The following is a 56674-nucleotide window of genomic DNA, read 5'->3' as shown; positions in this document are numbered from 1 at the left end:
GGTCAGGCGGTAGTAGTCGAGCACGAAACGGCAGTCGTAGACTGCCAGGTCATGCGGGTTGATCTCTTTCGCCAGCTCGCCCAGCGGCGCGGTGGTGACGATGCCCCCCATGGCCGGGAAGATCATGCCCTTGAGCTTGCGCCGCTCCAGCTTGTGGTAGACGTCGCCAGCCAGCAGCACCTGCTTGGCTTCGATGCGCCCGCCCGTGGTGACCACCGCCGGACGCGGGCCATGGACGATATCCAGCACTTCGGAATGCTCGAAGATCAGCGCGCCCAGGCTCGCCGCCGCCTGCGCTTCGCCGAGGCACAGGTTGAGCGGGTGCAGGTGCATGTTGCGGGTGTTCTTGATCGCCCCGCAGTACAGGTCGCTGCCCAGCTGGGCACGCACCTCGGCGCCGTCGAGCAGGCTCACCTCGCCGGCCATGCCGCGCCGCAGCGCCTCGTCGTAGGAGGCCCTGAGCTCGTCCATGTGGCTGGGCTTCATCGCCGCGTGCAGATGGCCGTGCTTGAGGTCGCAGGCGATGCCGTACCTGGCCACACGGCTCTTGATGATCTCGTGGCCGCGCCAGCGCAGGTGCCAGATGAAGTCGTCGACGTCGCTGCCGAGGCTGTTGCGCATCTGCTTGCGCATGGCTTCGTCGCCGGACAGGCTGCCGGTGACCTGGCCACCGTTGCGCCCGCTGGCCCCCCAGCCGACCTTGTTGGTTTCCACCACGGCGACCTTGAGGCCGCGCTCGGCCAGCTCCACGGCCGTGGCGATGCCGGTGAAGCCACCGCCGATGATGGCCACGTCCACGCTCACGCTGCCCTGCAGCGTCGGGTAGTCGGACTCGAAGTTGAGCGACGCCGAGTAGTAGGAAGGCGCCCGCTCGGCGGCGGGTTTGACGGCTTGGTTGATCGCGTTCATTGCATATCCTTGGGGTGCGTTGGCACCGGTGAATCTGAGATCGCGGCTGAAGCGGAATGCCGCCCGCCGCGCCTACATGGGATGCACACTTCGTAGGAGCGGCTTCAGCCGCGATGCTGTTCAGTCAGGCGTTGCTCAGGTACCAGCGCCAGTCCTGCTCGCCGACCTCGCCCATGAACTGGCGATACTCGGCGCGCTTGACCGCCAGGAACACCTTGAGGAAGTCGTCACCGAAGGCGTCGCGGGCCCAGCTCGACTGCTCCAGCGCCTGGATCGCCGCCGACCATTGGCTCGGCAGGCGCTCCTTGGCCTGGGCATAGCCGTTGCCCTCGATCGGTGCCCCGGGGTCGAGGCGGTCGCGGATGCCGCGCTGGATACCGGCGAGAATCGCCGCTGCCGCGAGGTAGGGGTTGGCGTCGGCGCCGCAGATGCGGTGCTCGACGTGTCGGGTCCTGGCCGGGCCGCCCGGCACGCGCAGGCTCACGGTACGGTTATCCACACCCCAGGTCGGCGCCAGCGGCGCGTAGCTGTTGGCCTGGAAACGTCGGTAGGAGTTGGCATTGGGGCAGAACAGCAGCAACGAGTCGTGCAGGCTGGCGAGCATGCCGCCGACCGCCTGACGCAACAGCGGCGTACCGGCCGGATCTTCGCTGGCGAACAGATTGTCACCCGCCGCATCGGCCAGGCTGACGTGCATGTGCATGCCGGTGCCGGCGATCTCGGCGAACGGCTTGGCCATGAAGCAGGCCTGCATGCCGTGGGCATGCGCCACCCCCTTGACCAGGCGCTTGTAGCGCACCGCCTGGTCCATCGCCGCCAGTACCGGACCGTGTTCCAGGGTGATCTCGACCTGGCCGGGGGCGTACTCGGAAATCGCCGTGCGTACCGGAATCCCCTGGGCCTTGCAGGCGGCGTAAAGGTCGCGGAGGAACGGCTCGATCTGCTCCAGTTCGCGCAGGCCGTAGACCTGGGTCTGTCGCGGACGGCCACCGTCGGCATCCAGCGCCGGCTGCGGGCGCCCTTGCGCGTCGCGCTTCTGGTCGAGCAGGTAGAACTCCAGCTCGCAGGCCATCACCGGGTGATAGCCGTCGGCTTCGAGCTGCTCGATCACCCGCACCAGCAACTGGCGCGGGTCGGCGGGGGTTGCCGGCAGGCCTTCGCTGGGGTGCATGGAAACCTGTACCGCAGCAGTGGGAATCTGCCGCCAGGGCAGGCGCACCAGGCTACCGGGCAACGGGTAGGCGCGGCAGTCGATATCGCCGACGTCCCAGACCAGACCGGAGTCCTCGACATCCTCGCCGAGGATGGACAGGCCCAGCATGGTGCTCGGCAACGGCCGGCCGCTCTCATACAGCGCCAGCAGTTCCTCGCGATGCAGCAGCTTGCCGCGCGGCACGCCGTTGGCGTCGAGGATGAACAGCTCGATCAGTTCGATGTCGGGGTTGTCGGTCAGGAAAGCCTGGGCTTCCTGCACAGCAGCGAAAGTCGTCATATCGCACTCGCTTGCGCCAGTCAGGCGCTCGGTGTCCGCACGGCCCGTTCGATTCTCGAACAGGTTGCACAGGCAGACAATTGGGCATCAGCGGCTGCGGGCATGGCGCAGCCATCGGAATTCAGCGGGTGGGGACGGCGTCCGGTGGGCGCGCGTGGCGGCAGTGCCACAGCGCCCAGAAGGCGAGGATGATCGTCAGCAGCGGGTTGAGCCGCTCCAACAGGCGCCGCCGCGCAGGCGCGCGGTACAGCGGAACATGGACTTGGCAGGCCGGGGAGATCATGGCTTGGCAGCGTCGCACAGGGTTTGACGTGCGTTAAATCGGGTTTTTCATACGCTTGGTTGTGCGCCGGCTAAACAATCAGACAAGCATTTTCCTGCAGGCAATGCCGTCGACGGGGCGCGCGGCGCGCCCTATGGCTCGGGTCTATAGCCCAGGCGCAAACCACCCCAATGCCGGCCCTGCACCATGATCGGCACTGACAGGTCGTGCATCAGTTCGCCGGTATCGCGCATGTAGGTCTGCAACAGCAGGGTCTGCTTGTGGCTGCCGCAACGGATACCGGTGCGGTCGTTGAACAGGCGCTTGCCACGACTGCGGGTCGCATCCACCGCCGGGTCGCCGCTGGGCGGATGGTTGAACGCGGCGTTGTGGGTGGGCACGTAGCCTTCCGGCGTGGTGGAGATGGCGAAGACCAGCCCCTCGTGGCGTTCGAGCAAGGGTTCCTGCAGGGCCGGCAGCACCTGGTCGGCGTACTGGTCGAAGCGCGTGCGGTACTTCTGCGGCTGGGTACCGGCAATCGGCTGGTAGCGGCGATCGAACAGGTCGTCGAGGCCGATACGCCCGGCCTGCAGGTCCTGCTCGAACTGCGCGGCGATGGCAGCCGCGCCTTCGCGCGCCAGGTCATAGGCCCGCTGGTGATAGTCGTCCAGGCCCACCTCGGCGAGCTGCTCGCTGACCGTCTCGGCCTGGCCGACCAACTGTTCGGCGGCATCGGCCAGTTGTCGCGTCTGTCCCTCGCTGCCCTGCACGTCATCCTGCAGCTGCAACGCGGCGGCCGACAGGCTGGCCAGGCGCTGGTGATTGTCGGCGGTGCCGGCGCTGATCCGCGCCACCTGCTGCTCGACCTCCTCGGCCTGGTCGGCGATGCCGTGCAACCGACTGCCGGCGGTCTCGATCTGCTGCGCCGCCTGCTCCAGTTCGACGCTCTGGCGCTGGATGTGCTCGACCACTGCCGTGCTCTGCTGGCGGATGTCGGCGACCATCTGGCTGACTTCCTCGGTGGCGCTGGCGGTGCGCGCCGCCAGGTTGCGCACCTCATCGGCGACCACGGCGAAACCACGGCCCATCTCACCGGCGCGGGCCGCCTCGATGGCGGCGTTGAGCGCCAGCAGGTTGGTCTGGCTGGCGATGGACTGGATCACCTGGGTGACCTGCTCGATCTGTTCGGTACGGCTGCCGAGGCCATCGATCAGCTCGCGGCTGGCCAGGGTCTGGGCACTGAGCTGCTGCATGCGGCCGATGGCCTGGTTGAGTTCGGCCTGGCCATCGGCACTGGCCTCACGCACATGCCGGGCCGCCGTCAGGGTCTGCTCGGCACGTGCCGCGCTGTCCTGCTCGGTAAGGGTAATGGCCTCGGCGGCCTGGCTGACCTGCTGCACCGCCGCCAGCTGCGATTGCAGGCGTTCGGCCAGGTGCTTGACCGCGTGGGCGACCCTGGCTGCGGACAGCGCGTTGTGACAGGTGTGGCGCGACAGCCCGCGGCTCAGCTCGACGAAGTCACCGGCCGGGGCCTTGCGCACCACGGCGGCGGGTTCGTCGCGGCGCTGCCAGGGCCCCAGCCAGGGCCACAGCGCCAGCAGCAGGAAGGACGGCACGCTGACATAAGCGGGCAGTTGCACCTGCTGATAGACCAGCATCAGGCCCGCAAGCCCGATGGCGTGCAGCAGACAGGCGACAGGTGTGCGGATGAAAGCAGCTTGCATGACCGACCTCAGAGTTCTTGTTCTGGTGCGCGGCGAGGCGCTGTAGGCGGACGAAGTCACGGCGGGTTCTCTCCTGGAATATCCCACGCAACCTGGGCAGCAGGCTACGAGGAAGGCAGGCCCGTCGACAAATCAGACGATGCAGACCGGGCACGATGACCGAATTCGAGCAGGTTGGCAGCGCCAGCACCATCGCACTTTGGTAGCACCATGCCATGAATTTAGCCTGCCCTACCCCACGACGCGATGGCGCTGGACGAAACGCCGGTCGAGCCAGTCCTTGCAACGTCCGTAGAGCTGCCCACCCGCACTCCAGTCGTGCCAGCCGAGCAGCGCGCCGCCATCGCCCGTGGCGAGCAGTGCCAGGCTCTGCCACTGCGCCCGGTACTGGCGCAGGGGCCGCCCCTGCAAGGCCGCCTGCAGGTTGGCAGCCAGCACGGGCGCCTGGCGCACCGCGAAACGCCCGCTGCGGCGCATGCCGTCGAGGCTGGCGCTGTCGCCGACGGCGAACACCTGCGCGTGCGACTCGCACTGCAGGGTCGGCCGGATGGCGATGAAGCCGGCGCTGTCCGTGGCCAGCTGGCTGGCCGTCAGCCAGGGCCAGGGCCGCGCGCCACTGGCCAGCAACAGGCGGCGCCCGCGCCACACGGGCTCGTCGCCACTGAGCAGCCAGTCGTCCTCGATGCGCCCGATCGGGCAGTGCTCACGCACCTGCACGCCACGCTGACGCAGATGGCCCAGGGCACGCAGGCGCAGCCCCGGCGACAGCCCGTCGAGCAGCGCGCCGCCGCAGAACAGCGCCAGCGCCGGCACCTTGTCGGCCAGCGCCAGGGACAGCTCCACGCCACCCGCGCCGCCGCCGAGAATCGCCATGCGCCTGGGCTCGGCCTGCCATTGCTGCCAGCCCACCAGCAGCCGCTCGATGGGCCGCGCGGCCAGCACCTGCATGGCATCGCCCTGCTGCGGTGGTATGGCCATGCCGGCACCGACGTTGAGTGACAGCCATTCACCCTGCAGGTCACGGCCATCGGTGAGGCGCAGGCAGCGGCTGTCGGCGTCGAGCGAGGCGATCTCGCCCTCGATCAGCTCGACCTTGGCCGCCCGGCACAGCGGCTGCAGCTCCACCCGGCAGTCGGCGGCGCTGAAACGGCCGCTGATCAGCCCCGGCAACATGCCGGCGTACCAGGCCTCGGGGCCGGGACTGAGCAGGCCGATCCGCCCTGGCGGGCGTTCCACCATGGCCCAACGGCGCAGCACACCAAGGTGGGCGTGACCGGCTCCGGCCAATATCAGGTCGTACTGGGTCATGCTTTTTTCAATCCGTCGCGGTACTGGCTCGGGGTCTGCCCGGTCCAGCGTTTGAAGGCTCGGCCGAAGCTGCTGCTGTCGCTGAAGCCGAGCAGATAGGCAATCTCGCTGATCGAACAGCGCGGGTCACGCATGTGCTGCAGCGCCAGGGCCTGGCGCGTGTCCCCGAGCAGCGCCTCGTAGCTGGTGCCCTCCTCGGCCAGGTGGCGCTGCAGGCTGCGCAGGCTCAGGTGCAGGGCCTGGGCGATGCGTTCGGCCGACGGCTCGCCATCTGGCAACTGTGCCTGCAGGAAGTTGCGTACCCGCTCGCTGCAACTGGCCGCCTGCAGTTGTTCCAGGCTGCGCCTGAGCACGGCTTCGTTGTGCTCGGCCAGCTCCGGGTTGCCATCGTCGAGGCGTTGCTCGAAGGCGTCCCGCGGAAAGCGCAGCAGGCTTTCCTCGGCCTCGAACTGCACGGGAGCGCGAAACACCGCCTGCCACGGCTCGGGGTCGAGCGGACGCGGGCGCTGCAACTGCACCAGCAGCGGGGCGAAGTCGCGGCTCAGGCGATTGCGGCAACTGCGCACGTAGATCGCGGCGAAGGCGTCCAGCGCCTCCGGTGCCGGCGTCGGGCTGCCGGGCGGAACACGGAAACGAAACTCGTAGGCATCGTCCACCTGGCGCAGCTCCAGCTGCAGGGCATCGCTGACCACCCGGTGATAGCGCACGATGCGCTCGAACATCTCGCGCAGGCTGCTGCTGGCGATCAGCGCATAACCCAGGGCATGGAAGGTGGTCGGGCTGACGAACTGCGAGGTCTTCAGACCCAGCGCCGGATCACCGCTGGCCGCCACCGCCAGTTGCCACAGGCGGGTGGTCACCGACAGCGGGCAACGCGCGTTGGGATCGTCCAGCAGCGCAGGGTCGAGCCCGGCCTCGCGGCACAGCGCGCTGCTGTCCAGGCCAAGGGCATCGAGCTGCTTGCGCAGGGCGCGGGTCCAGCTGGCCAGGGTGGAGGGTTCGGCGGTCATGCAGATTGGCGTATCCGGTAGGCAGGTTGGCGTGCTCGGTCGGGCGCTCTGACGACCGTCACGGCACAGTGAAGTCACAGCCCAATAACAAGAGGATGTCGGCATGTCCCCCTCCCCCGCAAGCCTTAATGATCAGCAACGCGCCGCGCATATCCGCGAGCAGGTGATGGCCCACGGCAACGCACTGCGCCAGCGCTACCCGATCCTGCAGCACCAGGATGCGCTCGGCGCCGCTATTCTCGCCTTCGCCCTGCTCGGCATGCTCGGCTCGGCGACCCTGTACGTAGGCGGCCAGCTGCCCTGGTGGGGGTGCCTGCTGCTCAACGCCTTCTTCGCCTCGCTGACCCACGAGCTGGAGCACGACCTGATCCACTCGATGTACTTCCGCAAGCGCCCCGTGCCGCACAACCTGATGATGGCGCTGGTCTGGCTGGCCCGGCCGAGCACCATCAACCCCTGGGTGCGCCGGCACCTGCACCTGAACCACCACAAGGTGTCCGGCAGCGAGGCGGATACCGAGGAACGCGCCATCACCAACGGCGAACCCTGGGGCATCGCCCGCCTGCTGATGGTCGGCGACAACATGATGAGCTCGCTGATCCGCTGGCTGCGGGCGAAGAATCCGGCGCACCGCCGGCTGATCCTCAGCCGCACGCTGAAGGTCTACGCGCCGCTGGGCCTGCTCAACTGGGCGACCTGGTACCTGTTCCTCGGCTTCCACCTGCTCGACTGGGCCAGCGCCGCCCTCGGTGCCCCCATTGCCTGGTCGGCCACGACCCTGGCGACCATGCAGGTGGTGAACGTCGCCGTGGTGGTGCTGGTCGGCCCCAACGTGCTGCGCACCTTCTGCCTGCACTTCGTCAGCTCCAACATGCACTACTACGGCGATGTCGAACCGGGCAACGTGATCCAGCAGACCCAGGTGCTCAACCCCTGGTGGCTGTGGCCGTTGCAGGCATTCTGCTTCAACTTCGGCAGCAGCCATGCGATCCACCACTTCGTGGTCAAGGAGCCCTTCTACATCCGCCAGCTCAGCGTGCCCTTCGCCCACAGGGTGATGCGCGAGATGGGCGTACGCTTCAACGACTTCGGCACGTTCGCCCGCGCCAATCGCTGGACCCGCCGCGACCAGGCGCAAGCGCAACGCACGCAGGCCGCCTGATTCTCATGCGCGGCGCCCTGTGCGCCGCGACGGGCGGGGGAGTTCTTCCTGGCGGATGAGACTCGCCCCGCAATCATCATCCCGACAGTCGGCTAGAATCCCTCTGCGCCTGACCGTTACCGCACGACAGAACAACGTCCACCGGACTCCGGCGCCCTCGCAGTAGCCATGAGGCGCCCGGATGCTCCGCCCACTTCGTTCATTGATGACCCTGCTCTGCCTGGTCTGCGTCCTGCCGGTCTGGGCGGGCGGCGCGTTGCCGCTGCTCAAGCTCGAGGCGGGCGACCTGGACGAGCCGGTCAGCATCGAACGCAGCCTGCTGCTCGAGGACCCCGGCGCCCAGCTGACCGCAAGCGAGGTGCTGCAACGCATCGCCAGCCAGGGCCGCGAGGTCGAGGGCACACCGCGTATCGGCTACAGCCGCAGCGCCTGGTGGCTCGCCACGCAGGTGCAGGCTCCGGCGGCGGAGCGCCTGCAACTGATCATCGGACAAACCTTCCTCGACGACCTGGAAATATGGCTGTACGACGGAGAACGGCCACTGGGGCCGCTCTACAGTGGCTCGAGTCGGGCATTCAGCGAACGTGGCGAACCCTATCCGCATTTCCTGCTCAACCTGCCGCGCCTGGACGCCGGTGTGCACACCCTGCTGCTGCGCGTGCAGAGCCATTCGGCGATCAACCTGCCGCTGCAGCTGGTCGGTGCCGCGCAGGGGCAACAGCTGATCGCCCACAGCTGGCTGCGCAGCGGCCTGCTGATCGGCGCGCTGCTGGCCCTGGCGCTGTTCTACCTGATCCGCTACAGCACGCTGCGCGAGTGGCCGCTGGCCTGTTTCGGCCTGACCGCGCTGAGCACCGCGCTGTACAACGCCAGTATCTACAACCTCGCCGGGCTGCTCTGGCCGCAGTGGCCGATGCTGCCCAAGCTGCTGGTCAACCTGCCCACCGCCGGCATGATGATCTTCAGCTCGCTGTTCATCGCCAGCGCCCTCGGCCTGCGCCTGAAGCGCCTGCGCTGGCTGCGCGACGCGCTGTTCGCCGCCAGCCTGCTGGTCAGCGTCGGTGGCCTGCTGGTGGATCATCCGCACGCCTATGAGGTGCTGAACCTGCTGATCCTGGCCACCGGCCTGTACCAGTTGCTGCTCCTGATCATCGGTGTCCGCCAGCGCCGCCCTTACGCGCCCGGTTACCTGCTGTGCTGGAGCGCGGCCCTGATCCTGATGCTGCTGGTGCCGCTGGGCCGCGCCGGGCTGGTCCCGCTGCCGGCGGGCTTCTACGCCATGTACGCCTACCTGCCGGCCCTGAGCATGCTGCTGTTCGGCGCCCTGCTGGACAAACAGCTGGAGCGCGTACGCCGCGTGCTGCTGAGCAGCCAGGCCCAGGCCATCGACAACCTGGAGCAGTACCAGGCGCTGTTCCGCCACAGCGGCGAAGGTATCTTCCGCTGCCGCCGCGACGGCAGGCTGCTGGAAGCCAATCCGAGCCTGGCCCGCCTGCTGGGACGCGAGGCGCTGCCGGCCAACCTCGACGCACTCGCCCTGCCGAGCCTGGTGGGCGAGACGCAGTGGCACGAGCTGCTCTCGCAGCTGGACGCGCGAAGCGGCACCGCCAGCTGCGAATGCCAGCTGTACGACCTCGAACAGCGCCCGCGCTGGGTGTACCTGTCGCTGCACCTGCGTCCGCACCAGGACTGCATCGAGGGCATCGTGGTCGACCTCAGCGAGCGCCGTGCGCTGGAAGAGCGCCTGCAGCAACTGGCCGCACATGACGCGCTGACCGGCCTGCTCAACCGCCGCGAACTGGAACGGCTGCTCGCGGAAACCCTCGGCGGCACCGCCAAGCGCCGCTTCAGTCACCTGCTGTTGCTGGGGCTGGACCGCTTCAAGCAGGTCAACGACCTCTGCGGCCATTCCGCCGGCGATCAGTTGCTCAGGCAGCTCGCCAGCCAACTGCTGCATCAGCTGCCACGGCATGCCGAGCTGGCCCGCGTTGGCGGCGACGAGTTCGCCGTCCTGCTGCGCGAGGTGGACGACGAAGCCGCGCTGGAGCAGGCCGAACAGTTGCGCCGCGGCGTCGAGCAGTTCGTCTTCACCTGGCAGGGACGGCCATTCCGCCTGCACGCCAGCATCGGCATGCTGGCACTCGGCTCCGGGGTGAGCGACTGGGAGACGGCGCTGAACTGGGCCACCAGCGCCAGCCAGCTGGCCAAGCACCAGGGGCGTAACCGCGTACAGCAGTTCAACCCGGCCGATGGCGCCCTGCTCGAACACCAGCGCCAGCTGCAGTGGATAACCCGCCTGCGCGAGGCCACCGAGCGCGGTCATTTCGAGCTGTTCTTCCAGCCGGTCCAGGCGCTGCAGCAGGCCTCCAGCGGCCTGCACTACGAAGTGCTGCTGCGCTACCGCGACCCGCACAACGGCGACTGGATCAGCCCCGCGCAGTTTCTCGACGCCGCGGCGCGCTATGACTTCCTCGGCGCCATCGATCGCTGGGTGATCCAGCACCTGTGCGCCTGGCTGGCGGCCAATCCACGCCATCTGGCGCAGCTGGCCCAGGTCAACGTCAACCTCAGTGCCAGTTCACTGCTCGACAGCGGCTTCCACCGCCTGCTGCAGGACGAGCTGCAGCGCCACGGCCTGCCGCCCAGCAAGCTGTGCATCGAAGTCACGGAAATGGTCGCTCTGGGTGAACTGGGCGTTTCCGCGCAGTGGATCGAACAGCTGCGCGGCAAGGGTCTGAAGGTCGCCCTGGACGATTTCGGCAGCGGCTTCGCCTCCTACGCTTACCTGCGCCACCTGCCGCTGGACATCCTCAAGATCGACGGCAGCTTCATCAGCGGGATCGAGCGCGACCCGATCAACCAGGCCATGGTCGGCTCGATGCGCCAGATCGCCGGCCAGCTCGGCCTACTCACCGTCGCCGAGTTCGTCGAGACCCAGGCCAGCCTGGACTGCCTGCGCCGCCTCGGCATCGACTATGCACAGGGCTACTTCGTCGGCCGCCCGCAGCCCCTGCACCTGCTGGCCGACGATGTCCGCCATCACGACACTCAGGACGCCTGATAGAGCTCCACCGGCACCTGCTCCAGCAACGCCACGTTCAGGCGCAGCATGCGCACGCAACGGGCCTCGGCCAGGCTGGCCGGCAGGGCGTTGGCCGGCAGTGCCAGCAGCAGGCCGCTGAGGTTGAGCACCAGCGCCTCGCGGGAGAACACGCCGCTGCCCAGGCCATAGAACGCCGCGATCAGCTCGCGCAGGCCGAACGGCAGGCGCCAGCGGATACGCAGGGCGGAGCCGAAACTCGCCGCACGCCGCTGCATGGCATCGTCGATCTGCGCATTGCTCAGCTCGCCACCGGCCTCCTGCCAGTCCTGCAGGCTGCGCAGCAGGGCCAGCTCGCCGAGGTTGTGCAGCAGGCCCGCCGTGTAGCACAGCTCGGCGTCCAGCTTCAGCTCGGTCGCCAGCCAGCGCGCCAGCTCGGCGCTGCGCCTGGCCCGTTGCCAGGCCTGCGCGGCCAGTTCGGCCAGGCGCGCATCGCGCAGCTGGGCATTGCGCTGCAGCGCCAGTCCCAGCACCAGGTTGAGCGTGCGCGCCACGCCCAGGCGTTGCAGCGCCTGCGCCAGGGTGTGGCAGGGCATGCCCTGGTGCTGCGCCGCCGTGCTGGCGGCAGCGATCAGCAGAGCGGTGATCTGCGGATCGGCGCCGAACACCGCTGCCAGCTCGCCCAGGTCCTGCTCACCCGCCTGCAGGCCCTGGCTGACGGCATTGCGCACATCGCTGAGCAACGGCGCCCCCTGGCCCTCCTCGCGCACCGTGTCGAGAAAGTCCCGCAGCTCGCTGAGCAGCAGCGGCTGCCGCGACTGCGGCTCGCCGCTGGCGACCGGCAACAACCCGCGCAGGCGCTGGCGCAGGCTTTCGGCATTGAAGGGCTTGGCCAGGTAGGCACTGGGCGCCAGCGGGCGCGCGGCGCGCACGCTGCTGGCATCGAGACGACCGCTGATCAGGACGAAGGGCAGTGCCGGCGTACGCGGATGGCGCCGCAGCTGACGCAGCAGCTCGACACCATCGAGCCCGGGCAATTCGCCGTCGGCGATCACCAGATCGGGCAGCCGCCGCTTGCAGCGGGCCAGAGCGGTCTGGCCGTCGCTGACCTGCAGCACGCGCGCATCGCCCCGGACATCGAGCACCAGTTGCTGCAGCAGGTTGGAAGTCCAGGGGTCGGCCTCGGCGATTAGAACTTCCACGGGATGTGCTGAGGCGGTCATGCGACTCTCTGGACGGGAACGAAGGGAGGTTGCCGGGCCGGAGAAAGCTGCACGATGCGTCAGTTTCAGGCCAGAGGCCGCAGTCTAAACCGCCACCTGGGCTGTCGTCAGCCGGCACGGGCCGGCACCCGCCGGGAATGCCTGAGACCTATTGCCGCACGCAGAAACGAAAAAGCCCGCCGGAAGGGCGGGCTTTTTCGACGGAAGGCCGATCAATTACTTGATCTTGGCTTCCTTGTAGATCACGTGCTTGCGTACGACCGGATCGAATTTCTTGATTTCGATCTTGTCGGGGGTGGTGCGCTTGTTCTTGTCGGTGGTGTAGAAGTGGCCGGTACCGGCGCTGGACACCAAACGGATCAGTTCACGCATGACTCTCTCCTTAAACCTTTTCGCCGCGAGCGCGCAGCTCAGCCAGCACTACGTCGATGCCACGCTTGTCGATGACACGCATGCCCTTGGCAGATACGCGCAGACGTACGAAGCGCTTCTCGGACTCGACCCAGAAGCGATGGTGCTGCAGGTTCGGCAGGAAACGACGACGGGTTTTGTTGTTTGCGTGGGAAATGTTGTTCCCGGTTACCGGACCCTTACCGGTAACTTGACAGACTCTCGACATGCCTCAGCCCTCTAAAACCACATGCCCAACCCGGCATGGGTTGGCCGCTTAAACTCAATGTCATTGGCGCTCAGCGCCGCGTTTCTCGAGGGTCTTACCGGGCGCACTGAATAGCGCAAGAACCGGGCCCCTAGAAAAGAGCGCTGCTTTATACCAGAAAGCCCTGGGGGCAACAAGGGAAAGCGCAGGATAAAAAGTCAGGGCGCACCCGCGAACGGCCCTGGGGCCGAGCCTTCGGGGCATTATCCACATTTGACCGCTCGTCGCCTCGCCGAGGTATTCAGCACCCGGCAAATCGACTAGGGTTGCAAGCTTGTCATCCACGCCAGGAATGGAGCCAACCATGCGCCTGCTGCTCGCCACTCTGCTGTGCACCCCGATCCTTGCCCAGGCCGCGACCCTCAGCGTGTGCACCGAAGCCAGCCCGGAAGGTTTCGACGTGGTGCAGTACAACTCGCTGACCACCACCAATGCATCGGCCGACATGCTGATGAACCGCCTGGTGGAGTTCGACGCCGTGCAGGGCAAGCTGCTGCCGAGCCTGGCGCGCAGCTGGTCGATCTCGGCGGACGGCCTGGTCTACGACTTCCAGTTGCGCGATGACGTGCATTTTCACCACAGCGCCGCCTTCACCCCCAGCCGCAACCTCGATGCCCGGGACGTGGTGTTCAGCTTCCAGCGCATGCTCGACGACCAGCATCCCTGGCACGCGGTCGCCGTCAGCGGCTATCCGCATGCGCAATCGATGCAGTGGCCAAGCCTGATCGCCAGGGTCGAGGCGCCGGACGCACACAGCGTGCGCATCACCCTGAGCCGCCGCGACGCCACCTTCCTGGCCACCCTGAGCATGGGCTTCGCCTCCATCTACCCGGCGGAATATGCCGAGCAACTGCTGGCGGCGGGCACACCGGAGAAGCTCAACAGCGCGCCCATCGGCACCGGCCCCTTCGTCTTCGAACGCTTCCAGAAGGACGCCGCCGTGCGCTACCGCGCCAACCCGGAATATTTTGCCGGCAAGCCCGCCATGGACCGGGTGATCTTCGCCATCACCCCGAACAGCAACGTGCGCCTGCAGAAGCTGCGCCGCGGCGAATGCCAGATCGCCCTGTCGCCGAAGCCACAGGACGTCCAGGCCATCGCCGGCGACGCCAAGCTCAAGAGTGCCCAGACCGCCGCCTTCATGACCGCCTTCGTCGGTATCAACAGCCAGCACCCGCCGCTGGACAAGCCGCAGGTCCGCCAGGCGATCAACCTGGCGTTCGACAAGGCCAGCTACGTCAAGGCCGTGTTCGAAGGCAGCGCCGAGCCGGCCAACGGCCCCTACCCACCGAACACCTGGAGTTACGCCCGCGAGCTGCCCGGCTACGCCCATGAGCCGGAGCGCGCCCGCGCCCTGCTGGCCGAAGCCGGCCTGGCGGACGGCTTCAAGACCACCATCTGGACCCGCCCCAGCGGCAGCCTGCTCAACCCCAACCCCAGCCTCGGCGCCCAGCTATTGCAGGCGGATCTGGCCAAGGTCGGCATCGACGCCGAAATCCGCGTGATCGAATGGGGCGAGCTGATCCGCCGCGCCAAGGCCGGCGAGCACGATCTGCTGTTCATGGGCTGGGCCGGCGACAACGGCGATCCGGACAACTTCCTCACCCCGCAATTCGCCTGTGCCTCGGTCGAGTCCGGCCTCAACTTCGCGCGCTACTGCGACAAGGACCTGGACCAGCTGATCGCCGACGGCAAGACCCACAGCGACCAGGCCGAACGCAGCCGCCTCTATCACCAGGCGCAGGCGATCATCCAGCAGCAGGCGCTGTGGTTGCCGCTGGCCCACCCCACGGCCTTCACCCTGCTCGACGCCAAGGTCGAGGGCTACCGGGTCAGCCCGTTCGGTCGGCAGGACTTCGCCAGGGTCAGCCTGGCCCGCTGACCGGCCGGGCTACATCCACCCCTGCTCGGCCATCGACAGCGGCTCGCCGTCGCCGACGATGAAGTGGTCGAGCACCCGCACCTCCACCAGCGCCAGCGCGTCCTTGAGGCGGCGGGTCAGCACACGGTCGGCCTGGCTGGGATCGGAAACGCCAGACGGGTGATTGTGGGTGAGAATCACCGCCGCCGCGTTGTTGGCCAGCGCACGCCTGACCACCTGCCGGGGGTGGACGCTGGCACTGTCGATGCCACCACGGAACAGCACCTCGAACGCCAGCACGCGATGTTTGGCATCGAGGAACAGGCAGCCGAACACCTCGTGCAACTCGTGGCGCAATTGCGCCTTGAGGTAGTCGCGCACCACCTGCGGACTCTCCAGCGCCGAATCACGGCGCAGACGCTCGGCCAGATGCCGTCTGGCCATCTCCAGCACCGCCTGCAGCTGCGCGTACTTGGCCGGCCCCAGGCCGAGGTGCTGACTGAAGTCAGGCAACTCCGCCTCCAGCAAGGCCCGCAGGCTGCCGAACTCGGCAAGCAGGCGCCGCGCCAGGTCCACCGCACTGCAGCCGGCAACCCCCGTGCGCAGGAAGATCGCCAGCAGTTCGGCATCGGTCAGCGCAGCAGCGCCCTGCTCCAGCAATTTCTCCCGCGGACGCTCCGCCGCGGGCCAGTCGCGAATGCTCATCGAACACCTCCATGTCGAGCCAGGCGCCCGCTGTTCCGCTGCGGGCGCTGTGCTATCGTAGCCCATCTTTTTACACGGGACCGGCCTGGGGAGGCGTTGGTCACGTGGCGCACATCCACCGGTATATAAAAGGCAAGCCTATGCAGCGGCTGTATCGCAAACGCATCATCGTCGGCGTGGGGGGCGGTATTGCCGCCTACAAGAGCGCCGAGCTGGTTCGCCGACTCAAGGATCAGGGCGCCGAAGTCCGCGTGGTGATGACCCAGGGCGGCCGCGAGTTCATCACGCCGCTGACCCTGCAGGCGCTTTCCGGGCACCCCGTCCATCTCGACCTGCTCGACCCGGCCGCCGAAGCGGCGATGGGCCATATCGAACTGGCACGCTGGGCCGACCTGATCCTCATCGCCCCGGCCACCGCCGACCTCATGGCCCGCCTGGCCCAGGGCATCGCCAACGACCTGCTGACCACCCTGGTGCTGGCCACCGACGCCCCGATCGCCCTGGCGCCGGCGATGAATCAGGCGATGTGGCGCGACGCTGCCACCCAGGCCAATCTCGACCTGCTGCAACAGCGCGGCATGCGCCTGTTCGGCCCCGCATCCGGCAGCCAGGCCTGCGGCGACGTCGGCCTGGGCCGCATGCTCGAACCGAACGACCTCGCCAACCTGGCCGCCGACTGCTTCGAGCGTCAGGCGCTGGACGGCCTGCACATCCTGATCACCGCCGGCCCGACCCAGGAAAACATCGACCCGGTGCGTTACATCACCAACCACAGCTCCGGCAAGATGGGCTTCGCCCTGGCCGAGGCCGCCGCCGAAGCCGGCGCCAGGGTCACCCTGGTCAGCGGCCCGGTGCACCTGCCGACGCCGGACCGGGTCAGCCGGATCGATGTGGTCAGTGCCCGCGACATGCTCGCCGCCTGCGAAGCTGCGATGCCCTGCGACGTGCTGATCGCCGCCGCGGCCGTGGCCGATTACCGCCCGGAAGTGGTCGCGCAGCACAAATTGAAGAAAGACCCCAGCAGTGGCGAGGGGATGCTCCTGCAAATGGTGCGCAACCCGGATATCCTCGCCACCATCGCAGGTCGCGACGACCGCCCGTTCAGCGTGGGCTTCGCCGCGGAAACCGAGAACCTGCTCGAATACGCCTCGCGCAAGCTGCGCGACAAGAATCTCGACCTGATCGTCGCCAACGATGTGGCCAACCCCAGCATCGGCTTCAATAGTGAAGAGAACGCCATCACCGTGATCGACCGCGAGCTGCAGCAAACCAGCTTTGCCCAGACCAGCAAGGGCAAGATCGCCCGCCAGTTGATCACACTCATCGCCGACCGTTTGAACAAGAACTGACCATGCACGCTCTGCAAGCCAAGATCCTCGATCCTCGCCTCGGCCAGGAATTCCCCCTGCCGCAATACGCCACCCCGGGCTCCGCCGGCCTCGACCTGCGCGCCATGCTCAAGGAGGACATCGTCCTCGAGCCGGGCCAGACCGTCCTGATCCCGACCGGCCTGTCGATCTACATCGGCGACCCGGGCCTGGCCGCGATGATCCTGCCGCGCTCGGGCCTGGGCCACAAGCACGGCATCGTGCTGGGCAACCTGGTCGGCCTGATCGACTCGGACTACCAGGGCGAGCTGATGGTGTCGTGCTGGAACCGCGGCCAGACGCCGTTCACCATCGCCATCGGCGAGCGTATCGCGCAGCTGGTGCTGGTGCCTGTGGTGCAGGCGCACTTCGAGCTGGTCGAGCAGTTCGACGAAACCCAACGCGGCTCGGGCGGCTTCGGCCACTCCGGCAGCCACTGACCCTTTCCCACAGGACGATCCGCCGAGGAGCACCCACGTGAAACTCTTCAAGCGCAACGCCAAGGAAGCAGACACCTCCGCCGCCATCGTGCCGGAGAAGACCAGGAGCAAGGCGCCGGCGCCGGCCCTGGGCCCATTGCTGCCCGGCTTGCTGGCCACGCTGATCGGCGTGGGCGCCGGCGGCGCGCTGCTCTGGTTCGTCCAGAGCAGCGGTGACCAGGCCCGCCAGGCCGAGCTGACCCAGGCCATCGGCAGCAGCCAGGCCGCTGCGGTGCAGCAGGCGCTCAAGCAGATGCAGGCCGACAGCCTGTCCGCTGCGCGCAACCCCGAGCTGCTGCAGGCCCTGCAGAGCGGCGATAGCCTGCAGGTCAGCGAAGCCGAACGGCGCCTGGGCTACTGGGACGGCGTCATCGATGCCCATCTCAACCGGCGTGGCGAAGCCGTGCAGAACACCAGCCGCGCAGCCCCCATGAACTTCGCCGGGCTGGACATGCTGCGCCGCGCCGAGAGCGGCCAGCAACCCGCCATCGAAGCCTATCGGGTCGGCCAGCGCTGGCTGGCCTACAGCGCGGCAACGCTGCGCATGAGCGAAACCCAGCCGGCCCAGGGCACCCTGCTGCTGGCGTTCGATCTGCAACGCCTGCTCGCGGCACTGCCGCCGCTGCCGGCCGAGTATGGCCAGTTGCAGCTGGTGCAGCAGTTCGCCAACACCCCGGCGCAGGTGCTGCTGCAGCGTGGCCAGCCGGGCGCCGGCAACGCCCAGACCTTCGCCACCGGCAATCCCTACTGGAAAGTCACCTTCACCCCCGGCCCCGGCCTGGTGCAGGGCAGCATTCCTCCGCTGATGCTGGCCCTGGCCGCCCTGCTCGCCCTCGGCGGCGCGGTCATCGGCCTGATCCTGGTGCGCGGCGGCCTGCAACGCCAGGTCAACGGCGACGCCAGACAACTCGGGCAAATGCTCAAAGAACTCTCCGCCGGCAAAAACGTCAAAGCCTTCAGCCTCAGCGTGCCAGCACTCGATGCCCTGGCTCAGAGCCTGGCCCGGCTGCCGCGTCGCAGCAGCCCTGAAGGCAGTACCACACCCGCTAAAGGAACAGCTGCGGCTCCCGCCGCTCCGCCCGCTGCCAAGCCCGCCGAGTTGGTCGACCCGCTGTTCCAGGACACCGATATCCTCGATATCGACATTCTCGACGAAGACCAGGATCTCCTGGGACTGGAGCAGAACCCCGCAATGACGACTAGCCAAAGCGCCCCGAAACTCCCCGCCGACATCTTCCGCGCCTACGACATCCGTGGCGTGGTGGGTGACACCCTGACCGCCGAGTACGCCTACTGGATCGGCCGTGCCATCGGCTCGCAGAGCCTGGCCCAGGGCGAACCCAAGGTCATCGTCGGCCGTGACGGCCGCCTCTCCGGCCCGGAACTGCTGCAACAGCTGGTACAGGGCCTGCTCGACTGCGGTTGCGAAGTGACCGATATCGGCATGGTGCCGACCCCGGTGGTGTATTTCGCCGCCAACGTGCTGGAAGGGCGTTCCGCCGTGATGCTCACCGGCAGCCACAACCCGCCGGACTACAACGGCTTCAAGATCATCATCGCCGGCGACACCCTGGCCAACGAGCAGATCCAGGCGCTGAAGACCCGCCTGGACGACAACGACCTGGCCAGCGGCGTGGGCAGCGTGCAGCAGGTCGACGTGCTGCAGCGCTACTTCAAGACCATCCGTGACGACATCGCCCTGGCCAAGCCGCTGCGCGTGGTGGTCGACTGCGGCAACGGCGCGGCCGGCGTGATCGCCCCGCAACTGATCGAAGCCCTCGGCTGCAGCGTGATCCCGCTGTACTGCGAAGTGGACGGCACCTTCCCCAACCACCACCCGGACCCGGGCAAGCCGGAGAACCTCAAGGACCTGATCGCCCGCGTGAAAGCGGAAAACGCCGATCTCGGCCTGGCCTTCGATGGCGATGGCGACCGCGTTGGCGTGGTCACCAATACCGGCAACATCGTCTATCCCGACCGCCTGCTGATGCTGTTCGCCAAGGACGTGGTATCGCGCAACCCGGGCGCCGACATCATCTTCGACGTCAAGTGCACCCGTCGCCTGACCCCGCTGATCAGCGGCTATGGCGGTCGTCCGGTGATGTGGAAAACCGGCCACTCGCTGATCAAGAAAAAGATGAAGGAAACCGGCGCCCTGCTCGCCGGCGAGATGAGCGGCCACATCTTCTTCAAGGAGCGCTGGTTCGGTTTCGACGACGGCATCTACAGCGCCGCGCGCCTGCTGGAAATCCTCAGCCTCGACAAGCGCGAAGCCGAGCTGGTGTTCAGCGCCTTCCCGAGCGACATCTCCACGCCGGAAATCAACATCCAGGTGACCGAGCAGAGCAAGTTTCCGCTGATCGAGCGCCTGCAGCGTGAAGGCCAGTGGGGCGAGGCCAATCTCACCAGCATCGATGGTGTGCGCGTCGACTATCCCAAGGGCTGGGGCCTCATCCGCGCCTCCAACACCACGCCGGTGCTGGTGCTGCGCTTCGAGGCCGACACCCAGGAAGAGCTGGAGCGGATTCAGGATGTGTTCCGCAACCAGCTGCACAAGGTCGCCCCCGACCTGCAACTGCCCTTTTGATCGATTAGTTCCAGGAGCCCCCGCATGACCCTCGAGCGTGACGCCGCCGCCCAGGTTGCCAAGGTACTGTCCGAAGCCCTGCCCTATATCCGCCGCTTCGTCGGCAAGACCCTGGTGATCAAGTACGGCGGCAACGCCATGGAAAGCGAGGAGCTCAAGCAGGGGTTCGCCCGGGACATCGTGCTGATGAAGGCCGTCGGCATCAACCCGGTGGTCGTGCACGGCGGCGGCCCGCAGATCGGCGACCTGCTCAAGCGCCTGTCCATCGAGAGCCACTTCATCGACGGCATGCGCGTCACCGACACCGCGACCATGGACGTGGTGGAAATGGTCCTGGGCGGCCAGGTCAACAAGAGCATCGTCAACCTGATCAACCAGCATGGCGGCAGCGCCATCGGCCTGACCGGCAAGGACGCCTGCCTGATCCGCGCGCGCAAGCTCAAGGTCAGCCGCCAGACCCCGGAGATGACCCAGCCGGAGATCATCGATATCGGCCATGTCGGCGAGGTCACCGGGGTCAACACCGACCTGCTGAACATGCTGGTCAAGGGTGACTTCATCCCGGTCATCGCGCCCATCGGCGTCGGCCCGGACGGCGAGTCCTACAACATCAATGCCGACCTGGTGGCCGGCAAGGTGGCCGAGGCGCTGAAAGCCGAGAAACTGATGCTGCTGACCAACATCGCCGGCCTGATGAACAAGCAGGGCGACGTGCTCACCGGCCTGACCACCGAGCAGGTCAACGAACTGATTGCCGACGGCACCATCTACGGCGGCATGCTGCCGAAGATCAAGTGCGCCCTGGAGGCGGTGCAGGGTGGCGTGACCAGCTCGCACATCATCGATGGCCGCGTACCGAATGCCGTGTTGCTGGAGATCTTCACCGATATCGGCAACGGCACCATGATCAGCAACCGCAAGCGCCCCTGAAAGCCAGCCGCGCTCGCGGCTTGCTGATGCCCCTCTCCTGCTTGCCGGAGAGGGTGTCCATAGGTCGGGGACGGGTCAGGCAGGCATCACGCCCTGGCAGCCCTGAAGCGGCATCGCCACAGGTTCCGATTACCCCCACAGGGGCACGGGAAAGCTCAGCGTCTACGGCTTGCTCTGCGGCTCGCCGAACAGCTCGGCCAGGCGTGCACGATCCGCGGCGAAACCGGCTTCGGCGCGGCCACGCGCCTCCTTGTAGCGGGCAATGTCGCGCTGCAGCCGCTGCTGCTCTTCCTTGAGGTTATTGATCTGCGCCAGCAGGTTTTCCGGCACCTGCCGGCCTGCACGCTCATGCTCGGCGGCCTGGCTCTGCAGGTTGGCCTGCTGCGTGCGTACCGACTGCAGATTGCCGCGCGCCACGTTGGTGACACTGTCGAGCTCCGCCAGCTTGCGCTCGCGGGCACGGTCGACGTCGTTGAGGTTGGTATAGAGGCGCAGCAGCTTCGCGTCATTGCTGGCGCGCACCTTCTCGGCCTGCATGCGGGCGAACTCTTCGGCCGTCGGCGCCGGCGGAATCACCCGCACCACACGTCCCTGGTCGTTCAGCACCTCGTAGCCCTTGCCGATGAATTCGGGCGGCACGCCCTGACGGCTGAGCACCGTGACACCCTTGTCGTCGACGTAGCGGTAAAGCTCGGCAGCCACTCCGGACAGCGGCAGTAGCAAGCTCAACAGCAGCGTACAGCGGGTCAGGAGCGGTGCAGACATAGAACGACCTTGTGCTAGGGCTAGATTCCGTACTCGGCGCGATAGGCTTCGACAGCCGGGAGATATTGCTTCAGTTCAGCATCCCCTGCCAGATATTCCAGTACCTGTTGTAGTGACACGATGCTCACTACCGGCATGGCGAAGTCGCGTTCGACCTCCTGGATCGCAGAAAGCTCGCCCTGGCCACGCTCCTGGCGGTTCAGCGCGATCAGCGTACCGGCCGCCTGGGCACCCTGGCCCTGGATGATCTGCATCACTTCGCGGATGGCGGTGCCGGCGGTGATCACGTCGTCGACGATCAGCACCCGCCCTTCCAGCGGCGCACCGACCAGCGTGCCACCCTCGCCATGATCCTTGGCTTCCTTGCGGTTGAAGCACCAGGGCAGATCACGGCCATGATGCTCGGCCAGCGCGACCGCCGTGGTCGCGGCCAGCGGAATACCCTTGTAGGCCGGGCCGAACAGCACGTCGAAATCGATGCCGCTGTCGACGATGGCCGCCGCATAGAAGCGCCCGAGCTGGGCCAGGGCCAGGCCGCTGTCGAACAGGCCGGCATTGAAGAAATAAGGACTGGTGCGCCCGGATTTGAGAGTGAACTGGCCGAAACGCAGAACACCGCGTTCGATGGCAAAGCGAATGAAATCACGCTGGTACGTTTGCATGAAAAGTCCCGGACGGCACGGATTTAGCTAAATGAGGTGAGCTCGGGTATCATACACGCACGTGTTTTTGGGGGCCATTTATGCGGATCATCAGTGTGAACGTGAATGGTATTCAGGCTGCGGCCGAGCGTGGATTGCTCAGCTGGCTGCAAGCCCAGAATGCCGACGTGATCTGCCTGCAAGACACCCGTGCCTCCGCCTTTGAACTGGACGACCAAGCCTTCCAACTGGATGGTTATTTCCTCTATGCATGCGACGGTGAAGTGCCCAGCCAAGGTGGCGTGGCGCTTTATTCGCGGTTGCAACCCAAGGCGGTGATCAGCGGCCTCGGCTTTGAAATGGCCGATCGCTACGGGCGCTACCTGCAGGCCGATTTCGACAAGGTAAGTATTGCCACTCTGCTCCTGCCTTCGGGTCGGGACGGGGACGAGAGCTTGAATCAGAAATTCAAGTTCATGGACGACTTCACCCATTATCTGGACAAGCAACGCCGCAAGCGCCGCGAGTACATCTACTGCGGTTCACTGCATGTCGCTCACCAGAAGCTGGACGTGAAGAACTGGCGCGACTGCCAGCAGACACCCGGCTTCCTCGCGCCCGAGCGCGCCTGGATGGACGAGGTGATCGGCACCATGGGCTACGTCGATGCCCTGCGTGAAGTCAGCCGCGAAGGCGATCAGTTCAGCTGGTGGCCGGACAACGAACAGGCGGAGATGCTCAACCTGGGCTATCGCTTCGACTACCAGCTGCTGACCCCGGGCATGCGTCGCAGCGTGCGCAGCGCGCGCCTGCCGCGCCAGCCGCGCTTCTCCCAGCATGCGCCGCTGATCGTCGACTACGACTGGATTCTCAGCGTCTGAGCGCAAGGCATGAAAAAGCCGGCATTTCGCCGGCTTTTTGCTGCGTGCTCGCCTACTTCACCAGGCGCCAGCTGAAGGGATAGCGGTAGGACTGCCCCTCGTTGGCCTTGATCCCGGCGATGATGGTCAGCACCAGGGCCGCCAGCCCCAGCAGCATGAGCAGCGGGAAGCCGATCACCACCACCATCAGGATGAAGCACACCACGGCGGCCAGGGCGACGCTGATCTGGAAGTTCAGCGCCTCCTTGCCCTGCTCATCGACGAACGGGTCCAGGTCCTTCTTCACCTGCCAGAGGATCAGCGGGCCGAGCAGATTGCCGAAGGGGAACACCAGCCCGAGAAATGCGGCGAAGTGACAGAACATCGCCCACTGACGGGCCTCCTGACTGGGGGTCGGAAGCGGATTCTGCAGTTCATCGTTCATCTGGGTGCTCCTTGCTCGGGAAGATCAGTCGGCCAGCGCGGCTTTCTGCAGCTCGAAGATTTCGTTCATGCCCTTCTGCGCCAGGGCCAGCATGGCATTGAACTCGTCCGGCTGGAAAGGCGCGCCTTCGGCGGTGCCCTGCACCTCGATGAAGCCGCCCGCGTCGGTCATCACCACGTTGAGGTCGGTCTCGGCGGCCGAGTCTTCCAGGTAGTCCAGGTCCAGCACCGGCTCGCCCTGGTAGATGCCGACCGACACCGCGGCGATCATCTGCTTGAGCGGCTCGCCCTTCAGCGAACCACGCTTCTTCAGCACCTTCAGCGCATCGATCAGCGCCACCATGGAACCGGTGATCGAGGCGGTACGGGTACCACCGTCGGCCTGGATCACGTCGCAATCGACGTACAGGGTGTTCTCGCCCAGCTTGCTCATGTCCAGCGCGGCGCGCAGCGAGCGGCCGATCAGGCGCTGGATTTCCAGGGTACGGCCGCCCTGCTTGCCACGGCTGGCCTCGCGCTGGTTACGGTCGCCGGTGGCGCGCGGCAGCATGCCGTACTCGGCGGTCAGCCAGCCCTGACCCTGACCTTTCAGGAAACGCGGCACGCCCGACTCGACGCTAACGGTGCAGATCACCTTGGTATCGCCGAACTCGACCAGGACCGAGCCTTCGGCGTGCTTGGTGTAGTTGCGGGTGATGCGAATCGAGCGCAACTGATCGGCGGCGCGGCCACTGGGACGTTTCATCGAGCGATACCTACTTCATTAAGTGAAAACAGCACGCATTATAGGGGGCCGCAGAGCAGGACGACATGCCGAATTGGCAGCGGCAGACGGCAGGCGCGCCCCGGCGGATCAGCCGGGCATGAAATGGGCACGCCCCTGGGCTACAATCCTGCGTTTTTCGAGCCGAATCCCGCGAGGTACTCCCATGGTTCACAGCATGACGGCCTTTGCCCGCAACGAGCAGGCGACCGCCCACGGCACCCTGAGCTGGGAACTGCGCTCGGTCAATCATCGCTACCTGGAGCCGCACCTGCGCCTGCCGGAAGCCTTCCGCGACCTCGAAGGCGCCGTGCGCGAGGCGCTGCGCCAGGGGCTGTCGCGCGGCAAGGTGGAATGCACCCTGCGCTTCGCCGAAGAGGCGACCGACAAGCAGCTGCAGGTCGACAGCGAGCGCGCACGCCAGCTGATCGCCGCCGCGGAGCAGGTCGCCGCGCTGATCCAGCAGCCCGCCCCGCTCAACCCGCTGGAAGTGCTGGCCTGGCCCGGCGTGCTGGTCGCCGACTCGGCCGACCCGCAGGCCCTCAACGCCGCCGCCCTCAGCCTGTTCGCCGAAGCCCTCGGCGAACTCAAGGCCGGCCGTGCCCGCGAGGGCGCCGAACTGGCCAAGCTGCTGGCCGATCGCCTCGACGCCATTCTCGACGAGGTCGCCGCCCTGCGCGAACTGGTCCCGCAGATGCTCGCCGGCCAGCGCGCCAAGATCGAGACGCGCTTCGCCGAGATGCAGGCCGAGCTCGACCCGCAGCGTCTGGAGCAGGAACTGGTGCTGCTGGCGCAGAAGAGCGACGTCGCCGAAGAACTCGACCGCCTCAGCACCCACGTCAGCGAAGTGCGCCGCGTACTCAAGGCCGGCGGCGCTGCCGGGCGCCGCCTGGACTTCCTCATGCAGGAACTCAACCGCGAAGCCAACACTCTCGGCTCCAAGGCCTTCGACCCGCGCAGCACGCAGGCTGCGGTGAACCTGAAGGTGCTCATCGAGCAGATGCGCGAGCAGGTGCAGAATATCGAGTAACGTCAGCCATACGGCTGCTATCTTTCGTTCAACGCTTTTCCCAGGATCGCTTTCATGGCCACCACCGGCACCCTCTACATCGTTTCCGCACCCTCCGGCGCCGGCAAGACCAGCCTGGTCAAGGCCCTGATCGACAGCGAGGTGCAGATTCGCGTCTCGGTTTCGCACACCACCCGCGCCATGCGCCCAGGCGAGCAGGACGGGGTGAACTATCACTTCGTCGAGCATGCCCAGTTCACTGCCATGATCGAGCGCAGCGAGTTTCTCGAACACGCCCAGGTCTTCGACAACTTCTACGGCACCTCGCAGAAGTGGGTCGAGCAGACCCTGGCCGAGGGCTTCGACCTGATTCTGGAAATCGACTGGCAGGGCGCCCAGCAGGTGCGCAAGCTGATGCCGCAGGCCAAGTCCATCTTCATCCTGCCGCCGACCCAGGAAGCCTTGCGCCATCGCCTGACCAACCGCGGCCAGGACAGCGGCGAGACCATCGAGCGGCGCATGCGCGAGGCCGTCAGCGAGATGAGCCACTACGTCGAGTACGACTACCTGGTGATCAACGACGATTTCAACCATGCCCTGAGCGACCTCAAGGCGATCTTCCGTTGCAACCAGCTGGCGCAATCGCAGCAGCAACAACGCCATGCCGGCCTGCTCAGCGAACTGCTGGCTTAACGGCAGCCACCGGCGTCAAGCCACAAGCCGCAAGTAAAAGCAAGACCGGATTGGCGCCTTCTTCTAGCTTGAAGCTTGAAGCTGCTTTACAATATTCAGTCCGCTCGCCCGCTCGGGCCAAGCTTATCCGCACACGTTACGAGGAACACCATGGCTCGCGTTACCGTCGAAGATTGCCTGGACAACGTTGATAACCGCTTCGAACTGGTCATGCTCGCGACCAAGCGTTCGCGCCAACTGGCCACCGGCGGCAAGGAGCCGAAGGTCGCTTGGGAAAACGACAAGCCGACCGTCGTCGCCCTGCGCGAAATCGCTGCCGGCCTGGTCGATGCCGAGATCGTCGCCCAGGAAGACATCGTTGAAGAAGAGCCGCTGTTCGCTGCCTTCGAGGAAGAGGCCAACGAGCCTCTGTAAGTCGATGATGCCGGGTCGAAGTCGCTCGCAGCACGAGGCCAGTCATCCGGGGAGCGTCCCATGGCTGGCATAGACGCTCTCGCCGATCGGCTTTCGACCTACCTCGGCCATGACCAGGTCAACCTGGTCCGCCGAGCCTATTTCTACGCCGAACAGGCGCACGATGGCCAACGCCGCCGCAGTGGCGAAGCCTACGTGACCCATCCGCTGGCCGTGGCCAGCATCCTCGCCGACATGCACATGGACCATCAGAGCCTGATGGCCGCCATGCTACACGACGTCATCGAAGACACCGGCATCGCCAAGGAAGCGCTCAACGCGCAGTTCGGCGAAACCGTGGCCGAACTGGTCGACGGGGTCAGCAAGCTGACCCAGATGAACTTCGAGACCAAGGCCGAGGCCCAGGCCGAGAACTTCCAGAAGATGGCCATGGCCATGGCCCGCGACATTCGCGTGATCCTGGTCAAGCTCGCCGACCGCCTGCACAACATGCGCACCCTCGATGCCATGCCGCACGAGAAGAGCCGGCGCATCGCCAAGGAAACCCTGGAAATCTACGCGCCCATCGCCAACCGCCTGGGCATGCACGCCATGCGCGTGGAGTTCGAGGACCTCGGTTTCAAGGCCATGCACCCGATGCGCTCCGAGCGCATCCGCGCCGCCGTACGCCGCGCCCGGGGCAACCGCAAGGAAATCGTCGCCAAGATCGAGGAGTCGATCCAGCTCTGCCTGCAGCACGAGGGCATGGAAGGCGAAGTCATCGGCCGCGAGAAGCACCTCTACAGCATCTACCAGAAGATGCGCGGCAAGCGTAAGGCGTTCAACGAGATCATGGACGTCTATGCCTTCCGCATCATCGTCGACAAGGTCGACACCTGCTACCGCGTGCTCGGCGCCGTGCACAACCTGTACAAGCCGCTGCCCGGCCGCTTCAAGGACTACATCGCGATTCCCAAGGCCAACGGCTACCAGTCGCTGCACACCACGCTGTTCGGCATGCACGGCGTGCCCATCGAGATCCAGATCCGCACCCGCGAGATGGAAGAGATGGCCAACAACGGCATCGCCGCACACTGGCTGTACAAGTCCAGCGAGGACGAAGCGCCCAAGGGCAACCACGCCCGTGCGCGGCAGTGGGTCAAGGGCGTGCTGGAATTGCAGCAACGCGCCGGCAACTCGCTGGAGTTCATCGAGAGCGTGAAGATCGACCTGTTCCCGGACGAGGTCTACGTGTTCACGCCCAAGGGCCGCATCATGGAGCTGCCGAAAGGCTCCACGGCGGTCGACTTCGCCTACGCGGTGCACACCGACGTCGGCAATACCTGCATCGCCTGCCGCATCAACCGCCGCCTGGCGCCGCTGTCGCAAGCCCTGGAAAGCGGCTCGACGGTGGAAATCGTCACCGCCCCGGGCGCCCGGCCGAACCCGGCCTGGCTCAATTTCGTGGTCACCGGCAAGGCGCGCACGCACATCCGCCATGCGCTCAAGCAGCAGCGCCGCTCCGAGTCCATCAGCCTCGGCGAACGCCTGCTGAACAAGGTGCTGGCCAGCTTCGACACGCACCTGGAGAAGATCAGCGCCGAGCGCATCCAGACCGTGCTGGGCGAATACCGCCAGGAGGTCATCGAGGACCTGCTCGAAGACATCGGCCTGGGCAACCGCATGGCCTACGTGGTCGCCCGCCGCCTGCTCGCCGAGAGCAGCGACGACGCCCTGCCCAGCAGCGAAGGGCCGCTGGCGATTCGCGGCACCGAAGGCCTGGTGATGAGCTACGCCAAGTGCTGTACGCCGATTCCGGGCGACCCCATCGTCGGCTACCTGTCCGCCGGCAAGGGCATGGTGGTGCACATGGAAAGCTGCCGGAACATCGCCGACATCCGCCACAACCCGGAAAAATGCATCCAGCTCAACTGGGCCAAGGATGTCACCGGCGAATTCAATGTCGAACTGCGCGTCGAACTGGAGCACCAGCGCGGCCTGATCGCCCTGCTGGCCAGCAGCGTCAATGCCGCCGATGGCAACATCGAGAAGATCGGCATGGACGAGCGCGACGGGCGCATCAGCGTCGTGCAACTGGTGATCAGCGTGCATGACCGCGTGCACCTGGCCCGGGTGATCAAGAAGTTGCGTGCGCTCAAGGGCGTGATGCGTATCACTCGGGTGCGCGCCTGACACAATCCACCCATTTCCAGCCTGTAGGCTGGGTGCTCGACCCAGCCAGTTCTCACAAGGAGCGATTCATGAGCAAGACCGTCATCAGCAGCGACAAGGCCCCCGCCGCCATCGGCACCTACTCCCAGGCCATCAAGGCCGGCAACACCGTCTACATGTCCGGGCAGATCCCGCTGGACCCGGTGAGCATGGAGCTGGTCGAAGGCTTCGAGGCCCAGACCGTGCAGGTGTTCGAGAACCTCAAGGCCGTGGCTGAAGCCGCCGGTGGTTCGTTCAAGGACATCGTCAAGCTGAACATCTTCCTCACCGACCTCTCGCACTTCGCCAAGGTCAACGAGATCATGGGTCGCTACTTCGAGCAGCCCTACCCGGCACGCGCCGCCATCGGCGTTGCCGCCCTGCCGCGTGGCTCGCAGGTGGAAATGGACGCTATTCTGGTTCTGGAATAAGTCCCGAGGCGGGGCGCACGGCCCCGCCCTTCTCCCCCCTGCATGGAGATCACCATGCGTCTGACAGCTCTGTTGTTAGCCAGCGCCCTGCTGGCCGGCTGCGCCAGCACACCGAACAACGACCCCAGCGGCACCTGGATCAACCAGGCAGCCATCGATGCCGCCAGCGCCAGCGGGCGCCTGCGCGAAGCCCTGCTCGCCTATGGCCCGAACCTGGAATGGCAGATCGACCCGGCGCAGCGACAAGCCAGCTACAGCAACGGTTTCGAGCTGGCAGAAGGCAGGCTGCAGGCCGCCGGCGAAGGCCGCTGGCAGGTCACCTTCTACGGCGACTACCAGGAGCGGCTCAGCGTCGAGGATGGCCAACTGGTGCAGGTGGCCAGCGAGTACTGGCCTGAACAGCAGTTCACCCGCGTCGACAGCAAGGAAGGCCCGGCACCACTGGGCAGCCGCTTCGAGCAGGCCCTGTACCGTGACTACCTGGGTGGCGACTGGCTGATCGAGGAAGGCATCGGCCAGGGTGGCCTGGTGCGCTTCCAGGTCGACGGCCAGGTCGAAGGACTGCCAGGCGCCGAGCGTTTCGCCCTGTGCCTGGCCGGTGATTGCGCGGCCATGAGCGGTGAGAACGACAGCCTCTGGCTCCAGTCGGGCGACCAGGGCAGCCCCTGGCTGTTCGTCCATGAAGGCAACCAGTTGCGTATCTTCGAAGCACAGAACCGCGCCCAGTTCGACGAAATGCCCGAGTACCAGCCAGGCCCGCAGCGCTGGCTGCTCAAGCGCCGGCAACCATGAGTCGGGCGGCGGGTTAGTCGAGCAGCCCGCCCAGCACCAGCGATACCCCCAGCAGCGACAGCAGCGCCCCGCACCCGCGGTCCAGCCAGCGCACCCGCTGCTGCAGCCAGCTGCGCCAGCGCGGATAGGCCAGCAGGCGTACCAGGGCCAGGTCCCAGCCCCAGACCACCAGGGTCATCCACAACATGGCCAGGAGCAGGCCCCAGCTCGGCATGGCGGCTTCGCGCAGGACACCGAACAGCCCCGCGTAGAACAGCGGCAGCTTGGGATTCAGGCTGCTGGCCAGCAGCCCCTGGCGCAGCCCCCGCGTCCAGCTGCCCAGCGCCACCTGCGCAGCGTCCGGCAGGCGCAGGTCACGCCGTGACAGCAGCGCCTGCACGCCGATCCAGGCGAAGTAGACCCCACCGACCAGCTGCAGCACCCTCCAGAACGGCCCCCCCTGCCCGGGCAGTGCCTGCAGGGCCAGCAGCACCAGCAGCATGCTCAGCAGGTTGGCCAGGGCGATGCCGGCGGCGCACCCGTCCGCCTGGCGGCGCCCCTGGCTCAGCGCGGTGCGAATCAGCAGGAAGAAGTCCGGCCCCGGCGACAGCAAGGCGGCAAAGTGGGTACTGGCGACCAGGGCGAACAGCGCGAGCATGAGAGACGACCTCCTTGGCAATGGAGGTCAGTTTCCGGGGAGCCCGGCGCTGCGGTCTTGAAGAAAACTCAGGTCGCGGCAAGACGCCGGAACTGGCCCGGCGTGACGCCGGTGAAGCGCTTGAAGGTCGCGGAGAAATGCGCCTGATCGCAGAAGCCGAGGCCCAGCGCCACCTCCACGGGCGTCTGCTCGCTCAACAGCAGGCGCTTGGCTTCACGCACCCGGCGCTGCAGCAGGTAGGTGTGCGGCGGTACGCCGTAGGCACGACGAAAGGCCTCGATCAGGTGCCGGGGATGGCGCTGCACCAGACGGGCCAGTTCATCCAGGCTGACCGCCTGTGCGTGATGCGCCTCCAGATAGTCTCGCACCCAGGCCGTCATGCCACCGTCGCGTGGCGCGGCACGCACCGCGCGCAGGCCGCCATGGCGGACGAACACCTGCTCGAGCAGCGCCAGCAACTCGCTTTCCAGGGTCAGCGCGTCGCTGTGCTCGAAGGCACTCGCCAGCCGCGCGAGCCCGGCCGCCACCTGGCCATCATCGGCCGGGTTGAGCTCGCGAAACCCCTCAGGCAGGCGCTTGCGCCCGAGCAGCGCGGGCAGGCGCGCCTCTTCGACATAGAGCATGCGATAGACCACCCGTGCCGACTCGGCATGCCCGGTGTGCGGCTCCTCGGGGTTCATCAGCGACAGGGTGCCGGCCGGCAGGGCATAGCGCTGCCCCCGGCACTGATACCCGCCGACGCCCTGCACGATGGCGCCGACGGCAAAGGCATCGTGGCTGTGGCGGCCGAACGCCTGCCCGGAGAAGTCGGCGTGGAACAGCTCCACGCCCGGCAACCAGGGCCTGGCCAGCAAGCGGTTACCGGCCAACCTCAGGCGTCCTGCAACATCGTCGCGTAGCCCTCGCGGTAACTGGGGTATTGCGGCGCCCAGCCCAGGGCCCGGGCGCGGGCGTTGCTGCAACGCTTGCTGCCGGCGCGCCGGACACGCTGCTCGTCGCTCCAGTGGCTGACACCCAGGCGCTCACGCAGCCAGGCCACCACCTCATGCAGCGCGGCGGGCTCATCGTCGACACCCAGATAGAGATCGGCCAGCGGCGTGCCGGCGGCGTCCGCCTGCAACAAGGTCGCGAGCAGCCCGGCGGCATCGTCGACATGGATACGGTTGCCATACAGCGGCGGCGTCTCGCTGACGCGATAGCCAGCACGCACCTGGCTCAGCAGCCACTGCCGCCCCGGCCCGTAGAGACCGGTCAGGCGCACGGCGGTCGCCGGCAGGCCGCTGTCGAGGGCGACGCGCTCGGCCTCGCGCATGATCAGCGCCGAATAGCTCTGCGCCTCGGCCGGGGAGTCCTCGTCGATCCACTCGCCGTCCTGCTGGCCATAGACGCCACTGCTGGAGGCGAACAGGATGCGCCGTGGGCGCTGCCCATGCAGCGCCAGCCAACCCAGGGTGCGACGCAGCCCGTCGACATAGGCAGCGCGATAGCCGGCCTCGTCGTGCTGGGTGGCAGCGGCGCAGTAGACCAGGTAGTCCAGGGGCTGCCGCGGCCAGTCCGCCGGGCACGGGTCCGCGTGCAGATCACCGGCCACCGGCTCGATGCCGGCCGGCAGGGCCGCGACGTTGCGGCGCAGCCCCAGTACGCGCCAGCCAGCGTCGGCCATGCGCTGCCCAAGGCGGCTACCGACATCGCCACAACCGACGATCAGCAGACTGTTAGGTGCGGACATGCTCTTCTCCATGACGTTTAGGCGAAGGCGCAGTGTAACAGGCCGCTCAGGCGCCTCGGCGAGGACGTCAGCGCCCGGCCGCAACAGCTGGAAGGCAGGCTCGCGCCGGCAGCCGGCCTGTTGATCGGACTCGCGCACGCGCCAGCCACGGCAACACATATTGTTCTCAAACAGTCGGTCAGCCCGGTTGGTTCATCGCAATGCAAAGGCTATGCTTAGCGGCAACTTAATGGATAAACACTATGACCCTCACCGAACTGCGTTACATCGTCACCCTCGCTCAGGAACAGCACTTCGGGCGCGCCGCCGAGCGCTGCCATGTCAGCCAGCCGACCCTGTCGGTGGGCGTGAAGAAGCTGGAGGACGAGCTCGGCGTGCTGATCTTCGAGCGCAGCAAGAGCGCCGTGCGCCTGACGCCGGTCGGTGAGGGCATCGTGACCCAGGCGCAGAAGGTACTGGAGCAGGCGCAAGGCATCCGCGAGCTGGCCCAGGCCGGCAAGAACCAGCTGGCGGCGCCGTTGAAGATCGGCGCCATCTACACCGTCGGCCCCTACCTGTTCCCGCACCTGATTCCGCAGCTGCACCGGGTCGCCCCGGACATGCCGCTGTACATCGAGGAAAACTTCACCCATATCCTGCGCGACAAGCTGCGCACCGGGGAGCTGGACGCGATCATCATCGCCCTGCCCTTCCAGGAGGCCGATGTACTGACCAAGCCGCTGTACGACGAACCGTTCTACGCGCTGCTGCCGGCCGGCCACCCCTGGGCGGAGATGGAAACCATCGACACCAAGCTGCTCAACGACAAGAGCCTGCTGCTGCTCGGCGAGGGCCACTGCTTCCGCGACCAGGTGCTGGAAGCCTGCCCGACGCTGCGCAAGGGTGGCGATGACCACGGCAAGCACACCACGGTGGAATCCAGCTCGCTGGAGACCATCCGCCACATGGTCGCCTCCGGCCTGGGTGTGTCGATCCTGCCGTTCTCGGCGGTCGACAGCCACCACTACGCCCCCGGCGTGATCGAGGTGCGCCCGCTCAGCGCGCCGGTGCCCTTCCGCACCGTGGCCATCGCCTGGCGCGCCAGCTTCCCGCGGCCCAACGCCATCGAAGTCCTGGCCGACTCCATTCGCCTGTGCTCGGTCGCTCGCAGCCCGCAGACCAAGAGCGCCTGAGGTCCAGAGTGACGGAGCTGTCAGCGGTTTCCGTGACCGCGCTGAAAGGCGTGGGTGCCGCGCTGGCGGAAAAACTCGCCAAGGTTGGCCTGGAAAACCTGCAGGACGTGCTGTTCCACCTGCCTCTGCGCTACCAGGACCGCACGCGCATCACCCCCATCGGCGCGCTGCGCCCCGGCCAGGACGCGGTGGTCGAGGGCATCGTCGCCGGTGCCGACGTGGTCATGGGGCGGCGCCGCAGCCTGCTGGTGCGCCTGCAGGACGGCAGCGGCACCCTGAGCCTGCGCTTCTTCCATTTCAGCCAGGCGCAGAAGGAAGGCCTCAAGCGCGGTACCGCGCTGCGCTGCTACGGCGAGGTGCGTCCAGGGGCCACCGGCCTGGAGATCTACCACCCGGAGTACCGCGCGCAGAGCGGCGACGAACCGGCGCCGGTGGAACAGAGCCTGACCCCCATCTACCCGACCACCGAGGGCCTGACCCAGCAGCGCCTGCGCCAGCTCAGCCAGCAGGCGCTGGCACGCCTCGGGCCACGCAGCCTGCCGGACTGGCTGCCCGATGAGCTGGCCCGCGACTACCGCCTGGCGCCGCTGGACGAAGCCATCCGCTATTTGCACCGCCCGCCGCCCGACGCCGATGTCGAAGAGCTCGCCGAAGGCCGCCACTGGGCCCAGCACCGCCTGGCCTTCGAGGAACTGCTGACCCACCAGCTGTCGCTGCAACGCCTGCGTGAACAGGTACGCGCCCAGCAGGCGCCAGCCCTGCCGCCGGCACAGAAACTGCCGGCGCAGTACCTGCAGAATCTGGGCTTCGCCCCGACCGGTGCACAGCAGCGGGTCGGCGCCGAGATCGCTTACGACCTGGCACAAGGCGAACCCATGCTGCGCCTGGTGCAGGGCGACGTTGGCGCCGGCAAGACGGTGGTCGCTGCCCTGGCTGCGCTGCAGGCGCTGGAGGCCGGCTACCAGGTGGCACTGATGGCCCCCACGGAGATTCTCGCCGAGCAGCACTTCCTCAACTTCAGCAAGTGGCTGGCGCCACTCGGGCTGGAGGTCGCCTGGCTGGCCGGCAAGCTCAAGGGCAAGGCGCGCGCCAGTGCGCTGGAGCAGATCGCCGCCGGCTGCCCCATGGTGGTGGGCACCCATGCGCTGTTCCAGGACGAGGTGAAGTTCAAGCGGCTGGCCCTGGTGATCATCGATGAACAGCACCGTTTCGGCGTCCAGCAGCGCCTGGCCCTGCGCCAGAAGGGCATCGACGGGCGCCTGAGCCCGCACCAGCTGATCATGACGGCCACCCCCATCCCACGGACCCTGGCGATGAGCGCCTACGCCGACCTGGACACCTCGATCCTCGACGAGCTGCCGCCCGGACGCACGCCGGTGAACACCCTGGTGATCGCCGACAGCCGCCGCATCGAGGTGATCGAGCGGGTGCGCAATGCCTGCCAGCAGGGGCGCCAGGCCTACTGGGTGTGCACCCTGATCGAGGAATCCGAAGAGCTCACCTGCCAGGCAGCCGAGACCAGTTTCGAAGAGCTTTCCGCCGCCCTCGGCGAACTGCGCGTCGGCCTGATTCACGGGCGCATGAAGCCGGCCGAGAAAGCCGCCGTGATGGACGAGTTCAAGCAGGGCAAGCTGCAGCTGCTGGTCGCCACCACGGTGATCGAGGTAGGCGTCGACGTGCCCAACGCCAGCCTGATGATCATCGAAAATCCAGAACGCCTCGGCCTGGCGCAACTGCACCAACTGCGCGGCCGGGTCGGCCGGGGCAGTGCAGCCAGCCATTGCGTGCTGCTCTATCATGCACCCTTGTCACAGCTGGGTCGCGAACGCCTGGCCATCATGCGTGAAACCACCGACGGTTTCGTCATCGCCGAGAAGGACCTGGAGCTGCGCGGCCCCGGCGAAATGCTCGGTACGCGGCAGACCGGCCTGCTGCAGTTCAAGGTCGCCGATCTGATGCGCGACGCCGACCTGTTGCCCGCCGTTCGCGACGCCGCACACGCTCTTTTGGAACATTGGCCGCAACATGTGGCTCCATTGTTGGAACGCTGGTTGCGTCATGGCCAGCAATACGGTCAAGTGTGAGCCCGTTCACAGGACAACCGTCGCCACGAACCTTTGCGCAAGTCCCCGCTGGTTATACTCCGGGGTAGACGCGTCACTGCCGGATACCGATATGACTGAAGCCGCCCTCGCCCCCAACGCCACGCCGCAGCCGCCCAGCGTCATCCTGCAGCTGCTGGAAAAACTCGCCGTGCCCTACCAGGTACGCGCCGAGAGGCCCGGCCTGCCCGCCGCCGCACGCCTGCAGGCGGTGCTGCTGGACGACGCCGTGGGCGCCCTGCTGGTGCTCTATCCGCGCAGCCAACTGCTCGACCTCGGTCGCCTGGCCGAACTCACCGGGCGCCAGCTGACCGCGGTCAAGCCGGAACGCCTGGAGCGCATGCTCGGCAAGCACAACCTCGCGGCCCTGCCGGGTCTGCCGCCGCTGACCAGCTCGCCCTGCCTGTACGAGGAGCGCCTGCTGCAGGCGCCCAGCCTGCTGATCGAGTCCGGCCAGCCCGGCGTGCTGCTGGAGATCCCCACCGAGGCCTACAAGAGCCTGCTGAGCAAGGCCAGCGCGGCACGTTTCGGCGAGCCGGTGAGCGCGATCAAACCCAACCTCGACCGTCCGCACGACGACCGCGCGGAAATCACCCAGGCCGTGCAGGCCTTCACCGCACGGCGCATCCAGCAGCGCCTGGAAGAGACCATCGAGATTCCGCCACTGCCGGAAACCGCGCAGAAGATCATCAAGCTGCGTGTCGACCCCAACGCCACGGTGGACGACATCACCGGCGTGGTCGAGACCGACCCGGCACTGGCCGCCCAGGTGGTCAGCTGGGCGGCCTCGCCCTACTACGCCGCGCCCGGCAAGATCCGCTCGGTGGAGGACGCCATCGTCCGCGTGCTGGGCTTCGATCTGGTGATCAACCTGGCGCTGGGCCTGGCCCTGGGCAAGACCCTCAGCCTGCCCAAGGACCAGCCGCAGCACGCCACCCCCTACTGGCAACAGGCGATCTACACCGCAGCGGTGATCGAGGGCCTGACCCGCGCCATGCCGCGCGCGCAACGCCCCGAGGCGGGCCTGACTTACCTGGCCGGGCTGCTGCACAACTTCGGCTACCTGGTGCTGGCGCACGTCTTCCCGCCGCACTTCTCGCTGATCTGCCGCCACCTGGAGGTCAACCCGCACCTGCCGCACAGCTATATCGAGCAGCACCTGCTGGGGATCACCCGCGAACAGATCGGCGCCTGGCTGATGCGCCACTGGGACATGCCGGAAGAGCTGGCGAACGCCCTGCGCTTCCAGCACGACCCCGACTATGCCGGCGACGGCGCCGCCTTCGCCAACCTGGTGTGCCTGGCGGTCAGCCTGCTGCGCAACCGCGGCATCGGTGCCGGGCCACAGAGCGAAATTCCCGATGAACTGTTCGAGGCACTCGGCCTGACCCGCGACAAGGCGGAAGACGCGGTGAGCAAGGTACTCAGCGCCGAAGTCGCCCTGCGCGAGCTGGCAGCGCAGTTCAACCCCAGCCACTGAGGGCGCGGGGTCACTGCGCGGGCGCAGCCCCCTTGCGCAGCTGTTCGCGGCGCTCGGCGAACAGCTGCGGCACCACCTCCAGACTGACGGCCAGCAACTGGCTGACGCTGGCCTGCTCGTACAGGCTGGCGTATTCGGCCAGCTGGTCACTGGGCATCTGCCGGTAGGCGTAGAGCATGAAGGATTCCACGGCCTGCTGGCTGGACTGGCGAATCGCATCCGCCTGGGTCTGCGTCTGGCGCTGCAGCTCGGCCTCGTCGAGGTTCTCGCCACGCGCCCTGAGCGCCAGCAACGCCTGGGTCTTGCCGACTTCGTAGCGCAGCAGGCTGGCCAGCTCGGTGGTGCGCGCCGCCGCATCCAGACGCCTGATCAGTTCCACCCGCGCGCCACGCGGCGGCCGCTGCTGCAGGCGCTGGCGATATTCGCCGAGCACTTCCGGCTGTTCGCCGACCGCTCGCTCGGCGGCGGTGAAACGCTGCGCGAGGGGGCCGTCGAGACGCGCACGGGCCTGTTCGGCCTGGTCTTCGTCGAGTCGCTGCCCGACCCGCTCGGCCAGGTCCAGGCAGAACGCCTCGCCGGCGAACAGCTGGGCGAGGCGCTTCTGTTCGCTCTCACCCTGGCCACGCTGCAGCAACGGCAGGCTCTGCTCGCACAGCAGGTGGATGCCGGCCAACTCGAACAGCGGCAGCAGGGTCTTGCTTGAGCTTGGCTCGGCCCGCACGGCGGTCGCGGCCAGCAACAGCAGGGGCAACAGGAAAAGGCGCATGGTCGGGCGTTCCACGATGACTTGCCTGGCAAGCCTAACCAAAGCACGGCGTGGCGGCCAGCCGCGAGCCGCCCGGTTGCCGATCAGGCCGCTTTTTTCGGCGCCTCGGCCTTTTTCTTCGGCGTCAGGTACTTGGTCAGGCCCTGGAACCACATCACCAGCGCCGGGTTGCCCTGGATCTGGATGTCCTTGTTCTGGATACCCTGCATGAAGGCCAGCTGCTTGTTCTTCGCGGTCATGGTTTCGAAACCGTAGACGGCGTCCTTGAAGCCGATGGCGAAGGCCGGCTCGGCGGTGCTGCCACGCTTGCTGCTGACGCGCTGGCCGGAGACGATGAAGTGACGGGCGACCTTGCCGTCCAGCGTGTGCAGCTGGAAGACCATGTCGCGGCCTTCGAGTTGCTGGCGGAACGCCGGGTTGTCACGACTGGCCTTGGCCATCAGGCGGCCCAGCATCCACAGAAGAAAACGGAATTTCATGCACAGGCCCTCGTGATCGAAGATGATGGGCGCGCATTGTAGTGTTTTTCTCGCAAGACTACAGCCTGTCGAAAGCATGGCTGCAATGGCGAGGACGCAGCCGGGCTGCGGAGGGGGAGCCCGGAGCCGAGCGGCTCCGGGCGATGGGCTCAGTTGACCGCGTCTTTCAGGGACTTGCCCGGTTTGAAGGCGACGGTATTGCTGGCCTTGATCTTCACCGGCTGGCCGGTTTGCGGGTTCTTGCCCGTACGTGCGCCACGATGACGCTGGACGAAAGTACCGAAGCCAACCAGGGTCACACTGTCCTTGCGGTTCAGTGCGCCGGTGATTTCTTCCAGTACGGCGTTGAGTACACGATTGGCCTGATCCTTGGTCAGATCAGCCTTTTCGGCGATGGCGGCGGCGAGTTCCGGTTTACGCATAGATGCCTCTTTGACGGTTTTTTGTTGTTGTGTCCGTGCTGTCCTTCCAGAACAGCGCCCAAGGCGCCGCAACAGCTCTGCGCTGCGGCAGACCCTTGGGAGAATGGCATGCCGCATCGCACTGCGCCAGTCTCATAGGACAGTTTAGTCAGGCAATTTCGTGGCGTATCCGACAGAACGGCAGGCAATCATGCCAGCAGCGCGGGCAGTTCCTTGTTCAGGGCCAGTTTCTCCTGCACCGCCGCACCGGTCAGTGCGTAGCCCAGCAACGCCCCGGAAGCATCGCGGCAGAGCGCCTTGATGTCGCTCCCCGAACCCTCGACCGTCCACTCGCCCTGGCTGTCGCGCGGCGGCGGCGATACGACCAGCGGGCACACCGGCGTCTTCACCGTCACCGGCATCGGCCCATAGCTGACGGCGGTCGGCTCGCCGGCCAGGGTCTTGGCCAGGGCACGGGCACAGGCCATCAGCGGCATGACGTAGAGCAGGTTGAGGCCATCGACCTCGGCGCAGTCACCCAGCGCGTGGATGTTGGCGTGCGAGGTCCGCAGCTGACGGTCGACCATCACCCCGCGATTGACGTCGAGACCGGCAGCAGCGGCCAACGCGATACGCGGACGCAGGCCGACGGCGGAGACCACCGCATCGCACTCGATCTGCGTGCCATCGGCCAGCACGGCCTGCAACGCATCGTCCTGGTGGTGCAGGCTGGCCAGCACCGGACCCAGGTGGAAGCGCACCCCCAACCCCTCCAGGCCGGCCTGCACCGCAGCGGCCGCCGCCGGGTGCAACAGGCCGGGCATCACCTGCTCACAGGGCGCCAGCAGTTCCACCTGATAGCCGCCCGCGCTGAGGTCATTGGCGAATTCGCAGCCGATCAGGCCGGCCCCGAGAATCAGCACCCGGCGCTTGCCGGCTACGGCATCACGGAAACGGGCGTAGTCTTCGAGATCATTGATCGGGAAGATCGCGTCCTGGGCATCGCCCTCCACCGGTACGCGAATCGGCTCGGCGCCCCAGGCCAGCACCAGGTCACGGTAGGGCACCGCCTCCTCGCCGATCCACAGGCGCTTGTGGCCCGGGTCGATGCCGGTGATACGGGTGTGGGTGCGGATCTCCGCCTTGAGCTGCTCGGCCATGGCGCCGACCTCGGCCATGGCCAGGCCATCGGCGTCCTTGTTCTTGCCGAAGCCGGTGGACAGCATCGGCTTGGAGTAGGAACGCCCGTCGTCAGCGGTGATCAGCAACAGGGGCGTCTCGCTGTCGAGCTTGCGCCACTCCTTGGCCAGGTTGTAGCCGGCCAGGCCGGTACCGACGATCACTAGGGGTGCGCTCATGCATGAATCCTCGCTGCGAAAACGACACGACGGCCAGGCGGCCGTCGTCGTGAATCAATGAGAAGCCGCTGGAAACGGCGGCCAGACTCGGAGGGTGCTGACAAAGGTCAGGCAAGACGCAGCAATCTGTCAGCGCCCCCTCAGACGATCTCGATCATCTCGAAGTCGACCTTGCCCACGCCACAGTCCGGGCAGACCCAGTCGGCCGGCACGTCTTCCCAGGGCGTACCGGGTGCAATGCCCTCCTCGGGCAGCCCCAGAGCCTCGTCGTAGATGAAACCGCAGACGATGCATTGCCACTTGCGCATGGTACAGGCCTCCTCGAGAGATGGCGGACACACCCTACTGGATCGTACCGCGACTGGCTAGCCAGTCGGAGGTTGGGCACGCCAGAGCATAGGCCATCGACGCAGCGCGCGCGCCACGTCTCAGCCGGCCAGCATGCGCCCGGTTTCCTCCAGGTTGATGTGCCACTGCAGCGCTTCACGGAGGATGTGCGGGGTGTGCCCGCCACGGGCACAGGCGCGCTCGAAGTAGTCGCCGAGTGGCCCCCGGAAGTCCGGATGCACGCAGTTGTCGATCACCGCCCGGGCGCGTTCGCGCGGCGCCAGGCCGCGCAGGTCGGCCAGGCCCTGCTCGGTGACCAGGATGTCGACATCGTGCTCGCTGTGATCGACGTGGCTGACCATCGGCACCACGCTGGACACCGCCCCACCCTTGGCGATCGACTTGGTGACGAAGATCGCCAGGTGGGCGTTGCGGGCGAAGTCGCCGCTGCCACCGATGCCGTTCATCATCCTGGTGCCGCCGACGTGGGTGGAGTTGACGTTACCGTACAGGTCGAACTCCAGCGCCGTGTTGATGCCGATGATGCCCAGGCGGCGCACCACCTCGGGGTGGTTGGAGATTTCCTGCGGGCGCAGCACCAGGCGCTCCTTGTAGCGTTCGAGATTGCCGAACACATCGGCATTGCGGCGCGCCGAGAGGGTGATCGAGCTGCCTGAGGCGAAGGCCAGCTTGCCGGCATCGAACAGGTCGAAGGTGGAGTCCTGCAGCACCTCCGAGTACATGCTCAGGTTCTCGAATGGCGAATGGATCAGCCCGCACATCACCGCATTGGCGATCGAGCCGATACCGGCCTGCAGCGGGCCGAGGCTGTTGCTCATGCGCCCGGCATCGACCTCGCGCTGGAAGAAGGCGATCAGGTGGTCGGCGATGGCCTGCGTCTCGACGTCCGGTGGCAGCACGGTGGACGGCGAGTCGGGCTGGTCGTTGACCACGATGGCGACGATTTTCTCCGCCGGGATCGGGATCGCCGTGCTGCCGATACGGTCGTCGACGCGGGTCAGCGGGATCGGCGTGCGCGTCGGCCGGTAGGTGGGGATGTAGATGTCGTGCAGGCCCTGCAGGTTCGGGTTGTGCGCCAGATTGATCTCGACGATCACCCGCTCGGCGAAGATGGCGAAGCTGGCCGAGTTGCCCACCGAAGTGGTCGGCACGATGTGCCCCTGCTCGGTGATGGCCACCGCTTCGATCACCGCGATGTCGGGCTTCTTCAGCTGGTGGTTGCGCAGCTGTTCGACGGTCTCGGAGAGGTGCTGGTCGATGAACATCACGCGCCCGTCGTTGATCGCCTTGCGCAGCGTGGCATCGACCTGGAACGGCATGCGCCGGGCCAGCACGCCGGCTTCGGTCAGCTGCTTGTCGAGGTCGTTGCCGAGGCTGGCGCCGGTCATCAGGCTGATGCTCAGCGGGGCCTGGCGCGCACGCTCGGCCAGCGCCAGCGGCACCGCCTTGGCCTCGCCGGCACGGGTGAAACCGCTCATGCCGACGGTCATGCCGTCCTCGATCAGGGCGGCCGCCTCGGCCGCAGTCATCACCTTGTCCAGCAGCGAAGGCTGGCGCACACGATCTGCATACATCGGGAACCTCGACAGGCGGGGATAGCACGGAGGGCGAGCAGTCTAGTGGGCGCACTGCCTCGCGCCTCTACCACGAAAGTAGGATTGAACCCTCTAGAACGGGCCTTTCGTCGGATTTCGAGGCAACCGGACAGAAGCAAAGTGCCATCTCCGGCCTGACGCAATCGGAGCACTGGCCGACGCCCACACGTATGTCCACGCGGTCCGACTTCGGCAGTATCGCCAGGCCTCGGCAGCGGATAAGCCGTGCTCACCCATAACAACAAGAGGCTTGCACCGATGAACCTCGTCCTTTGCGCGGCGTCCCTGGCGCTGCTCGGCCTGACCCTCTGGGTGCTGTTGCGCTGGGGTCGCCTGCGCTGCACCGGCAGCGAGCCGGTCGGCCTGTTCACCTTCCTGGCGATCCTCTTCACCTCCGGGCTCGACATGGGGCTGATCATCTTCCCGATGACCGAATTCCCGATCTACGCCAGCGAGCAGCCCTACCAGTTCTCCAACCCGCTGGCGGTCGCCTTCGGCTTCTGGGGCTTCCTGATCTGGGCCATGTACTTCATCACCACCTTCTACTTCTGCGTGATCGAGCCCAGGGTGCGCCTGTTCGAACTGCGCCCGGTGAAGCTGGTGAACAACCTGGTGATCGTCTCCACCTGCGCCTTCACCGCGTACCTGTTCCTGGTCAACATCGCCTGGTACGCGCCGGAGATCAGCGAAACCTGGCAGTACCTGACGGTGGTCGCCATCCTGCTCGCCGCGATCTATTCCAGCACCGACATCCGCTACCTGAAGGTACTCAGCGTGGCCTCCACCTGGCTGTTCTTCGGCCTGATCCTGGCGATGGCCATCGTCGGCGGGGTCGCCCCGGACAGCTTCGCCCGGGCGGCCGGCGACATCGGCAGCGGCTACTTCGCCAAGCTGCCGCACTTCGTCGTGCCGCTCAGCGACTATCACTCCTTCTACCTGTTCTGGTGGTTCGCCTGGAGCATCATGATCGGCCAGTTCGTCTCGCGCTTCGTCGGCGGGCTGAAGACCTACCAGCTGCTGCTGGCGCTGCTGATCATCCCGTCGATTCCCCTGGCGATCTGGTTTGCCGTGCTCTACCACTACTTCACCGATGGCATCGCCATCGCGCCGCTGTGGAAGCTGGCGATGCTCGCGGTCGGGGTGATCTTCGTGATCAACTCGGTGGACTCCCTGGTGCGCCTGTACAGCGACAACCTGGGGCTCAGCGTGCAGCGGCTGGGGCGTGCGCGCTTCATCGCCTGCCACTTCGTCCTGCTCGGCGCGCTGGTGCTGACGTTCCGCTTCACGCCGTTCGAGATTCAATGGGTCGGGCTGACGGTCATCGGCCTGTATGCCGCCACCCTGGGGCTGCTCGCGCTACGCTGCCGCCCTGCCCTGCAGAGCATCGGCGGCCGCTCGGTCAGTCGAGCTTGAGGACCTTGGCCAGCACCACCTTGGGGCCTTTCATCTTCTTGACGATGATGCGCAGGCCGTCGGTCTCCAGCACTTCCTCTTCCTCGGGCATGCGCTTGAGGGTTTCGTAGATCAGGCCGGCCAGGGTTTCGGCCTCGATGTGGTCGAGGTCGACGCCCAGCAGGCGCTCGACCTTGGCCAGCGGCGTGTCACCGCGTACCAGCAGCTTGCCCGGCTGGTACGCCAGGATGCCGCGCTCGGCCTTGCGGTGCTCGTCCTGAATGTCGCCGACCAATGCCTCCAGCACGTCCTCCATGGTCAGGTAGCCGATGACCTTGCCGTCGGCTTCCTCGACCAGCGCGAAGTGCGCACCGCCCTGGCGGAACTGCTCGAGCAGCTGCGACAGCGGCATGTGCCGGCTGACCCGCTCCAGGGGATGCATCATGTCGCCGAGCTTGAGCGCCGAGGGCAGCATCTCCAGCAGCGACAGTTGCAGCAGCAGGTCCTTGATGTGCAGCACGCCGACGAACTCTTCCTTGCTCTCGTCGTAGATCGGATAGCGGCTGTACTTGTGCCGGCGGAAGGTGGTGAACACCTGGTCCAGGCTGGCGTTGAGTTCCAGGTAGACCAGATCCTCGCGCGAGTTGGCCCAGTCCACCACTTCCAGCTCGCCCAGTTCGACGGCCGAGGCCAGCACGCGCAGGTCCTGGTCGCTGTCGGCGCTGGCGCGGCTGGAGTGCAGGATCAGCTTCAGCTCTTCGCGGCTGTAGTGGTGTTCATGATGCGGGCCGGGCTCGCCCTGCCCGGCGATGCGCAGGATGGCGTTGGCGCTGGCGTTGAGGACGAAGATCGCCGGGTACATCAGCCAGTAGAAGGCGTACAGCGGCGCCGCCGTCCACAGCGACAGCAGCTCCGGCTTGCGAATCGCCCAGGACTTGGGCGCCAGCTCGCCGATGACGATGTGCAGGTAGGAGATGATGGCGAACGCGGTGAAGAAGGCGATGCCGTGGATCAGCGCCGGCGAATCGATACCCAGTGCCGCCAGCAGAGGCGTCAGCAGCTCGGCGAAGGCCGGCTCACCGACCCAGCCCAGGCCCAGCGAAGCCAGGGTGATGCCCAGCTGGCAGGCCGAGAGGTAGGCGTCCATCTGGTTGTGCACGGTGCGCAGGATGTGCCCGCGCCAGCCATGCGCCTCGGCCAGCGCGTCGACCTTGGTGGCACGCAGGCGCACGATGGCGAACTCGGCGGCAACGAAGAAGCCGTTGAGCAGGACCAGAAACAGGGCGAACAGCATGAGGCCGAAGTCGGCGAGATAGGTGGAAACGGAGAGGCTCGTGGAGGGGTCCATGAAGGTTCGGGTTGGCCAATGATCGCTAGAGGGTGGAGCCTCGCCGCGCCGAATGCAAGCATTCAGCGGGCGCGCTGCACCACCTGGGCCGGGGCGAAGTGACAGGTGAAGGTGCTGCCGCGGCCCAGCTCGCTGCCGATCTCCAGGTTGCCGCGATGGCGCAGCAGCACATGCTTGACGATCGCCAGGCCCAGCCCGGTGCCGCCCGTGTTGCTGGCACGGCTGGAGTCGACGCGGTAGAAGCGCTCGGTCAGGCGCGGCAGGTGCTTGGCGTCGATGCCCATGCCCGTGTCGCTGACGGCCAGGTGCGCGCCCTTCTCGTCACCCCACCAGCGGATGCGGATCTCGCCGCCGGCCGGCGTGTACTTGACCGCGTTGAACACCAGGTTGGAAAACGCGCTGCGCAGTTCGGCCTCGCTGCCCTTGAGCTTGAGGTGCGGATCGGCCTCCAGGCTGATGCGATGCAACTGATCGGCTGACAGCGCCTGGGCGTCGTTGCGGATCGACAGCAGCATCAGGTCGACCGCGACCGGCTGATTGTCCGAGGGATAGTCCGTGGCCTCCAGCTTGGCCAGCAGCAGCAGGTCGTTGAGCAGCGTCTGCATGCGCGCGCCTTGCTGCTGCATCTGCTGCAGGGCACGCAGCCAGCGCGGATTGACCGCTTCGACGTTGTCCAGCAGGGTCTCCAGATAGCCGGCGATCACCGTCAGCGGCGTGCGCAGTTCGTGGGAGACGTTGGCGACGAAGTCCTTGCGCATCTGTTCCAGCTGATGGAGACGGGTGACATCACGCACCAGCAGCAGATGCTCGCGGTTACCGTAGCGGGTGATATGGAACTGCAGGCGCCGACGGTCATTGACCGGCGAGGGAATCTCCAGGGCATCGGCATAGTTGCCGCGCTCGAAGTACTCCTTGAAGCGCGGGTCGCGCACCAGGTTGGCCAGCTGCTGACCACTGTCCTGGGGGGTTTTCAGGCCCAGCAGGGTCTCGGCGGCACGGTTCCACCATTCCAGGTTGCCCTGGCTGTCGAGCATCACCACTGCATCCTTGAGCGCAGCGGTGGACTCCTGCACGCGGTCGATCACCGCCTGCAGGCGGCCACGCGCCTTCTGGTTGCGCCGTTGCAGGTGGTAGATGCTGTCGAACACCTCACCCCACAGGCCGTAGCCGTCCGGTGGCGGTTCGTCGGGTTTGTGCTCGCGCAGCCATTTGTGCAGGCGCAACAGCTGGCTGAGGGTCCAGCCCAGGTGAATGGCCAGGCCACACGCCAGCACCCAGGCATATTCGCCGGTGACGAAACCCAGCAGCAGGCAGGCGCCGATCAGCAGCAACAGCCGGCGCACCACGGCACCACGCCAGTCTTGATTCACGATGGAACGCATCCTTGTCTGAAGAGCGAGCTCGCAGCAGCTTCACGAGCTTGCGAGCTGGAGCCATGCAATACCGATGACACCGCCGCGCAGGCAACTGAGGAACGCTCGGCGTCGCGGGCGATTGTACGTCTGTACATGCGCATTACTCACCACGTTCGCCCTTAGGGGCCTCACCAAACTGCGTTGGCCGCTCGCGGCCTGCCGGACCTGTTCTCGACGCGGCAGGGCCGACGCGCAGCACCAGCGGCTCAGCCTTTGGTGGAGAAACGATAGCCAGTCCCGCGCACGGTTTGTACCAGGTTTTCGTAGGCATCGCCGAGCGCCTTGCGCAGGCGACGGATATGCACGTCGACGGTACGTTCCTCGACGTAGACGTTGCCACCCCAGACCTGATCGAGTAGCTGGCCACGGGTATAGGCGCGCTCCTGATGGGTCATGAAGAATTGCAGCAGGCGGTATTCGGTCGGCCCCATTTCGGCCGGTTTGCCGTCGATGGTGACGCGATGGCTGATCGGGTCGAGCAGCAGGCCACCGACCTCGATCGGCGCCTCGCTGTCGCTCGGGCCGGCCCGGCGCAGCACGGCCTTGAGGCGCGCCACCAGCTCGCGCGGCGAGAAGGGCTTGGTGATGTAGTCGTCGGCGCCGACTTCCAGGCCCTGGATCTTGTTGTCCTCTTCACCCTTGGCGGTGAGCATGATGATCGGGATATCGCTGGTCAGCTCGTCGCGCTTCAGGCGGCGCGCCAGCTCGATGCCACTGGTACCCGGCAGCATCCAGTCGAGCAGGATCAGATCGGGTTTGCGGTCGACGATGACGGCATGGGCCTGCTGGGTATTCTCCGCTTCCAGGCACTCGTAACCGGCCATCTCCAGGGCCACCGCGATCATTTCGCGGATCGGTGCTTCGTCATCGACGATCAGGATGTTCTTGCCAACCATGGGGCCTTAGCCTCTGTTCGTTCATCTGTCTGCGCCGCATTAGATAACGGAATTATTGCAGCGATATGACAAGCGCGCGGCAGTGCCGGGAACAGGGTCGCGATTTCGCCCGCTGACGCACGCCGCCAACGGGAGCGACCGTCGGGCTGAGCGCCAGCGCAGCATGCTTATCGCTCACTCAGCGCAGGGCGTAGTCCAGCACGATGCCGATGAAGATCGCCAACCCCGCCCAGTGGTTGTGCAGGAAGGCGTTGAAGCACACCAGCGGCTCGCGGCGGCGGGTCACATGAAACTCCCAGGCGAAGCAGGCAGCGGCCACCAGCAGGCCAAGATGGAAGTACAGGCCCAGTTCGAAGCGCGCACCGGCCAGCAGCAGGCAGAGCAGCGCCAAGCCCTGCAGGGTCGCGATGATCAGGCGGTCGGCGTCGCCGAAGAGGATGGCGGTGGACTTCACCCCGATCTTCAGGTCGTCTTCGCGGTCGGCCATCGCGTAGTAGGTGTCGTAGGCTACCGTCCACAGCAGGTTGGCGATGTACAGCAGCCAGGCCTCGGGCGGCAGGCTGCCGGTCTCGGCGGTGAAGGCCATCGGCATGCCCCAGGAGAACGCTGCGCCGAGCACCACCTGGGGGTAGAAGGTGTAGCGCTTCATGAAGGGGTAGCAGGCGGCCAGGGCCAGGCCGCCGAAGGACAGCCAGATGGTGGTGGCATTGGTGAACAGCACCAGCACGAAACTCAGCGCCACCAGCACGGCGAACAGCACCAGCGCTTCGCGTGGCGTGACCTTGCCGCTGGCCAGTGGGCGTGCCTTGGTGCGGCTGACATGGCCGTCGAAGTTGCGGTCGGCGTAGTCGTTGATCACGCAGCCTGCGGCGCGCATCAGAATCACGCCGACGACGAAGATGAACAGGTTCTTCACGCTCGGCACGCCCTCGCCCGCCACCCACAGCGCCCACAGCGTCGGCCACAGCAGGAGGTAGATGCCGATGGGCTTTTCCAGGCGCATCAGCTGGATGAAGTCCCAGGCACGCGGGTGCAGGCGGGTGGTCGATTGCAGCAGGCGGGTGTACATCGCGGCGTCTCCGTGCAGGTTGCGCGGATTATAAAGGGGTTGGCGGCGCAGGGTGGATGACGCTGTCCTCATCCACCGTTACAGGCGCCAGGTACGCCCATGCCTTCGGGCACTGGCGCGCCGCGCAGGCGCGGCACGGGCTTGCGGCCTAAGCTTCGAGACCCGCCGCCTGCCAGAACGCCGGCAGGAAGACCTCGGCCACCAGCACGCCGAGCGCTGCGCGGCTGAAGCAGGAGCGCCGCGCCCACAGGCGCTCTTCACGTACCGCCTGCGGCAACCAGGCGGCCGGATAGCGACAGGCCTGCAGCTCGCCGCGGTCGAAGGCGCGGTCGCTGAACAGCAGTTCGCCCAGCGAGCGGCTGCCCAGTTCAGCCAGGTTCAGTCCGGAGCCTTCGAGCACGCTGCGCGCCGCGACGCTGCGGGCGAAGACCCAGGGCTGCCCGTGGCCACGCAGGTAGACCTCGCGCACCCAGCCCTGGCTGCCATCGGCCACGCCGAGCAGGGCGCATTCGTCGTTGCGCAGGCGCTGCCAGCCTTCCTGCAACGGGGTCACGGAGAAGCCGTCGTGCGACAGGGCCGTCAGGCGGCGTGTCAGCGAGTCACCGTTGAACAGCCAGTCGCGGACACCGGCAGTCGGTTGCGGATGCAACTGGGCCTGGGTCAACCAGCGCGGAGGATGAGCGAGGGCGGCGTGAGACACGGAGAACAATCACCACGGATCGGAAGCGCGCGAGTCTACCACGCTGCGTCCGGGCTGCCTCAGTAGGGTGGCGGCGCGTACAGCTGAGCCGCCCCTGGCTCGCCGAGCAACTGCTCGAGAATCTCGTGGTGCATGGCCAGCAGCTTGCCGTTGCGCTCGTTGAGGCGCTTGCACTGCCCGGCCAGCAGGCCAAGCTGCTCCCAGGTGTGGGAAAGGTGATTGCGCTGGGCCTGCGGATAGCGCGCCAGCAGCTTGTGCATGGCGCTGTGGCCGGTACCCAGCTGGAAGGCGGCCAGGACCTTGCTGCGACGCTCGGCCCGCGCCCTGGCCTGGTCCACCAGTGGCAGGATCTGCTCGTTGAGCAGGTCGATCTGCCGGCTGTCGCGCTTGAGCAACTGCTGATACAGCTCCTGCATCAGCCCGCGCAGGGCGAGGTAGTCGGCGCAGTCCTGATGCAGGTCCTGCTCGACGACCTGGAGCAGCTGTTGCTCACGCGCTGTGGTCACGCATCGCTACCGCTGTGATAGGTCAGCATGCTGCTGGCCAGCGCCGCCGGGTCGCTGCTCAGCTCGCCATTGGCCAGCGCCGCCTTGAGCTGGGCGACCTTGTCCAGATCGACGTCCGGCAGGCTCTGCAGCGCCGCCTGCAGCTGTTCGAGACGCGGCTCGGCGCCTGCACTGTCGCGCGCGGGGGTCTCCTGCTGCGGCCGCGCGCCCTGCACCTTGGCAGGGACGTCGCTGGGCAGGTTGAGACCGGGCTTGAGGTGCCTGCTGATTTCCATGATTCGAATCCAACTCGTGGTGTTATGGCCTAAGAGCGACCCGATACGGCCAGCACTTAAACCCCAGGCGCAAAAATAATCTCGCGGCGCCGCCCGTCAGCTGACCTGGGCGCGCCACCAGGCCTGCGCCGCCAGGCCATCCTGGATCTTCTGTTCCTGGCGGGCAAGCAGCTCATGCCACTGGCCCAGCTTGCTCTCTAGAAACTGGTTGATCACCTTCTCGCTGCGCATGGCTGTCAGCAACTCGCGCTGGATACGCGCCAGGTTCTCCTCGGCCAGCGCCAGCTCGCGGCGCTGCAGCTCCACCATCTTGTACAGCGTGGCCTTGTAGCGCTGCTGGTTGTCGCGCTGCAGCGGCGTGGTCATCGGCACGCTGAAACCGCACAGGCGGCTGAGCCCGGTGATGTTGTTGCGATAGCGCTGGCACAGGTTCTGTTGATAACTGACCCGACCGAGCATCTGCTGCACCCGGTTGCCACGCAGGCTGGCCAGCCGCCCCAGCACTTCTAGCTGCTCTTTCATTTGATGATGCTCTGCAAGGTGGCGATGCTGGCGCCGAGCTCGGCGGCGACGCCGACCTCCTGGCGCAGGAAGCGTTCGAGGCTCGGCGCCAGCTGCACCGCGCGGTCGGTCCGGGCATCCATGCCCGGCGTGTAGCCGCCGAGCGGGATCAGCTCCTTGATCTTCTCGAAGGTGCTGTAGAACTCCTTGAACTGGCGGCCTGCGGCCAGGTGCGCGGCCTCGCCGACCTGGCTCATGCAGCGGCTGACCGAGGCGGAGATGTCGATGGCCGGGTAATGCCCGACATCGGCCAGGCGCCGCGACAGCACGATATGGCCGTCGAGGATCGCCCGTGCGCAGTCGACGATCGGGTCCTGATGGTCATCGCCCTCGGCCAGCACGGTGTAGATGGCGCTGAGGCTGCCGCTGCCGCTCTCGCCGTTGCCGGCACTCTCCACCAGCTCCGGCAGCATGCCGAACACCGACGGTGGATAACCCTTGGTCGCCGGCGGCTCGCCCAGCGCCAGGGCGATCTCGCGCTGGGCCATGGCATAGCGGGTCAGCGAGTCGACCAGCAGCAGCACATCCTGGCCCTGGTCGCGGAAGTAGGCGGCGATGCTGTGGCACAGCTCGGTGGCCTTCAGGCGCATCAAGGGTGATTCGTTGGCCGGCGCCACCACCACCACGGCCTTGCGCAGGCCCTCTTCGCCAAGCGAGTGGAGAATGAACTCCTGCACCTCGCGGCCACGCTCGCCGATCAGCCCGACCACCACCACGTCCGCCTTGGTCTGCCGGGTGATCATGCCCAGCAGCACGCTCTTGCCCACCCCGGAACCGGCGAACAGGCCGACGCGCTGCCCCTTGCCCAGGGTCAGCAGGCCATTGATGGCGCGCACGCCGACATCCAGCGCCGCCTCCACCGGGCGGCGCTTGAGCGGGTTGACGCTGGGCAGCTCGACCGGCAACGGATCGCGACCACTGAGCTTGCCGCGCTCGTCGAGTGGCTCGCCGAGGCCATTGACCACCCGCCCCAGCCAGGACTCGTCGATGTGCAGCACCGCCTCGTCCTTGGCCGGGAAGACCCGCGAGCCAGCCGCCAGGCCGACCGGTTTCTTGAACGGCATCAGGTAGGTGATATCGCGGTTGAAGCCGACCACCTGGGCGTCCAGCAGGCTGCCGTCGGCCTGCTCCACACGGCAGCGCTGGCCGGTGCTGCGCTGGCAGCCGAGGCTTTCCAGCAACATCCCGGAGACCCGCACCAGGCGCCCGGCCACCTTGGCCAGTTGCACGCCATCGAGCGAGCGCAGCGCTTCGTCGAGTTTGTAGTCGAGCATACTGGCGAGGGCTCCCGGTCAGGCTTCAGTCAGGTGCAGGTGTTCGGCCAGGGTGTCGATGCAGGCATCCAGACGCTGCTGGCAGCCCACGTCGGCCTCGGCCTGTGGCGTGACCACCCGGCATTCACCGAGCGCCAGGCGCTCGTCGGCCACCAGCTTCCAGCCCGCGGCACGCTCCGGCGCCACCGACCTGATCCGCGCGTACTCCTCGGGGCTCAGCAGCACCTGAACGTCCTCCGGCTCGCCCGGCATACCGCTCAGGGCCTCCTCGACCAGCGCCAGCAGCTGCGTCGGATGCAGGGTCAGCTCGCAGCGAATGACCTGCTGCGAGACCTTCCTGACCAGCTCCAGCAGCTCCTGGCGACGCTTGTGCTCCAGTTCGCCGAGGTAGTGCTCGACCTGCTCGCTGATGGCCTGCAGCGGCTGCGCCGCCAGCTCGAAGGCGCGGCGCCCCTCGCTGCGCCCTTCGTCGCGGCCGAGCTTCATGCCGTCCTCGCGGCCCTGCTCGAAACCGGCCTGGCGCCCGGCCTCCTCGCCCTGCTGCAGACCGTCCTGGTAGCCCTTCTCGATGCCCTGCTGGAAGCCATCGGCCATGGCCCGCTGCAGCCCGGCCGGATCGCCGCTCCAGTCCTCGCTCGGTTGGCTGCTGCGCGGCGGGAAGCGGTAGGCGCGCCACTGCCGGGCGTCGCCGTTGATCACCTTGAGCGTCATCTCATTCCACCGTCTGTTCGCGGAACAGCTGCACCTGCAGCTCACCATTGGCCGACATCTCGCGCACCACCGCCATGATGTCCTTGCGCACCTGCTCGACCCGGCTCAGCGGCACCGGGCCCTGGCGGCGGTTGATCGACTCCATCTGCTGCGCCTGGCGCTTGGGCATGGCGCCAGCGATGGCGCGCACCAGCTCCGGCTCGGCGCCCTTGAGCGCGACCACCCACTCCTCCAGCGGCACGGCTTCGAGCAGCGCCTGCAGCACGTCCTGGTTCTGCCGCGAAAGGATGAAGAAGTCGTACATTTCATCCTCGATGCGCTCGACCAGCTGATCGTCATGCGCGCGCAACAGCTCGAACATCTGCCCGCGGTCACCCTTGAAGCGGTTCATGATGTCCGCTGCCTGCTTGATGCCGCGCACCTGCGAACCCTGGGTACTGAGCACGGCCAGGCTGCGCTCGATCAGAAGCTCCAGCTCGGCGATCACGTCGCTGTTGACCTCGCTGAGGTTGGCGATGCGATACAGCAGCTCGTCCTGCCGCTCGCGCGGCATGCACTCGAGCACGTCGCTGGCCATGCCGGGCGGCAGGAAGGCGAGGAACACCGCCTGCATCTGCGCGTGTTCCTTGGCGATCAGCGCGGCGAACTGCTTCGGGTCGAGCCACTCCATCTTGGCCATCTTGGCGCGGATCTCCTCGCCATAGATGCTGTCCAGCAGCGAACGGGTGATCTCGCTGCCCAGCGCCTTGCTGAGCATGCCGTCGAGATAGCCACGCGAGGCGCCCTTGATGCTGCTCTGCTCCTTGTAGTCCTCGAAGAAGCGGCCGATGACGTCGGAGACCATCGGCTGCTTGACGTTGGACAGGCGCGCCATGGCCTGGCTGATGGCGACGATCTCCTCGCGGGAGAAGTGCCTGAGCACCCCGGCGGAAATCTCGTCGCCCATGCTCAGCATGAGAATGGCGGCCTGCTCGGAGGAGCTCAACGAACGCTTCTGCACGCGCAGGCGCATTTCCTTGGCGGTGGAACCACCGCGGCCGTCAGGCTGGGTTGAGGTCTCGTTCATTGCGCCCTATCCACTGTTTGATGACTTCCGAGACGCGCTCGGGATCGTTCTTGGCCAGCATCTGCAGGTGTTCGATCTGTAGCTCCAGGCCCGAACCGGGCGCCGGCAGACGGATTTCCGACAACGGGCTGAGCTCACCGAGCACGGTGGCCCCAGGCGCGTCGTCACCGACACGCGCCAGCAGGCGCTCGGCGGCGCGTTCGGCATGCAGGGCGAGCTGCTCGTCGCCCTCGCTCGCCGCAGGCAGCCCAGGCTGGCTGCGCTGGCTCAGGCTGCGCACGGCCGGACGCACCACCAGCAGCAGGAGCAACAGGCTGATCAGGGCGAACACGCCGAGCCTGGCCAGGTCATGCACCTTGGCGTCCTGCCACCAGGGCAGGACCTCGCCCGCCGCAGTCGCCAGGCCGGCCTCGGTGAAGGGGAACACACTCAGGGTCAGCAGGTCGCCACGCGCCTGGTTGAAGCCCACCGCACTCTTGACCATCGCCGCGAGTTCCTCGCGCGCCTCGGGCGTCCAGCCGCCCTCCGGGGCCACGGCGGCATTGAGCACCACGGCGATGCTCTGCTGGCGCAGGCTGAACGGCGCATGCTTGACGTGCGTGACGCTCTGGTCGTAATCCAGCTGGCGGTTGGACTCCTTGCGCAGCGAGGTGGCCGCCTTGTTCGCGCTGTCCTGCTCATTTGCGGCCTGCCCCGGGGCCGGCTCGGGCGCCGGTTGCGGCGGGCGGTTGGCCAGCGACCCCGGCACCCCCAGCGCCAGCTGGTCGAGCACGCTCTCGTCGCGCAGCACTTCGTTGCGCAGGCGCGGCGTCTCGCCGTAGGACTGGAAGGTCTCTTCCTTCTGGCTGAAGTCGATGTCGGCGGCCACGCTGATACGGTAGTTGCCGCCCCCCAGCACCGGCGCCAGCACCGCCTCGGCATTGGCCACCGCCTTGCTCTGGTAGTCGTCGACCACCTGCCAGTTCTGCACCGGGCCGCCGTGGCTATCGATCCCGCGGGACAGCAGCGCACCGTACTGGTCGACCACCTGCACGTTGCCCGCCTCCAGCTGCGGCACGCTGCCGGCGACCAGATTGACGATGGCGCTGATCTGCTCCGGCGTCAGCTTGTAACCCGGTGCCAGCTGCAGCATCACCGAGGCCTTGCCCGGCTCGCGCTTGCCGACCACGAAGGAGCTGCTTTCCTGCAGCGCCAGGTGCACGCGCGCGCCCTCGACGCCCTTCAGCGCCATCACCGTGCGCGCCAGTTCGCCCTCCAGGCTGCGCTTGAGGCGCACGTCCTGGACGAACTGACTGGTGCCCAGCGGTTCGTCCTTGTCGAACAGCTCGTAGCCGGCCGGCACCTTGACCTGTACGCCCTTGGCCGCCAGCAGCATGCGCGCCTGGCTCAGCTGGTCCTCGCGCACCAGCACCTGGCCGCTCTGCGGGTGCAGGCGGTAGCTGATCGCATCGCCATCGAGCACCTGCATCACTTCGGCCGCCGGGTAGGCCTCGCCGCTGCCGTACAGCGGCCGGAACGAACCCTGGTCGCGCCAGAGATAGAACACCACGCCAACCGCCAGCAGCGCGGCCAGCAACGCCAGCCCGGCCAGGGTCATGCGCGGGTCGAGTTTCAGCCCGCCTTCGGGCAGTTTGCTTCTCAGGGTCTGCAGCACGCGTCAGGTCTCCGCTCCGCTTACAGCGGCATCTTCATGATGTCGTCGAAGGCGCTGGCCAGCTTGTTGCGCACCTGCATCAACGCACTGAACGAGACGCTGGCCTTCTGGCTCTCGATCATCGCCCCCACCAGGTCATCGCTCTGCCCGCTGTCCACGGCCGCCATCAGTTCGCCGGAGCGATGCTGCTGAGCGTCCACGGCGCGCACCGCATCGTCGAAGGCGGCGGCGAAACCCGCCTCGCCGGGCTGCACGGCGAAGGCTTGCGCCGGCTGGACCGGGGTCGCCTCGCTGAGGCTTATGAGCTGTTCCATACGGCCCAGCAGATCCTGCTGCACCTGACTGATCGAGTTCATCCTTTGCTTCTCCTAAACGGGAATCTGCACGCCCTGCTCACGCATGGCATTGAGGCGATAGCGCAGTGCGCGTGGGGTCATGCCAAGGCTTTCGGCGGCCTTGGTCTTGTGCCCGCCGAAACGGCGGATGGTGTCGATCACATGCTGGTACTCGGCCCACTTGCCGCTTGCGCGCAGCGCCGCCTTGCCGCCTTCGAGCGCCTGTGGCTGCAGGCGTGGCGCCGGCTCCGGGGCGCTGCTGGGCGGCAGGCTCAGGCCCAGGTCCTGCGCCTGGATGTACAGGCCGTTGCGCAGGATCAGCGCGCGCTGCAGACAGTTCTCCAGCTCGCGCACGTTGCCCGGCCAGTCGTGGGCCAGTAGCGCGCGGCAGGCGTCCTCGGTCAGCAGTTCGTGGCGCGCATCCTGCGGCGCGTACTGGCGGATGAAGCGCCGCGCCAGCGCCAGCACATCCTCCTTGCGCTCACGCAGCGGGCTGATGTGCAGTGGCAGCACATCGAGGCGGAACATCAGGTCGGCACGGAAACGCCCTTGCGCCACCTCCTGCTGCAGGTCGCGGTTGGTGGCGGCGATGATGCGCACGTCCAGGGCGATCTCGCGACGTCCACCGAGGCGTTCGACGCGCTGCTCCTGCAACACGCGCAACAGCTTGGCCTGCAGGCCCAGCGGCAGCTCGCCAATCTCGTCGAGCAGCAGCGTGCCGCCGTTGGCCAGTTCGAACTTGCCGGGCTGGGCGTTCACCGCGCCGGTGAAGGCGCCTTTCTCGTGGCCGAAGAGGATGGACTCGAGCATCTGCTCGGGAATCGCCGCACAGTTGACCGCGATGAAGGGCGCGTCGTCCTGGGCCGAAAAGCGATGAATGTAGCGCGCCATCAGCTCCTTGCCGGTGCCGGTCTCCCCGGTGATGAGAATCGGCGCACGGGTCATCGCCACGCGTTGCGCCATGGCCAGCAGACGACGCCCGGCCTGCGAGCAGGAGACGAAACCTTCCTCGCCGGCGCTGGCCGATTCCTGGCGGCGCAACAGTGCGCTGAGCTGAGCCTCGCTGAACGGCGCCAGGAGGTAGTCGACGCAGCCCAGTTCGAGCAGCGTCGCGGCCTTCTCCTGATCGGCATACTCCACCACCGGCACCACGCCGACGCGACCGACCTGGCGCAGGATCGCGCCCACCTGTGCATAAAGGGTGCTGCCGGCCAGGCTGCTGACGAACACCAGCACCAGGCTGGCGCCTTGCAGCGCATGCGGGTCGAGTTCAAGGCAGTTGGCGAAACGCCGGACACGGAAGCCCTGGCGCAGCAGGCCGCCCGTCAACAGACGCTCGCTGGCCGCGTCGGCCTGGCCGACCACGACTATATGTTGCTGCCCCAGCTGTTCATCGAACAGCTCGTCGCAGGCGTAACTTACCGTTTGAGTTGAGTGCTGCAAGGTAAATCACCCGTTGTCTGTGTGCGTTCGGCGGCTGCCTTCGACCCCGTGTGCAAAACTGCCAACTCGATGACAGTTTTTTTTCACGCGGTCCCTTAATCTTTCGAAACTTCCCGTCGCTCTTGTTGGTCAACTCGGCGGAACTTGCCGGTGCACCTTTCCTGGGTGCGACGGTTCACGGCGCGAACGTTAACAAGCGCACAAAAAATCGCCGAATTACTTGCTGTTATTTCCTATCAATGC

Annotated in this window: 54 protein-coding genes (1 of these 54 cut by a window edge); 18 read left to right on the top strand and 36 right to left on the bottom strand. The window is 66.8% G+C overall.

The genetic code is table 11. From position 1 onward, the window contains the following. The 5 genes from EPK82_RS18825 to EPK82_RS18805 form a co-directional block, all read right to left on the bottom strand. Positions 1–909: the 5' portion of an NAD(P)/FAD-dependent oxidoreductase gene (locus EPK82_RS18825; RefSeq protein WP_134677638.1), read on the bottom strand. The gene continues 405 nt to the left of window position 1, outside the view; only the first 909 of its 1314 coding nucleotides appear in the window; the start codon lies at positions 907–909; the stop codon falls past the left edge of the window. A 124-nt stretch (positions 910–1033) separates the two neighbouring features. After that, positions 1034–2401 (bottom strand): glutamine synthetase family protein, encoded by a 1368-nt coding sequence (locus EPK82_RS18820; protein WP_134677637.1) that lies wholly within the window; start codon positions 2399–2401, stop codon positions 1034–1036. A gap of 414 nt (positions 2402–2815) precedes the next feature. After that, entirely contained in the window at positions 2816–4387 is a 1572-nt protein-coding gene (locus EPK82_RS18815; protein WP_037051205.1) for a methyl-accepting chemotaxis protein, read from the bottom strand. 231 nt (positions 4388–4618) lie between these two features. Further along, on the bottom strand, positions 4619–5695 hold the full coding sequence (locus tag EPK82_RS18810) for an FAD-dependent oxidoreductase (RefSeq protein ID WP_037051202.1): 1077 nt from the start codon (positions 5693–5695) through the stop codon (positions 4619–4621). After that, on the bottom strand, positions 5692–6705 hold the full coding sequence (locus EPK82_RS18805) for an AraC family transcriptional regulator (protein WP_134677636.1): 1014 nt from the start codon (positions 6703–6705) through the stop codon (positions 5692–5694). The genes EPK82_RS18810 and EPK82_RS18805 overlap by 4 nt, the downstream gene beginning before the upstream one ends. Positions 6706–6808: 103 nt before the next feature. Here EPK82_RS18805 and EPK82_RS18800 point away from each other — a divergent pair, with 103 nt between their 5' ends. Next, positions 6809–7867 (top strand): fatty acid desaturase, encoded by a 1059-nt coding sequence (locus tag EPK82_RS18800; protein ID WP_134677635.1) that lies wholly within the window; start codon positions 6809–6811, stop codon positions 7865–7867. 181 nt (positions 7868–8048) lie between these two features. After that, positions 8049–10928 (top strand): EAL domain-containing protein, encoded by a 2880-nt coding sequence (locus tag EPK82_RS18795; RefSeq protein WP_134677634.1) that lies wholly within the window; start codon positions 8049–8051, stop codon positions 10926–10928. Here EPK82_RS18795 and EPK82_RS18790 read toward each other — a convergent pair. From EPK82_RS18790 to rpmB, 3 genes are all read right to left on the bottom strand, one after another. Beyond that, the gene (locus tag EPK82_RS18790) at positions 10916–12130 is read right to left on the bottom strand and encodes an HDOD domain-containing protein (RefSeq protein ID WP_134677633.1); all 1215 of its coding nucleotides are present in this window, start codon (positions 12128–12130) and stop codon (positions 10916–10918) included. The two genes, EPK82_RS18795 and EPK82_RS18790, sit on opposite strands and share 13 nt — an antisense overlap. A gap of 216 nt (positions 12131–12346) precedes the next feature. Then, positions 12347–12502, bottom strand: coding sequence for a 50S ribosomal protein L33 (gene rpmG / locus EPK82_RS18785; protein WP_003457707.1), 156 nt, complete (start codon positions 12500–12502; stop codon positions 12347–12349). 10 nt (positions 12503–12512) lie between these two features. Next, on the bottom strand, positions 12513–12749 hold the full coding sequence (gene rpmB / locus EPK82_RS18780) for a 50S ribosomal protein L28 (protein WP_003242523.1): 237 nt from the start codon (positions 12747–12749) through the stop codon (positions 12513–12515). 343 nt (positions 12750–13092) lie between these two features. On the opposite strand from rpmB, the gene EPK82_RS18775 reads away from it, so the two are divergent. After that, positions 13093–14670, top strand: coding sequence for an ABC transporter substrate-binding protein (locus EPK82_RS18775; protein ID WP_134677632.1), 1578 nt, complete (start codon positions 13093–13095; stop codon positions 14668–14670). A gap of 9 nt (positions 14671–14679) precedes the next feature. Here EPK82_RS18775 and radC read toward each other — a convergent pair whose 3' ends face one another. Next, a complete protein-coding gene (gene radC / locus EPK82_RS18770) occupies positions 14680–15354 on the bottom strand; it encodes a RadC family protein (protein ID WP_037051173.1) in 675 nt (224 codons plus the stop codon). Between the two features lie 140 nt (positions 15355–15494). On the opposite strand from radC, the gene coaBC reads away from it, so the two are divergent. Genes coaBC through argB form a run of 4 tightly spaced genes read left to right on the top strand, consistent with a single transcriptional unit; the run spans position 15495 to position 20717 of the window. Further along, positions 15495–16703, top strand: a complete 1209-nt coding sequence (gene coaBC / locus EPK82_RS18765; RefSeq protein WP_037051169.1) for a bifunctional phosphopantothenoylcysteine decarboxylase/phosphopantothenate--cysteine ligase CoaBC — start codon at positions 15495–15497, stop codon at positions 16701–16703. A 2-nt stretch (positions 16704–16705) separates the two neighbouring features. Further along, positions 16706–17161: a dUTP diphosphatase gene (dut, locus tag EPK82_RS18760; RefSeq protein WP_037051166.1), complete on the top strand. Its 456-nt coding sequence runs from the start codon at positions 16706–16708 to the stop codon at positions 17159–17161. Between the two features lie 37 nt (positions 17162–17198). After that, positions 17199–19787: a phosphohexomutase domain-containing protein gene (locus EPK82_RS25170; RefSeq protein WP_134677631.1), complete on the top strand. Its 2589-nt coding sequence runs from the start codon at positions 17199–17201 to the stop codon at positions 19785–19787. 24 nt (positions 19788–19811) lie between these two features. Beyond that, entirely contained in the window at positions 19812–20717 is a 906-nt protein-coding gene (gene argB / locus EPK82_RS18750; RefSeq protein WP_037051158.1) for an acetylglutamate kinase, read from the top strand. A gap of 162 nt (positions 20718–20879) precedes the next feature. Here the strand turns inward: argB and EPK82_RS18745 are convergent, their stop codons facing one another. After that, a complete protein-coding gene (locus tag EPK82_RS18745) occupies positions 20880–21482 on the bottom strand; it encodes a DUF4124 domain-containing protein (RefSeq protein WP_037051155.1) in 603 nt (200 codons plus the stop codon). 20 nt (positions 21483–21502) lie between these two features. Next, positions 21503–22144 carry an orotate phosphoribosyltransferase gene (gene pyrE / locus EPK82_RS18740; RefSeq protein ID WP_037051153.1) on the bottom strand — a complete coding sequence of 214 codons (642 nt, stop codon included), beginning with the start codon at positions 22142–22144 and terminating at the stop codon, positions 21503–21505. Positions 22145–22224: 80 nt separating this feature from the next. Between pyrE and EPK82_RS18735 the strand changes: the two genes are divergently transcribed. Next, positions 22225–23004: an exodeoxyribonuclease III gene (locus tag EPK82_RS18735; protein ID WP_037051151.1), complete on the top strand. Its 780-nt coding sequence runs from the start codon at positions 22225–22227 to the stop codon at positions 23002–23004. 52 nt (positions 23005–23056) lie between these two features. Here EPK82_RS18735 and EPK82_RS18730 read toward each other — a convergent pair whose 3' ends face one another. Then, positions 23057–23428 (bottom strand): DUF4870 domain-containing protein, encoded by a 372-nt coding sequence (locus tag EPK82_RS18730; RefSeq protein ID WP_037051149.1) that lies wholly within the window; start codon positions 23426–23428, stop codon positions 23057–23059. 24 nt (positions 23429–23452) lie between these two features. Next, positions 23453–24172, bottom strand: a complete 720-nt coding sequence (gene rph, locus EPK82_RS18725; RefSeq protein WP_037051147.1) for a ribonuclease PH — start codon at positions 24170–24172, stop codon at positions 23453–23455. A 184-nt stretch (positions 24173–24356) separates the two neighbouring features. Here rph and EPK82_RS18720 point away from each other — a divergent pair, with 184 nt between their 5' ends. The 6 genes from EPK82_RS18720 (at position 24357) to EPK82_RS18695 (ending at position 29719) form a co-directional block, all read left to right on the top strand. Beyond that, positions 24357–25220, top strand: a complete 864-nt coding sequence (locus EPK82_RS18720) for a YicC/YloC family endoribonuclease (protein WP_134677630.1) — start codon at positions 24357–24359, stop codon at positions 25218–25220. A 54-nt stretch (positions 25221–25274) separates the two neighbouring features. Beyond that, positions 25275–25892, top strand: coding sequence for a guanylate kinase (gmk, locus tag EPK82_RS18715; RefSeq protein ID WP_037051141.1), 618 nt, complete (start codon positions 25275–25277; stop codon positions 25890–25892). A 150-nt stretch (positions 25893–26042) separates the two neighbouring features. Then, entirely contained in the window at positions 26043–26306 is a 264-nt protein-coding gene (gene rpoZ / locus EPK82_RS18710; RefSeq protein WP_037051139.1) for a DNA-directed RNA polymerase subunit omega, read from the top strand. Positions 26307–26366: 60 nt separating this feature from the next. Next, positions 26367–28478: a bifunctional GTP diphosphokinase/guanosine-3',5'-bis pyrophosphate 3'-pyrophosphohydrolase gene (spoT, locus tag EPK82_RS18705; protein ID WP_037051137.1), complete on the top strand. Its 2112-nt coding sequence runs from the start codon at positions 26367–26369 to the stop codon at positions 28476–28478. Positions 28479–28546: 68 nt separating this feature from the next. Further along, a complete protein-coding gene (locus EPK82_RS18700; protein ID WP_037051135.1) occupies positions 28547–28927 on the top strand; it encodes a RidA family protein in 381 nt (126 codons plus the stop codon). Positions 28928–28981: 54 nt separating this feature from the next. Continuing rightward, positions 28982–29719 carry a hypothetical protein gene (locus tag EPK82_RS18695; protein WP_134677629.1) on the top strand — a complete coding sequence of 246 codons (738 nt, stop codon included), beginning with the start codon at positions 28982–28984 and terminating at the stop codon, positions 29717–29719. A 13-nt stretch (positions 29720–29732) separates the two neighbouring features. Here EPK82_RS18695 and EPK82_RS18690 read toward each other — a convergent pair whose 3' ends face one another. From EPK82_RS18690 to EPK82_RS18680, 3 genes are all read right to left on the bottom strand, one after another. Further along, positions 29733–30356, bottom strand: coding sequence for a LysE family translocator (locus EPK82_RS18690; protein ID WP_134677628.1), 624 nt, complete (start codon positions 30354–30356; stop codon positions 29733–29735). Between the two features lie 68 nt (positions 30357–30424). After that, positions 30425–31225, bottom strand: coding sequence for a helix-turn-helix transcriptional regulator (locus tag EPK82_RS18685; RefSeq protein WP_134677627.1), 801 nt, complete (start codon positions 31223–31225; stop codon positions 30425–30427). 2 nt (positions 31226–31227) lie between these two features. Further along, positions 31228–32085, bottom strand: coding sequence for an NAD-dependent epimerase/dehydratase family protein (locus EPK82_RS18680; RefSeq protein WP_134677626.1), 858 nt, complete (start codon positions 32083–32085; stop codon positions 31228–31230). A gap of 242 nt (positions 32086–32327) precedes the next feature. Between EPK82_RS18680 and EPK82_RS18675 the strand changes: the two genes are divergently transcribed. From EPK82_RS18675 to EPK82_RS18665, 3 genes are all read left to right on the top strand, one after another. Further along, positions 32328–33257, top strand: a complete 930-nt coding sequence (locus EPK82_RS18675) for a hydrogen peroxide-inducible genes activator (RefSeq protein WP_037051126.1) — start codon at positions 32328–32330, stop codon at positions 33255–33257. Between the two features lie 8 nt (positions 33258–33265). Then, positions 33266–35341 (top strand): ATP-dependent DNA helicase RecG, encoded by a 2076-nt coding sequence (gene recG, locus EPK82_RS18670; RefSeq protein WP_047587217.1) that lies wholly within the window; start codon positions 33266–33268, stop codon positions 35339–35341. Positions 35342–35432: 91 nt separating this feature from the next. Then, positions 35433–36839 carry an aminoacyl-tRNA deacylase and HDOD domain-containing protein gene (locus EPK82_RS18665; RefSeq protein ID WP_037051115.1) on the top strand — a complete coding sequence of 469 codons (1407 nt, stop codon included), beginning with the start codon at positions 35433–35435 and terminating at the stop codon, positions 36837–36839. 10 nt (positions 36840–36849) lie between these two features. Here the strand turns inward: EPK82_RS18665 and EPK82_RS18660 are convergent, their stop codons facing one another. The 6 genes from EPK82_RS18660 to EPK82_RS18635 form a co-directional block, all read right to left on the bottom strand. After that, entirely contained in the window at positions 36850–37605 is a 756-nt protein-coding gene (locus EPK82_RS18660) for a hypothetical protein (protein ID WP_175253732.1), read from the bottom strand. Positions 37606–37688: 83 nt separating this feature from the next. After that, positions 37689–38084 (bottom strand): helicase, encoded by a 396-nt coding sequence (locus EPK82_RS18655; RefSeq protein ID WP_134677625.1) that lies wholly within the window; start codon positions 38082–38084, stop codon positions 37689–37691. Between the two features lie 149 nt (positions 38085–38233). After that, positions 38234–38506 carry an HU family DNA-binding protein gene (locus EPK82_RS18650; RefSeq protein WP_003242571.1) on the bottom strand — a complete coding sequence of 91 codons (273 nt, stop codon included), beginning with the start codon at positions 38504–38506 and terminating at the stop codon, positions 38234–38236. Between the two features lie 188 nt (positions 38507–38694). After that, positions 38695–39843: an NAD(P)/FAD-dependent oxidoreductase gene (locus EPK82_RS18645; protein WP_134677624.1), complete on the bottom strand. Its 1149-nt coding sequence runs from the start codon at positions 39841–39843 to the stop codon at positions 38695–38697. 140 nt (positions 39844–39983) lie between these two features. Then, positions 39984–40151, bottom strand: a complete 168-nt coding sequence (locus tag EPK82_RS18640; protein WP_037051106.1) for a rubredoxin — start codon at positions 40149–40151, stop codon at positions 39984–39986. A 120-nt stretch (positions 40152–40271) separates the two neighbouring features. After that, complete coding sequence (locus tag EPK82_RS18635) at positions 40272–41765, bottom strand: acetyl-CoA hydrolase/transferase family protein (RefSeq protein ID WP_047587232.1); 1494 nt, start codon at positions 41763–41765, stop codon at positions 40272–40274. 279 nt (positions 41766–42044) lie between these two features. Here EPK82_RS18635 and EPK82_RS18630 point away from each other — a divergent pair, with 279 nt between their 5' ends. Then, the gene (locus EPK82_RS18630) at positions 42045–43199 is read left to right on the top strand and encodes a BCCT family transporter (protein ID WP_134677623.1); all 1155 of its coding nucleotides are present in this window, start codon (positions 42045–42047) and stop codon (positions 43197–43199) included. On the opposite strand, the gene EPK82_RS18625 is transcribed toward EPK82_RS18630, so the two are convergent. From EPK82_RS18625 to EPK82_RS18560, 14 genes are all read right to left on the bottom strand, one after another. Continuing rightward, on the bottom strand, positions 43186–44526 hold the full coding sequence (locus tag EPK82_RS18625) for a hemolysin family protein (protein WP_037051098.1): 1341 nt from the start codon (positions 44524–44526) through the stop codon (positions 43186–43188). The two genes, EPK82_RS18630 and EPK82_RS18625, sit on opposite strands and share 14 nt — an antisense overlap. A 62-nt stretch (positions 44527–44588) precedes the next feature. Then, entirely contained in the window at positions 44589–45908 is a 1320-nt protein-coding gene (gene phoR / locus EPK82_RS18620; protein WP_037051097.1) for a phosphate regulon sensor histidine kinase PhoR, read from the bottom strand. 239 nt (positions 45909–46147) lie between these two features. Then, on the bottom strand, positions 46148–46837 hold the full coding sequence (phoB, locus tag EPK82_RS18615; protein ID WP_003242584.1) for a phosphate regulon transcriptional regulator PhoB: 690 nt from the start codon (positions 46835–46837) through the stop codon (positions 46148–46150). Positions 46838–47015: 178 nt separating this feature from the next. Further along, the gene (gene ubiA, locus EPK82_RS18610; protein ID WP_134677622.1) at positions 47016–47906 is read right to left on the bottom strand and encodes a 4-hydroxybenzoate octaprenyltransferase; all 891 of its coding nucleotides are present in this window, start codon (positions 47904–47906) and stop codon (positions 47016–47018) included. A 148-nt stretch (positions 47907–48054) separates the two neighbouring features. Next, complete coding sequence (locus tag EPK82_RS18605; protein ID WP_134677621.1) at positions 48055–48606, bottom strand: chorismate--pyruvate lyase family protein; 552 nt, start codon at positions 48604–48606, stop codon at positions 48055–48057. A 59-nt stretch (positions 48607–48665) separates the two neighbouring features. Next, complete coding sequence (gene flgN / locus EPK82_RS18600; RefSeq protein WP_037051093.1) at positions 48666–49112, bottom strand: flagellar export chaperone FlgN; 447 nt, start codon at positions 49110–49112, stop codon at positions 48666–48668. Further along, positions 49109–49387 carry a flagellar biosynthesis anti-sigma factor FlgM gene (gene flgM, locus EPK82_RS18595; protein WP_134677620.1) on the bottom strand — a complete coding sequence of 93 codons (279 nt, stop codon included), beginning with the start codon at positions 49385–49387 and terminating at the stop codon, positions 49109–49111. Before flgM ends, flgN begins: the two co-directional genes overlap by 4 nt. Positions 49388–49483: 96 nt before the next feature. Beyond that, the gene (locus EPK82_RS18590) at positions 49484–49909 is read right to left on the bottom strand and encodes a flagellar FliJ family protein (protein ID WP_037051089.1); all 426 of its coding nucleotides are present in this window, start codon (positions 49907–49909) and stop codon (positions 49484–49486) included. Next, positions 49906–51222 (bottom strand): flagellar protein export ATPase FliI, encoded by a 1317-nt coding sequence (gene fliI / locus EPK82_RS18585; RefSeq protein WP_037051087.1) that lies wholly within the window; start codon positions 51220–51222, stop codon positions 49906–49908. The genes EPK82_RS18590 and fliI overlap by 4 nt, the downstream gene beginning before the upstream one ends. An 18-nt stretch (positions 51223–51240) precedes the next feature. Next, complete coding sequence (fliH, locus tag EPK82_RS18580; RefSeq protein ID WP_037051086.1) at positions 51241–51933, bottom strand: flagellar assembly protein FliH; 693 nt, start codon at positions 51931–51933, stop codon at positions 51241–51243. 1 nt (position 51934) lies between these two features. Next, entirely contained in the window at positions 51935–52999 is a 1065-nt protein-coding gene (locus tag EPK82_RS18575; RefSeq protein WP_037051085.1) for a FliG C-terminal domain-containing protein, read from the bottom strand. Next, positions 52974–54653 (bottom strand): flagellar basal-body MS-ring/collar protein FliF, encoded by a 1680-nt coding sequence (gene fliF / locus EPK82_RS18570; RefSeq protein WP_134677619.1) that lies wholly within the window; start codon positions 54651–54653, stop codon positions 52974–52976. Before fliF ends, EPK82_RS18575 begins: the two co-directional genes overlap by 26 nt. A gap of 20 nt (positions 54654–54673) precedes the next feature. Then, entirely contained in the window at positions 54674–55009 is a 336-nt protein-coding gene (locus tag EPK82_RS18565; protein ID WP_134677618.1) for a flagellar hook-basal body complex protein FliE, read from the bottom strand. A 12-nt stretch (positions 55010–55021) separates the two neighbouring features. Next, positions 55022–56431, bottom strand: a complete 1410-nt coding sequence (locus EPK82_RS18560; protein WP_134677617.1) for a sigma-54 interaction domain-containing protein — start codon at positions 56429–56431, stop codon at positions 55022–55024. Between the last annotated feature and the right edge of the window lie 243 nt (positions 56432–56674).

This window comes from Ectopseudomonas khazarica, assembly GCF_004521985.1.
GTDB lineage: Bacteria > Pseudomonadota > Gammaproteobacteria > Pseudomonadales > Pseudomonadaceae > Aquipseudomonas > Aquipseudomonas khazarica.
This window is presented reverse-complemented; position numbering and strand designations above follow the sequence as displayed.

Coding starts and splice junctions, on each gene's coding strand:
- spoT (WP_037051137.1), top strand. CDS start 26,367: ATGGCTGGCATAGACGCTCTCGCCGATCGGCTTTCGACCTACCTCGGC.
- EPK82_RS18775 (WP_134677632.1), top strand. CDS start 13,093: ATGCGCCTGCTGCTCGCCACTCTGCTGTGCACCCCGATCCTTGCCCAG.
- gmk (WP_037051141.1), top strand. CDS start 25,275: ATGGCCACCACCGGCACCCTCTACATCGTTTCCGCACCCTCCGGCGCC.
- EPK82_RS18630 (WP_134677623.1), top strand. CDS start 42,045: ATGAACCTCGTCCTTTGCGCGGCGTCCCTGGCGCTGCTCGGCCTGACC.
- rph (WP_037051147.1), bottom strand. CDS start 24,172: ATGAAACGTCCCAGTGGCCGCGCCGCCGATCAGTTGCGCTCGATTCGC.
- radC (WP_037051173.1), bottom strand. CDS start 15,354: ATGAGCATTCGCGACTGGCCCGCGGCGGAGCGTCCGCGGGAGAAATTG.
- fliH (WP_037051086.1), bottom strand. CDS start 51,933: ATGACGCTCAAGGTGATCAACGGCGACGCCCGGCAGTGGCGCGCCTAC.
- EPK82_RS18625 (WP_037051098.1), bottom strand. CDS start 44,526: ATGGACCCCTCCACGAGCCTCTCCGTTTCCACCTATCTCGCCGACTTC.
- EPK82_RS18810 (WP_037051202.1), bottom strand. CDS start 5,695: ATGACCCAGTACGACCTGATATTGGCCGGAGCCGGTCACGCCCACCTT.
- rpmG (WP_003457707.1), bottom strand. CDS start 12,502: ATGCGTGAACTGATCCGTTTGGTGTCCAGCGCCGGTACCGGCCACTTC.
- EPK82_RS18790 (WP_134677633.1), bottom strand. CDS start 12,130: ATGACCGCCTCAGCACATCCCGTGGAAGTTCTAATCGCCGAGGCCGAC.
- rpmB (WP_003242523.1), bottom strand. CDS start 12,749: ATGTCGAGAGTCTGTCAAGTTACCGGTAAGGGTCCGGTAACCGGGAAC.
- EPK82_RS18675 (WP_037051126.1), top strand. CDS start 32,328: ATGACCCTCACCGAACTGCGTTACATCGTCACCCTCGCTCAGGAACAG.
- EPK82_RS18730 (WP_037051149.1), bottom strand. CDS start 23,428: ATGAACGATGAACTGCAGAATCCGCTTCCGACCCCCAGTCAGGAGGCC.
- EPK82_RS18635 (WP_047587232.1), bottom strand. CDS start 41,765: ATGTATGCAGATCGTGTGCGCCAGCCTTCGCTGCTGGACAAGGTGATG.
- EPK82_RS18745 (WP_037051155.1), bottom strand. CDS start 21,482: ATGTCTGCACCGCTCCTGACCCGCTGTACGCTGCTGTTGAGCTTGCTA.
- EPK82_RS18695 (WP_134677629.1), top strand. CDS start 28,982: ATGCGTCTGACAGCTCTGTTGTTAGCCAGCGCCCTGCTGGCCGGCTGC.
- coaBC (WP_037051169.1), top strand. CDS start 15,495: ATGCAGCGGCTGTATCGCAAACGCATCATCGTCGGCGTGGGGGGCGGT.
- fliI (WP_037051087.1), bottom strand. CDS start 51,222: ATGCTCGACTACAAACTCGACGAAGCGCTGCGCTCGCTCGATGGCGTG.
- EPK82_RS18815 (WP_037051205.1), bottom strand. CDS start 4,387: ATGCAAGCTGCTTTCATCCGCACACCTGTCGCCTGTCTGCTGCACGCC.
- EPK82_RS18665 (WP_037051115.1), top strand. CDS start 35,433: ATGACTGAAGCCGCCCTCGCCCCCAACGCCACGCCGCAGCCGCCCAGC.
- phoR (WP_037051097.1), bottom strand. CDS start 45,908: ATGCGTTCCATCGTGAATCAAGACTGGCGTGGTGCCGTGGTGCGCCGG.
- EPK82_RS18640 (WP_037051106.1), bottom strand. CDS start 40,151: ATGCGCAAGTGGCAATGCATCGTCTGCGGTTTCATCTACGACGAGGCT.
- EPK82_RS18565 (WP_134677618.1), bottom strand. CDS start 55,009: ATGAACTCGATCAGTCAGGTGCAGCAGGATCTGCTGGGCCGTATGGAA.
- EPK82_RS18800 (WP_134677635.1), top strand. CDS start 6,809: ATGTCCCCCTCCCCCGCAAGCCTTAATGATCAGCAACGCGCCGCGCAT.
- rpoZ (WP_037051139.1), top strand. CDS start 26,043: ATGGCTCGCGTTACCGTCGAAGATTGCCTGGACAACGTTGATAACCGC.
- EPK82_RS18700 (WP_037051135.1), top strand. CDS start 28,547: ATGAGCAAGACCGTCATCAGCAGCGACAAGGCCCCCGCCGCCATCGGC.
- EPK82_RS18795 (WP_134677634.1), top strand. CDS start 8,049: ATGCTCCGCCCACTTCGTTCATTGATGACCCTGCTCTGCCTGGTCTGC.
- EPK82_RS18660 (WP_175253732.1), bottom strand. CDS start 37,605: ATGCGCCTTTTCCTGTTGCCCCTGCTGTTGCTGGCCGCGACCGCCGTG.
- EPK82_RS18575 (WP_037051085.1), bottom strand. CDS start 52,999: ATGAACGAGACCTCAACCCAGCCTGACGGCCGCGGTGGTTCCACCGCC.
- EPK82_RS18645 (WP_134677624.1), bottom strand. CDS start 39,843: ATGAGCGCACCCCTAGTGATCGTCGGTACCGGCCTGGCCGGCTACAAC.
- EPK82_RS18590 (WP_037051089.1), bottom strand. CDS start 49,909: ATGAAAGAGCAGCTAGAAGTGCTGGGGCGGCTGGCCAGCCTGCGTGGC.
- argB (WP_037051158.1), top strand. CDS start 19,812: ATGACCCTCGAGCGTGACGCCGCCGCCCAGGTTGCCAAGGTACTGTCC.
- EPK82_RS18655 (WP_134677625.1), bottom strand. CDS start 38,084: ATGAAATTCCGTTTTCTTCTGTGGATGCTGGGCCGCCTGATGGCCAAG.
- EPK82_RS18805 (WP_134677636.1), bottom strand. CDS start 6,705: ATGACCGCCGAACCCTCCACCCTGGCCAGCTGGACCCGCGCCCTGCGC.
- dut (WP_037051166.1), top strand. CDS start 16,706: ATGCACGCTCTGCAAGCCAAGATCCTCGATCCTCGCCTCGGCCAGGAA.
- EPK82_RS18720 (WP_134677630.1), top strand. CDS start 24,357: ATGGTTCACAGCATGACGGCCTTTGCCCGCAACGAGCAGGCGACCGCC.
- ubiA (WP_134677622.1), bottom strand. CDS start 47,906: ATGTACACCCGCCTGCTGCAATCGACCACCCGCCTGCACCCGCGTGCC.
- flgM (WP_134677620.1), bottom strand. CDS start 49,387: ATGGAAATCAGCAGGCACCTCAAGCCCGGTCTCAACCTGCCCAGCGAC.
- EPK82_RS18680 (WP_134677626.1), bottom strand. CDS start 32,085: ATGTCCGCACCTAACAGTCTGCTGATCGTCGGTTGTGGCGATGTCGGT.
- EPK82_RS18650 (WP_003242571.1), bottom strand. CDS start 38,506: ATGCGTAAACCGGAACTCGCCGCCGCCATCGCCGAAAAGGCTGATCTG.
- EPK82_RS18690 (WP_134677628.1), bottom strand. CDS start 30,356: ATGCTCGCGCTGTTCGCCCTGGTCGCCAGTACCCACTTTGCCGCCTTG.
- pyrE (WP_037051153.1), bottom strand. CDS start 22,144: ATGCAAACGTACCAGCGTGATTTCATTCGCTTTGCCATCGAACGCGGT.
- EPK82_RS18735 (WP_037051151.1), top strand. CDS start 22,225: ATGCGGATCATCAGTGTGAACGTGAATGGTATTCAGGCTGCGGCCGAG.
- phoB (WP_003242584.1), bottom strand. CDS start 46,837: ATGGTTGGCAAGAACATCCTGATCGTCGATGACGAAGCACCGATCCGC.
- EPK82_RS18820 (WP_134677637.1), bottom strand. CDS start 2,401: ATGACGACTTTCGCTGCTGTGCAGGAAGCCCAGGCTTTCCTGACCGAC.